This is a genomic window from Clostridioides sp. ZZV14-6009 (assembly GCF_020658095.1).
Lineage (GTDB): Bacteria > Bacillota > Clostridia > Peptostreptococcales > Peptostreptococcaceae > Clostridioides.
Map to the genome: position 1 here is coordinate 1 of NZ_JAGWDG010000018.1, position 57,671 is coordinate 57,671.

Consider the following 57,671-nt stretch of genomic DNA (forward strand, 5'->3'; position numbering starts at 1 on the left):
TGATTGATAAAATTAAACTTTGCGTCATTACAGATATAATACCTGACATAAATAAAACACTCCTTTGAAAATATTTTAAAATAAATTTTTTAATTTAATTTTGGATATAAAAAAGCCACACAGTATATATAACTGTATGACAAAAACACGAATAAGCCACACAGTATAATCCATGTGGCTCTATATATGATGATAAAATAAAAACTTTAACAACAATCACTATAGCCAACATAGATACAATCCTTAAAAATGGTAATCCTAAGGGGTCTGTATCTATGTTATGACAATTTGTCTTAACTTAGCTACAAACCCTAACTAAATTGGCTACTAAAAAATCGTACTTGTTTGTTTAATAAAGTCTTCATATTTATCTCTCCTTTTAATTTAATAATTTTGAAAATTTTGTTTTTATATTTTGTATAGTAATTAGTTTAATACAGTAAAAAATAAAAGTCAATAATAAATTTTGAAAAATTATTAAATTGTCAGAAAATTGAGTTCGAATAAAAAAAGTTTTATGTATAGGATTGGGGAGTTTTCTTAAATTTTAATTTATAAATAAAAATTAAAAATCATTTGGATTTTAGAAACAAATTGAGCCAAAAGATAAACTTTTTAGAGAATTAATGAAAATAGGTTTTGAAGTAATATAATGACCAAAATTATATGATATAATAAATTAAATGATTATTTTAATTCAGAATTTTTATTATTTTTTAAATTATTTTTAGAAATCTTGTTTTTGATGGTTTTATTTAAGTTGTTTACGAGATTAAAAAGACTTCAGTAGATATTTATATGTGTTTATTTAAATATTTTAGGAAGTCTTTAATTTTATAGGAGTGATGATATGTGTTGATAGGTACAGCTAATTTGAGTAGAAGTGTTGATAATGCATGCGTAGAAGAATTGGGAATTCCAATGATTGTATTGATGGAAAATGCAGTAATATCTGCAATGAGAAACATGGATATAGATATATATAATGATTATACAATTGTATGTGGTGTTGGAAATAATGGTGGAGATGGCCTTGGAATAGCAAGACATTTAAAGCTAAAAGGGAAAAATGTGAATGTCTTTTTAATTGGTAATATCAAGAAAATAAGTGAATGTTCTAAAATCAATTATAATATACTTTTAAATATGGGGATTAATATTATAAATATTGATAAAAATGATTTAAGTGAGGAATATAATGACTATATAAATAAAAATAAAGTGGATGAAATTATTAAAACAGAAAAACAGAGTATAATTAAAAATAAAAATTTAACAATATTTAAAGAAGCAGTATCTAAAAGTGATGTCGTAATAGATGCAATATTTGGAACAGGACTAAAGAGAGAAATCACTGGTATTTTTAAAAAAGTAATTGATATAGTAAATGATAACAGCAAAAATACATATTCTATAGATATACCATCTGGTATAGATAGCGACAAAGGTAGTATACTTGGAATTTGTATCAAAGCAAATAAAACAATTAGTTTTGAATTTTATAAAAGAGGGTTTTTAAATTATGATGTAAGCTCACTTATTGGAGATGTAATTGTAGAAAAAATAGGTGTTCCAGATTTCATTACAAGAAAATACCATAATGATGAATTCATAACTGATGAGAGTTTTGTAAAAAATAATATTAGAAGAAGAGATAAACATGGATTTAAAAGTGATTTTGGAAAAGTATCTATAGTTGCAGGTTCAAAAGGATTTTATGGGGCTAGTTTCATAGCAACTGAATCTGCTGTTAAAAGTGGAAGTGGTCTTGTAACTTTGATTAGTAGTAAAGATGTGCAAGAAAAAGTATCTATTAGACTCACTGAAGCAATGACTGTAAATTTTGAAGAAGAGAGAGTTGATATACTATTGAGTTCTAGCAATGCAATTGGTTTTGGTCCAGGAATGGGAGATAATCACAAAACTTTTGAGAGATTACTTAGAGTAGTTGAAAACTCTAGTTGTCCAATAATATTGGATGCAGATGGATTAAATGTTATGAAGGATAGATGCTATAAGTTTTTAGAGTGGAGAAATAAGTTTGTAATTACTCCACATCTGGGAGAAATGGCCAGGTTGACAGGTGACTCAATTGGGTATATAAGAGAACATAGAGTAGATGTGGCAAAAGAATTTGCTCAAAAATATAATGTAGTTGTCCTTTTAAAAGGTTATCAAACTATCATAACAGATGGTAAAGAAACATATATAAATCCTACAGGAAATAGTTGTATGGCAACTGGTGGAATGGGAGACTGTTTACTTGGTATGATTACTTCTTTTATAGGTCAAGGTATGGATATACTTGAAGCTACAGTGAGTGGAGCATATGTACATGGTTATATAGGAGATAAGTTAGGAAAAAGTATGTATACAGTAAATGCAACAGATTTAATAAGTAACATTTCGTTAACAATGAACAAGTTTTTGATTATTTAATGACTAATATTTGATACTACTTTGTAACAACTTTAACAAAGTATGCTGATATAATACTATTAAATTAATCTCAAATTGACTTATTTTATTGGTTTTTGGTTTATTGTTTAAATTCATATTCAAATATATTGTGTAAAGAATATGATTTATATAGGGTTTTATAATTCATATGAAAAGAGGGTAGATAGTATGAAGTTGATATGGTTGATAGTAGCAATCTTATTTGGAATAGCAGAAATGTTGACTCCAAGCTTAACACTAATATGGTTTAGTGTAGGAGCAGTAATACTTATATTTTTAAGTACTTTTATAAAGAGTATATTTTTACAAGTTTTAATATTTGCTGTAATTTCTATAGCTATGTTAGTTGTAGCTACTAAGAAAATTGTAAAAAAAGATAAAACTTATAAATCTAATACCAATTTACAAGCAATGATATCTAAAAAAGGTGTTGTTACAGAGGAAATTTCTCCAAATCAAACTGGTTTAGTTGTAGTTGAACATGAAACATGGACTGCTATTTCTATAGATGATGAAAAGATTGATAAAGGTTCTACAGTAGAAGTATTAAAAATAGAAGGGGTAAAACTAGTTGTTAAAAAAGTGAATTCTGCAACTAGTGTGACGAATCAATAAAATAAAGGAGGATATATTTATGGGTATGAAAGTTGTTTTAAGTATTGTATTAATAATAGTAGTCGTAGCAATAAGTTTAACCTGTATAAGAGTAATAAAACAATCTAAAGTAGGTATAATAATGCGACTTGGTAAGTTTCAAAAAGTGGCTGAAACAGGAGTACATTTCTTGATACCATTTTTAGATAAAATGGCATATGTGATTGACTTGAGAGAAATCGTAATAGATTTCCCACCTCAGCCAGTTATAACTAAAGACAATGTAACTATGCAGATTGATACAGTTGTATATTATAAAGTTACAGACCCAGTTAGATATGTGTTTGAAATAGCAAATCCAATAGCTGCTATTGAAAATCTAACAGCTACAACTTTAAGAAATATAATTGGTGAACTTGATTTAGACGAAACACTAACATCAAGAGATATAATAAATGTAAAAATGAGAACAATCCTTGATGAAGCAACAGATAAATGGGGAATAAAAGTAAATAGAGTAGAGTTAAAGAACATAATGCCTCCTCATGATATCCAAGTTGCGATGGAAAAGCAGATGAGAGCGGAAAGAGAAAGAAGAGAAGCAATACTTCAAGCAGAAGGTAATAAGTCAGCTGCTATATTACAAGCAGAAGGAGAAAAACAATCTGCTATATTAACAGCAGAAGCAAGAAAAGAAGCTATGGTACGTGTAGCAGAAGGAGAAAAAGAATCTGCTATATTAGTAGCAGAAGGTGAAGCTGAGGCTATAAGACAAACAGCTATTGCTAAAGCACAAGGTGAAGCTGAAATGATTAAAAGAACTCAAATGGCCACTGCAGAAGGTTTGAAGTTAGTATTTTCAGCGATGAAAGAGTCTGACATTGATAATAATATCCTAGCATTAAAATCTATGGAAGCACTTGAAAAAATGGCTGAAGGTAAGTCAACAAAATTGGTTTTACCTTCAGAAGCAGTTAATTTCCTAGGAACATTCAAAGGGATAAAAGAAGTCATGAGTGATGATAAGAATGATATATTAGATGTAAAAGATGCATTTAGTGGAAATGATTCATTAAAAAAATAAAAGAGTTTTTTTATCGTAGGAAGGAAATGGAAATTAAATGTCGAATTAATTAAATATAGTATGCACATTGAAAAGAAGAAGACTTATAGTTTTTTAAGTCTTCTTCTTTGTTTTTATTTATAAAACGGGATTTTAAAAATAAATTAACAGAATTTTTATACAATTTGCCCTTTACTAATGTAAAAAGTGTTATATAATATTAAATAAAACATGTAGGAAAAGAAAGTAATTTTAATTTGAATATTTATATTGATAACATATATAGTTATAAAAATATCAAACGTAATGAATATATCTAACAATAAAACTAAAATTCATTAATTGAATCATAAATAAGGAAATGATAAGAAAAATAAAATTAGCTAGTAATTGTTTACAGATTTTTAGATAATCATGTCATATTATGTTCTATTATTATCAAATCAAAAAATCATAAAAATTTAAGTATGTTTGTATGATATGAATTGATTTATAAAAAATATTTTTTATATCTATAAAATAAATGTTTATATTATTTTCTAATTAGGAATTGAATATTATAAGTACTATAGCACTGATGGAAAATAATGTATACTTCAATAAAACAATTATGGGGTATATATTATAGAAATTGTATAGTTTATATTATTTTACTCTTATTACATTAGCGTTTGGGCAAAATTTATACACAACATTTATTGACTAAAAGTTTATAAAGGTAAAAATGCAATTATAAATATTAATTACTAGATGAGGGGAGTGTCATTAAATGAAAAAAGAGATGTTAGCTATGATTTTGGCAGGGGGGCAAGGTTCAAGACTTGGAGTTTTTACAAAGAGGATTGCAAAACCAGCCGTATCATTTGGAGGAAAGTACAGAATTATTGACTTTGTTTTAAGCAATTGTTCAAATTCTGGTATAGATACTGTAGGTGTTTTAACTCAATATAGACCATTGATATTAAATTCTCATATAGGCATGGGAAGTCATTGGGATTTAGACAGAATAAATGGTGGAGTATATGTATTACAACCATTTATGAATGAAAAAGAGGGAAATTGGTATAATGGTACAGCACATGCTATATACCAGAATATGGACTTTGTAGATACCTATAATCCAGAATATGTATTAATATTATCTGGTGACCATATATATAAGATGGACTATAGTAAAATGTTAAAATTTCATAAAGAAAAAGGTTCTAAAGCTACGATTGCAGTAATTGAAGTACCTTGGGATGAAGCTTCTAGATTTGGCATAATGAATACAAATGAAGATTCAAGTATCTATGAATTTGAAGAAAAGCCAGGCGAACCTAAAAGTAATTTGGCATCTATGGGAGTATACATATTTGATTGGAAAATGTTGAGAAGTTATTTTAAAGAAGCAGAAAAAAATCCAGATATAAATTATGATGATTTTGGAAAGAATTTAATACCTAAAATGTTAGAGGATAATGTTGGAATGTATGCATATCCATTTAAGGGGTATTGGAGAGATGTAGGAACTATACAAAGTTTATGGGATGCAAATATGGATATAATTAAATCTCCAGAAACACTGGATTTATCAGACTCTAAGTGGAAGATATATACAAATACAATGGCAATGCCTCCTCAATATATAGGCAAAAGTGCAAATGTTCATAGATCAATGATAGCTGATGGTTGTAGAATTTTAGGAGAAGTAGGAAACTCTGTATTATCACATGGAGTTGTTGTTGGAAAAGGAAGCAAAGTAATTGATTCAGTAATCATGCCAAATGTTGTAATAGGAGAAAATGTAACTATAGAAAAAGCTATGATAGGCGAATGTGCAACTATAAATGATAATGTTCAGATAAAAAATGTAAATAATGAGATAAATGTAGTTTCTGAATATGAAAATATAGAGCCTAGATGCGTATTAATAGAAGGAGGTCTTTAAGATGAGAAATGAATGTTTAGGTATAATAAATTTAAACAAAAAAGGAGACCCTGCAATAAATAAACTTAATTATGGAAGACCGATAGCTTCTACACCAATAGCTGGAAGATATAGAATAATAGACTTCGCTCTATCTAATATGATAAATTCAGGAATTACAAAAGTTGGAATATTTGCAAAAGAAAAATACAGATCATTGACAGACCATATAGGTAGCGGGAAAGATTGGGATTTAAGTAGAAAAAAGGGTGGTTTATCAATTTTTAGCCCAGAAAATACTAAGTATAGAAATACTTACTCACATAGAAAAGGAGATATATACACAATACTGGCTAATCTTGATTATATAGAGAAAAGTGAAGAAGAATATATTTTAATAGCTCCAAGTTATATGTTATGCAATTTAGATTATTCTCAGGCTTTGGAATACCATAAAAAATCTCATAATGATATAACTATGATATATAAAAATGTAAACAATGCAAATAAAGATTTTGAAGGTAATCTAACTTTAAACTTAGATAGTAATAACAGAGTAATAAATGTCGGAAATAATTTAGGAAAATTCCCTAGAGCAAATATATGTATGGAAATATATATTATGAAGCGTGAAGATTTTGTAGAATGTATATATAATATTGTAAATAAAGGAAACTATTGTTATCTAGAAGAATTTATTGTTGAAGAAGCAGAAAATATGAAAATAGGAGCTTATGAGTATACAGGATATTTGAAATGTGTAAATTCTGTTGAATCATATTTTCAAATGAGTAAAGATTTATTAGAAATAGAAGTGGCTGATGAATTATTGTATTCTGAAAGAAAAATATTTACTAAAGAAAAGAATGAGTCACCTACAATTTACACAGATAGTGCAAAGGTAGAAAATAGTTTTATAGCATCAGGTTGCTTAATAGAAGGTACTGTAAAAGATAGTATTATATTTAGAAAAGTTAATGTTGAAAAAGGAACAGTTATAGAAAACTCAATAGTAATGCAAAATTGTGTAATAAAGTCAAATGCAAAACTATATAATGCAATACTAGATAAAAATACAAGTGTATCAAAAGGAAAAGAGTTAAAAGGAGATGAAAAATATCCTATTGTAGTAGAAAAAAATACGAATATATAAAAATATTTTTTAGAAGGGGGAATAGCTAGTGAAAGTTTTTTATGTAACAGCAGAGTGTTGGCCCTTTGCTAAAACTGGAGGATTAGGAGATGTATCTTATGCATTGCCTAAAGAATTAAAAAAAGAAGGTGTAGATGTAAGGGTAATAATGCCTAAATATTCAACTATACCAAGTTATTTAAAAGATCAATTAAAAGAAATAGCTGTTTTTAGTGTACGTGTTGGATGGAGAAATCAATATTGTGGTCTTTTAGAAATGGAGCTAGATGGTGTTAAATTTTATTTTATAGACAATGAATTTTATTTTAGAAGAGAAGACGAGAGAAAGAGTATTTATGGATATGGAGATGATGCAGAAAGATATACATTCTTTACAGATGCTGTCTTAGAAGCTATAAGTAGAATTGACTTTTATCCAGATGTAATACATATAAATGATTGGCACACAGGAATGTTACCATTAATTTTAAAAGAGAGATATGCAACCCTTGAGGGGTATAAAAATATAAAAACTATGTATACTATACATAATCTACAATATCAAGGTGTATTTGATAAGTATGTCTTAGATGATATATTAGATTTACCTGAAAAATATTTTGATAATGGAGATATAGAGTATTATGGTTCAATAAATTTTATGAAAGCTGGAATAAACTTTGCAGATAAAGTTATAACTGTTAGTCCTACTTATGCAAATGAGATACAAACATCTTTTTATGGAGAACAATTAGATGGTTTGCTTAGAAAGGAATCAGGAAAATTAAAAGGTATATTAAATGGTATAGATTATGACTTGAATAATCCTGAGAAAGATAAGGATATATTTGTTAATTACGATGTAAATTCTATTGAGAAAAAATTGGAAAATAAATTGAGATTACAAGATATATTAGGATTAAAAAAAGATTCTTCTATTCCATTAATAGGAATAGTTTCAAGACTAGTTTCTCAAAAAGGATTTGATTTAATAGCCTATATGATGCCGGAGCTTATGAGGGAAGATTTACAAATTGTCATTTTAGGAACTGGGGAACATCAATATCAATCAATGTTTAATTATTACGATTCTAATTTTTCAGGTAAAGTATCAGCTAGAATCACATTTAATGCATCGTTGGCTCAACAAATCTATGCTGCAAGTGATATATTCTTGATGCCATCACTATTTGAACCTTGTGGTATAGGTCAAATGCTAGCTATGAGATATGGTTCTTTGCCAGTAGTTAGAGAAACTGGAGGACTTAAAGATACTGTAATACCTTATAATCAATTTACTGGAGAAGGGAATGGATTTAGTTTTAAAAATTACAATGCTCATGAGATGTTTTTCTGTTTGAAAAATGCAATTAAGGTTTTTAGAGATAAAGAAAAATGGATGAAACTAGTTGAAAATGCAATGAATACCGATAATAGTTGGAAAAAATCAGCTAAGGAGTATATAGAAACATATAGAGACATATGTGATTAAAGGAGTGGTTTTTTTGGTAACAATAAGCAAAAAGAAATTCAAGCAAAAATTTGAAGTGAAAATGTATAGCTTATATGCACAGTCTATCAAGGAAGCTACTGATGAACAATTGTTAAATGTACTATGTAGTCTACTGAAAGATGAAATAGCAAAAAAATGGGTTGCTACGAAGTTAGATAAGAAAAAAGAAGTTTATTATTTTAGTCTAGAGTTTTTAATAGGAAGACAATTAAAATCTAATTTATTAAATTTAAATATTGAAGAAGAAGTTAGAGAAGGATTACTAGAATTAGGAATTAACTTAGATGATTTAATCAAAGCTGAGGTAGACCCAGCCATAGGGAATGGTGGTCTTGGAAGATTAGCAGCATGTTTTTTAGATTCTATGGCATCTTTGAATATAAGTGGTCAAGGATATGGAATTAGATATAAATACGGTTTGTTTGAACAAAAATTTGTAAATGGTTATCAGGTCGAAGTACCTGATAACTGGCTTACAGAAGGACGTTATGCATGGGAAACTGTAAGACCAAATGAAGCAACAATGGTGAAGTTTGGTGGAGAAGTAGAGTTGATTAAGGAAGGAATTCATTTAAAAGTAGTCCATAAAAACTATCTTCCTGTAATGGCAATGCCTTATGATATACCAATAATTGGATACCAAAATCAATGTATCAATACTTTAAGATTATTTAAAAGTGAGATACCAAAAAGAGACTTTGGAGAACTTACCTCAAATGCTCTAAATTATTCAGGAAGTTATGAAGAAGCTTTAAAACACAAGTATTATACTGAAGAAATTTCACAAGTGTTGTATCCTGATGATTCAAATTATGCAGGAAAATTATTGAGACTTAAGCAAGAGTATTTCTTTGTAAGTGCAGGTGTACAAGATATCATAAGGAAGTGTAAAAAGAATAAGCTAAATATCAGGAATTTATTTGATAAGGTGGCAATTCATATAAATGATACACATCCTACCTTATGTATACCAGAACTTATGAGAATTCTACTTGATGAAGAGGGATTATCTTGGGATGAAGCATGGCAGATAACTAAAAAAACAGTATCTTATACTAATCATACTATAATGTCAGAAGCAATGGAAAAGTGGCCTGTAAGCATGATAAAAGAGCTATTACCAAGAATTTATATGATAATAGAAGAAATAAATAGAAGATATGTAGAAGAGTTAAATAATAAAGGATATGACCAAGATAAAATAAGAAGAATGAGTATAATAGATTGGGACAACATAAATATGGCAAATTTATGTATTGTAACAAGTCACAGTGTAAATGGAGTTGCTAAGCTTCATACTCAAATTCTTGAAACAGAAGTTTTAAAAGATTTTTATCAAGACGAACCAAATAAATTTAACAATAAAACTAATGGAATTGCACATAGACGATGGCTTATAAGTTCAAATCCTCAACTTAGCAATTTAATAACAGATTTAATTGGTGACTCATGGAAAACAGATACTTTACAGCTAAAGAATATTGAAAAATTTAAAAATGATTATTCTGTTTTAAAAAGACTTGATGATATAAAATACAATAATAAAGTAAATTTAGCAAATTTTATAAATGATAAATACGATTTAAATATCGACCCTAATTCTATATTTGATGTTCAGGTTAAGAGGTTGCATGCTTACAAAAGGCAACTATTGAATATTTTTAATGTACTCCATATGTATCATGAATTACTTGACAATCCTAATTTAAATATTGACCCAAGAACTTTTATATTTGGGGCAAAAGCCGCACCAGGATATTATTTAGCCAAGTGTATAATTAAATTTATAAATTCAGTTGCAAGTACTATAAATAATGATGTTAGAGTAAAGGACAAGTTAAAAGTAGTATTTATAGAGAATTATGGTGTATCATTAGCAGAGATAATAATACCAGCAGCAAATGTGAGTGAACAAATTTCAACGACAACAAAAGAAGCATCAGGAACAAGTAATATGAAATTTATGATGAATGGTGCTATAACTTTAGCCACATTAGATGGTGCAAATGTAGAAATATGTGAACAAGTAGGAAAAGAAAATATGTTTTTATTTGGACTTAGTGCAGAGCAAGTACTGAATTATAATAAGTTTGGTGGATATTCTTCACTTGATTTGTATCATTCTAACATGAATATAAAAAGGGTAGTAGATGATTTAATAAATGGATTTATTCCTAACCTAGGTGAAGAAGGTAGAAGTATTTATAATTCACTTACCACTTATAATGATGAGTACTTTGTATTGAGGGATTTTGAAAATTATGGTCAAGCTCAGGCAAATATAAACAAACTATATCGTGATAAAGAAAAATGGAATACAATGTCTTTGGTTAATATAGCTAATTCAGGATTTTTTTCTTCTGATAGAACAATTTCTGAATATGCAAAAGACATTTGGTTTAAAAGGGTGTGATTATAAATGCAAAACATAATAGAATATAATTCTTGGGATAAAAATTTTAAGGCTCCGTTTGGAGCTTTAAAATTTAATGAAGAATTGATAATTAAAGTTAAAGTAAATGAAGGATATAATGTTGAGTCTATTTCCCTAGAAATAAACAAAGAAGATGAAACAAAGACAATAATTTTAAATGAAGAATTAAACAATAATACACTTGGAAAGTATTTTTATTGTAAGGTTGAAAAATTTGATATAACAGGTGTTTATTTCTATTATTTTAAAGTAATTGTTGAAATAGATGGTGAGAAAAAGACTGTATTCTATGGAAAGAATAGAGAAAATGGATACGCTTGTGAATATAATTATAATGATATCAATAAATATCAAATTACTGTTTATAAAGACTTTAAAGTGCCAACCTGGTATAAAGAAGGAGTACTTTATCATATATTTGTAGATAGATTTAACAATGGAAATCGTAATGGGAAGGTTGATAATCCTAAAAAAAACAGCTTTATATATGGTAACTGGGAAGATATACCTATGTACATAAAGGACAGTAGAGGGGATATTATAAGGTGGGATTTTCATGGTGGAAATTTAAGAGGAATAATTAATAAACTTGGGTATCTAAAAAAATTAGGAGTGAGTATATTATATCTAAGTCCTATATTTGAAGCCTCTAGTAATCATAAGTATGATACAGGAAATTATAAAAATATTGACCCTATGTTTGGAGATGAAGATACATTTAAAGAATTAATTGATAAAGCAAAAGAAAAAGATATATCAATAGTACTTGATGGTGTTTTTAGTCATACTGGAGCTGATAGTAAGTATTTTAATATGTATGGAAATTATGATAGTTTAGGTGCATATCAATCAGAAGAATCACCATATTATTCATGGTATATGTTTGAAGAATTTCCTCATAAATATAAAAGTTGGTGGGATATAAAGACCTTGCCAAATACAAATGAATTAGAAAAAAGCTATATGGATTATATAATATATGACAAGGATAGTGTCGTAAACAAATGGATGAATATGGGGATTAAAGGGTGGCGATTGGATGTTGCAGATGAACTTCCAACTGAGTTTATAAGAGAGCTGAAAAAGGAATTAAAAGAAGCTGATAATGACTCGATACTTATAGGGGAAGTATGGGAAGACGCCTCAAATAAGATTAGTTATGGTCAAAGAAGAAGCTATTTATTAGGGGAAGAATTAGATTCTGTTATGGGGTATCCATTTAGAAATAATATGTTTTCTTTTTTAAAAGGAGAAATTAATTCATATGAACTTAGCAATAGATATATACAAATTAAAGAAAATTATCCAAAAGAATCATTTAAGTCTAATTTAAATTTAATTGGAACACATGATGTTACAAGAGCTAAAACTGAATTAAATAATGATATAGATTTGATGAAACTTGCTGTAGCTACGCAAATGACATTTGAAGGAGTACCATATATATACTATGGAGATGAGGCAGGTCTTTGCGGAGATGTAGACCCAGACAATAGAAGAACATATCCATGGAAAAATGAAGATGAAGATATGTTAAATTTTTATAAAAATATTATAAAAATCAGAAATAAAAATAAAATTTTAAGTTCAGGAGAAACAGAATTTATATATACTAGAAATGATAATGTGTTTGCATTTATAAGATTTAATGAAGATAATGATAGGATACTAATTTTAATAAACAGAAGTAACAATCCTGAAAATATGTCATTAAATATAGAGGGTAGCTTTATAGAGGAAATACCTATAAAGTATAATTCTAAAAATGTAAATAAAAATATACCGATAGAAAATAACGAATTAAAAATCCATATGGATTCTAAATCATTTATTATTTTTAGTGTATTTTAAGTACAATAATTTAAATTAAAAGTAAAAATGTAGCAAAAGTTTTGATTTATCAAAGGTTTTGCTACATTTTTGTTTTAATTTATCATAAAAATTTTAGTATTTCAAAATATTACAAAGAAGTGTAAAAAATATAGAAGTTATGATATTATATAGATAAGTAAGATAAAACAAAACCTCTCTACTGAAGTTGTAGGGAGATTTAACTTTTATAATCTTAATATGGAGGAGTGTCTTATGAAAGTAGATCCACTTACAACTCAAGTCTATGACTATATATCAAAAAAAATCCAAAATGGAGAGTATGAAGCTAATCAGAGAATTACTGAATCTGAAATTTGCAACTCTATTGGAGTTAGTAGAACACCAGCAAGGGAAGCACTAACGAGGTTGGCAGGTGAAAATTTACTAGAAAAGATACCTAATAAAGGATTTGTGGTAAAAGAGTTTCAGGAAAAGGAAAAACTAGACACATATTCTGTAATTGGTGTGTTAGATGCGTTAGCAGGTTCTTCATCTTTAGAAAATTTAACTGAATCAGATTTAATAAAAATGGACGAGCTAACAGAAATGATGGCTATCTCTATAAAGTATAAAAATTACAATAACTACTTAAAACTAAGCAATGAATTTCACGATATATACATAGCAAAATCAGATAATCAAGTATTAATAAATATGTTGAATTCTCTTAGATATAATTTTATGTCAAAGTCATATACTAGCGACAATGAAGAAGAATTGTATAAAATGTTAACTTACAGCAATAATCAACATATTGAGGCAGTGAAGTTTATGAGAGCGAAAGATTCAGAAAATGTTGAAGCAATTTTAAGAAAACATTGGAAAACGATACCTATAGCAGAGATGGAATAAGAGAAGCTTTTAAAAGCTTCTCTTATTTTTTATATAATTCTATCATTATTTTATTATTTCTAATCTATAAATATCAATATAAAATTAATTAAAAATACAACTAATTTTATATTGATATTTATAGATTAATGTAGTACCATTTTAATGCAAAATATAAAGGAGGGGATAATATAAAAACATATTTTTCGATAGGAGAAGTATCTAGACTTTTTGATTTGTCAATAAAAACTCTAAGATACTACGATAAAGTAGGGATATTAAAACCAGCATATGTAAACCAAGAAAATAAATATAGGTATTATTCAAGAGAGCAGTTTATGAGTATAGATGTAATTAAGTACTGTAAGATTATGGGTATGGCTCTTGAAGATATAAAAAAATTAATTGATTCAGATAGCTCAATTGAGTCTATGATGAATACAATTGATAGACAAAATAAAATGATAGAAAGTAAAATAAAAGAACTATCAGATGTGAAAAATTATCTAAATGATATAGAATTTAAAGTAAATGAATTGTTAAAATATGATTTAAATAATGTATTTATAAAATACAATAAAGAAAGAAAAGTAAATGTCTATAAATGTAATTCAAAGGATGAAGTTGAACTTGAGATGTATCTGAGACATATTATTTTACACATTCAAGATAAGTATAATGATGTATATCCTATAATTTCAGGTAGTATTTCATATGAGAAAGTAATTAAAGAAGGTAAAGCACTATTATATGATTATATAGTAGATTTTACAGAAAGAGAAGAATATGAAAATCAGCACATTTTACCAGCAGGTGAATATTTAACAATTATATATGATGATAATTGGAATAATGCCTATGATTATTATAAAAAAATAATCGATTATGCAAATGATAATAATATAGAACTTGTTGGAAACTTTAATGAAATATGGATGCTTTCTAGAGTGGATTCAGACACAAAAGAAAAGACATTGGTTCAATTAGAAATAAGAAAAAAATAGTATACAAAAAAACTTGACTCTACCCTCAGAGGATAGATTAGTATTTTATATAGTGAAATAATATTTATTATAATAATCTATGGGAGGGAGATTTTTAATGTCAAAAAAATTTTTAGAGTATGCTATACCATCAGCTCTTGCTATGTTTGTATCATCCTTTAATACAATATTAGATGGAATATTTTTGGGAAAAGGACTAGGCGATTCAGCACTTACAGCTGTTAGTATAGTGATGCCTCTTGTAATGGTATTTTTAGGATTATCCAGTTTAATGGCAGTTGGAGGAGGAGCACTAGTTTCGAAAAAATTTGGTTCTAGAGATGATGAAAGGGCTGTAAATATATTTAGGCAAGTAATAAAAGTTTTAATAATAGGTAGTTTATCTCTTACAATAATTTGTATACTTTTTTCAGAGCATATAGTTAGAATTATGGGAGCAACAGAAAGTTTAGTCGGATTATCTTCTGAATACTTAACATTTTATGCTGCTTTCTGTTTTCCAAATTTGCTAGGTCTTGTTTTTTGTAGTTTTTTAAGAAATGATGGAAGACCAAAACTTGCCATGATAGCTACTGTGTCAGGAACAATATTTCATATAACTTTAAATTATATATTTATATTTAAGCTTGGATTTGGTGTAAAAAGTGCAGCAATTGCAAGTGGCTTAGGTCAACTATCTACACTTATAATAATGTTACCTCATTTTATGTTTAAAAAAGGTAAGTTATCCTTTGGGCCAGCAAAGATAGAAAAGGATGTTTTAAAAGAATTATTTAATATAGGATTTCCTTCATTTTTTGCAGAGAGTGCTTTTTCAATAATTATACTTGCACATAATATAGTTTTGACAAGAGTTGTTGGAGATGTAGGTCTTTCTGCTTATGCTGTAGTAAACTATGTAACTACTAATATTTATAATCTCTTAATGGGGATAACTTTAGGTGTTCAACCACTTATAAGTTATAATTTTGGCTCTAAAGAAATTAAAAAAATGTTAGGCTATTATAATATGGCAACAAAAATGAGTTTTTGTGTATCTATAATATTCACAGTAATATGTTTTTTATTTGGAAAAGAAATTGTAAAAATATTTACGAGTGATAAAGAAATTATTTTAATGGCTTATGTTGCACTTAACATGGCTAATTTAGCCTATCTTATGATTGGAAAAAATTTAACAACTATGATGTATTATCAAGCGATAGAAATGCCAGTACATTCTAATATTATAGGAGTTTTACGTTCAATCTTACTATTGCCGATTATACTATTTGTTTTTTCTAAGTTATTTGGAATAAATGGAATATGGGTAAGTATGGCTGTTTCAGAACTCTTGACAGTTCTAATTATGAGTAAAGTAGTAAATGTAAAGGAATGTACAAAAAATGCTATAAGTTTATAATGTTATGATACCATAAATTATTTATATAGAGTAGTGAATTTATTCACTACTCTATTTTTGTTTGTACAAATAGAATTTATTCTATAGTACTAGATTAAATTTTAATAATTTTTATAAAAAATTTAAATGTGTAAATATGAAAATTATTTAGTTACACTAAACTATAGATTTTAATATATAAAATAAAAATAGTATGAAAGTTTAGTAATAGAATACATACAAATTAAAAATATTAAACTTAAAGCGTTAGTAAAACTTGAAAAAAATAAAAATATGAAATTGACTAAAAGTGATAAAGTTTACAAATACTAATTTATAAAAAAATTAATATAAACAATAAAAAATATGAAAGTTTATAAATATTGATAATACTAAGGTATAGGTTTTTGGTGTGGAATAAAAAAATACTTGTAAAAAGACTTGTTTGTTAATATAATAAATATCATGAGTTTAATAAAAGTAAAAATAAAAAATAGAAATAATAAATAAAAACAATAAAAATATTAAAATAGAGAGGAGATGAATTTAAAGTCATGGACAGTGAATTCGCAAATGCAGTTGAATTGAGCTATGAATGTGCTCCCTTATTGGAATCATTAAAAGAATATTCAAAAAGAGATATAGCTTGTTTTGATGTACCTGGACATGTGAAAAATAGAGGTGTAGATATATTAAATAAATATCTAGGTGAAAATCTCATGAAAATGGATATAAACTCATCACCCACTATGGATAATGTATCTAATCCAACTGGAGTCATAAAAAATGCACAAGATTTATTAGCGCAGGCATATATGGCTGATGAAGCATTCTTTATAACTAATGGTACTACACAAGCAATACATGCAATGATTCTAAGTGTAATAAATCCAGGAGAAAAAGTATTGCTCCCAAGAAATATTCATAAGTCAGTAATAAATGCTTTAATACTTTGTGGAGGAATACCAATATTTATACAACCAGAATTTGATGAGCAACTAGGTATAAGTTTAAATATTACTATTGAGAAAGTTAAAGAGGAAATAGAAAAAAGTTGCGATATAAAAGCTTTATTTTTACTTAATCCAACTTATTATGGTGCTTGTGCAGACCTTGAGAACATCATAGAATTATGCCATAAAAATAATCTTTTAGTGTTAGTAGATGAAGCTCATGGTGCTCATTTTCCATTTCATTTAGATTTACCTCCTTCTGCAATAAGTTTAGGAGCAGATATGGTGGCTGTAAGTATACATAAAACTGGAGGAGCATTGACACAATCTTCAGCACTTTTATTGAATAGAGAAAATGTAAGAGTTGAAAAAGTACTTCAGTCAATCAATATGTTACAGTCTACATCTGCATCTTATTTGCTTATGGCAAGTATAGATGGAGCGAGAGTTAACCTAGTTGAAAATGGAGAAGAACAATTATCAAAAGCATTAAATTTATCGAGATACGCAAAAGCTAGATTAAATAAAATAGATGGAATAGATGTTTTGTCTACCGAAATATTAAAAAGAAAAGGTGTTAAATTTATAGATGAAACTAAATTATGTATAAATATAAAAGGGTTAAATTTAACTGGCTTTGAAGTGTATGATTTGTTGTATAAAAAGTTTTCAATTCAAGTAGAACTAGGAGATTTGTACAATATCTTAGCACTTGTGTCTATTGGAACTAATAAATCAGATATTGATAGATTGGTTAAGGCTCTTTCTATAATTGAAAAAACTTATAGAAAAGAAGCCAAGTTAAATGAGTTTAATATGATTCAAATAAATCCAACTATTGAGCTTAATCCTCGAGAAGCTTTTTATGCATCTAAAGAAAGTGTAGAAATCAAGTCATGTATAGGTAGAATTTGTGGAGAATCAATAATGGCATACCCACCAGGTATACCAATTGTTACTCCAGGAGAGTTAATAACAAAAGAAATTATGGAGTACCTTGTTTTTTTAAAAGAGAGTAATGCGTATTTGACTGATATGCAAGATAAAAACTTAGATACAATACTCGTTATAAAATAAATTGTGTTATTGGATAAATAGAATAGTATATATAAATATGTAAAAGGAGTTGAGATTGAAATGAAATTTGAAACACTAGGAAGACATATACTAGTAGAATACTATAACTGTGATGAGAGCATACTTAAAGACCCACATCTTATAGAAAATTTTATGAATGATTCAGCATTAAATGCAAAGGCTACAATTGTTGATTCTGTATTTCACCATTTTAATCCTTGGGGGGTTTCGGGTGCTGTCATAATTGCTGAATCTCATTTGACAATACATACTTGGCCTGAATATGGTTATGCAGCGGCGGATTTTTTTACTTGTGGTGATATAGACCCATGGAAAAGTTTCGAATTATTGGAACAACTTCTAAAATCAGAAAGAAGTGAGTCCACAGAAATTCCAAGAGGATTGACAACAAAAATAAAAAAATATTCAAAGAAAGATTTAGGTAAAATCACTCATAAACCTGAAGCAGTATAAACATAAAATAGATAAATGAAAGTGAGGATTATTATATGGAACTTTGGTATACAGAGGAATGGACAGAAAATGTAAGGTTTTCTATAAAAGTAGATAGACATTTATTTGAAGGGAAGTCTGAGTTTCAAAGAATAGATGTGTTTGATAGTGAGGAGTTTGGAAAGTTTCTGACAATAGATGGTTTAATGATGGTGACATATAAAGATGAGTTTATATATCATGACATGATAACTCATGTTCCTATGGCTACAAATTTAAATATCAAAAAAGTCTTAGTTATAGGTGGTGGAGATGGTGGTACAGTAAGAGAGTTAAGTCGTTATCCTAAAATAGAAAAAATTGATATGGTTGAAATAGATAAAATGGTTGTGGATGTGTCTAAAGAGTATATAGATATATGTTCATGTAAATTAGACGATAAAAGAGTAAATTTATATTTTGAAGATGGAGTTAAGTTTGTTAAAGAGGCTTATGACAAATCTTATGACTTAATAATAGTAGATTCAACTGACCCAATAGGACCAGGAGAAGGACTTTTTTCAAATGATTTTTATAGAGATTGTTATAGAATACTAACTGATGATGGAATTTTAGTAAATCAAAGTGAAAGTCCTTATTTTGAGTTTAATGCTAAAGAAATGAAAAGAGCCAACGATAAGTTAAAAGGTATATTTCCAATATCTAAAGTTTATCAAGCACATATACCAACATATCCATCTGGACACTGGCTATTTGGTTTTGCTTCAAAAAAACTAGACCCAATAAAAAATCAAGATAGAGATGGTTGGGAAAAATTAAATTTAAAAACGAAGTATTATAATAGTGATATCCATTTAGGTTCATTTATGCTACCTCAATATGTAAAGGAGATGTTAAATGAAGAGTAATTTCTATCATATAAATACATTTATGGGTATGGATAAAAGTTATGAAGAATCAAATTTGATAGTGTTTGGAGTAGGGTTTGATGGAACTACTTCAAATAGACCTGGAGCTAGATTTGCAAGTAGCTCGATGAGAAAAGAATTTTATGGTCTTGAGACATATAGTCCTTTTTTAGACTTGGATTTAGAAGATTATAATATATGTGATTATGGAGATTTGGAAATTAGTGTTGGAGATACAGAACAAGTTTTGAAAGAAATATATGATGAAACTGCTAGTATAGTTGAAGATTTAAAGGTTCCATTTATGATTGGTGGAGAACATCTAGTTACTTTACCAGCTTTTAAAGCAGTCTATGAGAAGTATAATGATGTGTATGTAATTCATTTTGATGCACACACAGATTTAAGAGAAGAATATAATAATAATAAAAATTCTCATGCAACAGTAATTAAAAGAGTATGGGATATTGTTGGAGATGATAAAATATTTCAATTTGGAATAAGGTCTGGAACAAGAGAAGAATTTAAATTTGCAATAGAACAAAAACATACTTATATGGAAGTTGGTGGAATAAATACATTTGAAAAGATAATTAATAAATTGAATGGGAAAAATGTTTATTTAACTGTAGATTTAGATGTGTTGGATGCATCTGTATTTCCAGGAACAGGTACACCAGAACCTGGTGGTATAAATTATAGAGAATTTCAAGATATTTTTAAGATTATAAAAAAATCTAATATAAATATAGTTGGTTGTGATATTGTAGAGCTAAGCCCTGATTATGATACGACAGGAGTATCAACAGTTATAGCATGTAAAGTATTGAGAGAATTGTGCTTAATAATATCAAGTAAATTTAGGTAGTGTAGTCTATATGAATAATATACTATAATAGAAAGAAGTTACTTTAAATAAGTTGTTTTAAGTTTAGCACTTTTTTAAGGTAACTTATTTATTTTTTTTAGACAACAAAAAAGAGCCTTATGTAGCTCCTTTTCTAAAATATATATATTTAAATTAAATAATTATATTCTATTTACGTTTTCAGCTTGAGGTCCTCTATTACCTTGAGTTATATCAAAGCTAACCTTTTCGCCTTCTTCTAAAGTTTTGTATCCATCAGTTTGTATAGCTGAGAAATGTACGAAAACATCGTCTTCTCCTTCTACTGATATGAATCCAAATCCTTTTTCACTATTAAACCATTTTACTATTCCGTTTTTCATTATAAAAAAACCTCCGCTTTATTAAAAAATACAAACTAAATAAATTAAGTCTGTTCTATTAATATAGCATAAATTTTAAAAAAAAGCAATTAAAATTTTAAAAAAAGTTAATCAATTTTAGAATTTAAAAAATTTTGCTAAAAAATATATTAACAATGAAAGAAAATAAAATAGAAATCTGATGAGGTTTAGCAAATTTAATATCAAAAAATGTAATATATAAATTGAAAAATAAAGAGTAAAATATAAAAAAATAATAAAAAATATTATAAAATAGACTGAAAATAAAATTTAAAAATAGTGAAATTTCAGAAATATCACTATTATTATATAATAAAACAAAAAAACAGTATATAAATTCGATAAAATAAAAATTAAATATATAATGTTTTACATATATATTAATAAAAGGAAATATTATGCTATAATAGTACCGTATAAAATTATTTACGGGGGTGGTATTAACATGTTTCAATTTGAAACACAAATACACAAATTAAGACATGATGTTTTAACTGCAATAGCTAGGCTTGGAAAAGAAGATAACCTTACAAGAGAAGCAATGGATAATATTCAATATGAAATAATAAAAGGCGAGAAACCTACATACAGATGTTGTGTTTATAAAGAAAGAGCTATAATATCTGAAAGAGTAAATGTAAGTATGGGACTATTGCCAGGTCAAGATAAAATAGATTTAGATACAATGGATGTAGGAGAAGATGAACAAATAATATATATTTTAGAAGCAGCATGTGATAGTTGCCCAATAAACGAATTTACAGTAACTGATATATGTAGAGGTTGTTTAGCACATAGATGTAAAGAAGCTTGTAAATTTGGTGCTATTACACATGTTGGGGGAATGGCTTATATAAATCATGAATTATGTAAGGCTTGTGGAATGTGTAAAAAAGCTTGCCAATATGATGCCATCTCAGAGGTTGTAAGACCATGTAAGAGCGTATGCCCAACTAATGCTTTAGGGTTTGATAGAGAAAATATGAAAGCTATGATACATGAAGATAAATGTTTAAACTGTGGTGCGTGTATGTCAGCATGCCCATTTGGAGCGATATCTGATAAGAGTTTGATAGCTCCAGTAGCTAGAAAATTAGTACAAAAAGAAAAAATGTACGCAGTAGTAGCTCCAGCTATAACAGGTCAAGTTGAAGCAAATGTTACATATGGTCAAATAAAAAATGCTATAAAATCATTAGGTTTTGTCGATGTACTAGAGGCTGCTTGTGGAGCAGATGCAGTTACAGTTCATGAAAGTTTAGAGTTTGCTGAAAGAATGGAAGAAGGAGACTCTTTTATGACAAACTCTTGTTGTCCAGGATTTGTTGGTTACATAGAAAAGACATTCCCAGACCTTGTAGGAAAAATATCTTCTACTGTATCTCCTATGATAGCTAGTGGAAGATTTATAAAAAATTATGAACCTGATGCAAAAGTAGTATTTATAGGTCCTTGTACAGCTAAAAAGAATGAAGCGGCTAAAAAGGAATTAAAAGGAGCTGTTGATTATGTACTAACTTTTGAAGAAATAATGGCACTATTTGAAGCATTTGATATAGACTTAGCTAAGTGTTCAAATGAAGATATAGATGATGCATCAATATTTGGAAGAGGCTTTGGTGCTGCTGGTGGACTTACAAAAGCTATAGAAAATTATCTTGCTGAAAAAGGTATTGGAGTTAATTTCGAACCTGTAAAAATTTCTGGTTCAAGAGAGATTAAGAAGACAATGACTATGGCTAATTTAGGAAAATTAGAAGGAAACTTTATAGAAGGTATGATGTGCGAAGGTGGATGTATAAATGGTTCTGGTAAGTTCTTATCAGGTGCAAAGGTTAAAACCACTTTTGATAGAAAAAATTCTCAATCAACTAAGAAAAGTATTTTAGCAAATACAAAAATAAAAGATTTTAGTGATATAAATCTAGAAAAATAGATTTATAGATAATCATAAAAAATATAGATGAAGAATAGAGTTGTTCTAAGTTGTAATTTAACATTAGGATAACTCTATTTTTATTTAGACTTATATTAATATATTTAAGTACTTAAAATAAAAATTAGATATATAATATTTTGTATATAACTTAACAAAGACCATGCCTATGTTATAATAATTTATGGAAATAAATAAAAAATACAATATACATAAGAGTATAAATATAGGTTAAATAGGTGGTTTATAGGGAGGAGTACTTATGTTTGAGTTTGAAACACAGCTAAAAAGATTGAAACATGAGATTTTAACAGTTGTAGCAAAACTATCAATTGAGGAAAATTTAACAAAAGAGAACATAGAAAAAATTCCATATGAAATAATTAAAGGAGAGAAAGCAAGATATAGATGCTGCGTTTATAAAGAGAGAGAGGTAGTTCTTGAACGAGCACAACTTGCACTGAGTTTGACACCAAATACTAAATATGAAAATATAAATCCAGATTCAGTAAATTTAGGCTCCAATGAGCAAATTATGTATATAGTGGAAGCTGCATGTGATAGATGTCCAATAAATGAATTTACAGTAACAGAACTTTGTAGAGGGTGTTTGGCACATAGATGTAAAGAAGCTTGTAAGTTTGGAGCAATTTCTTATATAAATGGAAGAGCTTATATAAACCATGATTTATGCAAAGCTTGTGGAATGTGTAAAAGTTCATGTCAATATGATGCTATCTCAGAGGTTATAAGACCATGTAAAAGTGTATGCCCAACTGGTGCGTTAGATTTTAATAGAGATACTATGAAAGCTATGATACATGAAGATAATTGTATAAATTGTGGCGCATGCATGTCAGCTTGTCCATTTGGAGCAATATCTGACAAGAGTTTGATAGTACCAGTTGCAAAAAAACTTGCAAGAAAAGAAAATATGTATGCGATAGTAGCTCCAGCAATAACAGGTCAAATTGATAGTAACATTACATATGGACAATTAAAAAATGCTGTAAAATCACTAGGATTTATAGATATGATAGAAGCTTCTTGTGGAGCAGATGCAGTTACAGTTCGTGAAAGTAATGAATTCATTGAAAGAATAAAATCTGGAGATAAGTATATGACAAATTCATGCTGTCCTGGGTTCTTTAAATATATAGAGAAAATGTTCCCAGATGAAGTTGATAAAATATCTTCTACAGTATCACCTATGGTAGCCACAGGAAGATTAGTAAAAAAATTTGATTCTGATGCTAAGGTAGTATTTATAGGTCCATGTACTGCAAAAAAGAGTGAGGCAACTGAGGAATGTTTAAAAGATGCAGTGGATTATGTACTAACTTTTGAAGAACTAATGGCATTATTTGAAGCTTTTAATGTAGATTTGTCAAAATGCTCAAATGATGATATAAATGATGGTTCAATTTTTGGAAGGGGATTTGGAGCGTCTGGTGGGCTCACAAAATCAATACAGAATTATATTGCTGAAAAAGGTATCAGTTTTGATTTTGAGCCTATAAAAGTTTCTGGACCAAGACAAATTAAGAAAACAATGACAATGGCTAAATTAGGTAGATTAGAAGGTAATTTTATAGAAGGAATGATGTGCGAAGAAGGCTGTATTAATGGAGCTGGTAAATTCTTATCAGGTGTAAAAGCTAAAAATACTTTTGATAGAAAAAATGGACAATCAACTAAGAAGAGTGTTTTATCTAATGATAAAATAAAAGAGTTTGAAGATTTAAATTTAGAAAGATAGTATTAATTGATATTTTAAAAAATACTTAGTTACAATTATAAAACTAAACTATTTGTTATATTTAATGCCACAAATATGCCTAGAATTTGCCCTTTTTCTAGGTGTATTTTATTATGTCAGCATTGCTATACTATAAATATGTAATAAATAAAATTTATAGGAGCTTTTGGATGAAGAAAATAATATTAAAAGATATCATGTTTTTAATTACAACAGTATCTTTGATTGCAGTGCTATTGATTGTAGTAAATGTAACTGCTAATGGTAAGACAGAATCAACAAGTAAATCTTATTTAGATAGTGAGAAAAATAGTATGAGTCAAAATAATATTCAAAATGATATAGAAAATACTGCATTTAAAACTACTATACTAAATACTGGAAAGTCAGATTGCATATTAATTGAGATAGGCAAGAAAGCTATAATGATTGATACAGGAGAAGATAAAGATGGTGAACAAATAGTTAATAATTTAAAAGAAAAAGGTATAAATACGCTTGATTATCTAATTTTAACTCATTTAGATAAAGACCACATAGGTGGAGTTGATAGTGTGTTGTCCAGTGTTAAAGTGAATAATTTAATACAAGCAAATTATAAAAAAGATAGTAAACAATATGATGAATATATTAACTCGCTTAAAAAAACTGGTATAGAGCCTACAGTATTGAAAGAAAAAATGAATATTGTAATCAATAAAGCAAAAATAAGCATACAGCCAGCTTTAAAAAGTAATTATGAGAGTTCAAACGATTACTCGATAATCACTAGTATAAATTATGGAACACATAACTTTTTGTTTGCAGGAGATGCAGAAGAAGAACGTTTAGCTGAATTTATAAGTAAAAATACTTTAAAATACGATTTTGTGAAAATTCCTCATCATGGAAGGTATGATAAATTAAGTGAAGCATTTTTTAAATCTATTTCACCAAAATATGCTGCTATTACTTGCTCACAGAAAAAAGAACCTGATGAAGAAGTATTAGAAATATTAAAAAAATTAGATATAAAAACTTTTCTTACTTCTAATGGAGACATAGTTATAGATAGTGACGGAAATAAGTTAAGTGTAAGTCAATAGTGTTTTCTGAAAAATTGTATAAAAAAATTTAAAAAAATCATTAGCAAATATGAGACCTTAAACATAGTATATTTTAGGAGCTGAAACTCCACATACAAAATAACTAGGAGGTAACATATTATGTTGGATAGATTTTTTGGTGAAGGCGGATTTGGCGGATGTGCTTGGTGGATAATAATATTATTTTTCTTATTCTTAGCATTCCAAGACTGTTGGGCTGAAATGGACTTATGTGCATGGATACCTTTCTTAATATTATTATTAATACTTTGCGAATGTGGTGACGTTTTTGATGGAGGATGTGGATGCTAAAAAAATCAATTTAAATGATTTAAAGAAGCTTATGGTGGGTATAAACAAAATACCAAACCAATCACAATCTAGTGTTTGAAGGTAGTCGGATATCCCCCGCTACCTTCTTTTTTTATTATTCAAAAATTATTTATTCATTATTTTATTTACATACAATAATTTTCTCTAGAAAGTTTGGTATAATTAAAAAGAAAATAAATTTTATTTATAGGAGATGTAAATATGGCTATAGTGGATAAGATTTTCAATGAGATAAAACTTATGGTTGCAAGATTCTTATTGGGGAAAAAATACAGTGAATATGAAGAAAAAGATTTAGTATATAATACTGAAGAAGAAGTTATATTAATAACTTTAAAAAGATTAGTTTTCCAGGGAAATGTGAATGAAGCAGAAGAAATTTTATTTGATAAAGCTAAAACTGTAAATAGTGAAAATATGCAGTATATAGCAATAGAATTTTATACTATGCTTATGGAAAAAACTGATGAAGAATTAGAGTCTATGAATTTTTCTAAACAAGAAGTTTATCAAGGTATAGAAGATATTAGGAAGGTTTTAAATTTAGAATAAAGTATGTATAAAAATATTAAAATAAATTAACATTAAGATGAGAATATTATATTTAAATATATAAAATATAATATTCTTATTTTATTAATAATATAAGTATATCTTATTTACCATAAAACTATCTTGAAAAAAATTAATCTTAAATGTATAATATTACTTTGAGTGAAAAAGTATTAACATTTTTTTATAAGATGTTTTACTAAAAAAATATATATAAACATACTGTTATCAAAAAGAAATTTAATTTAGTGAGGTGTTAAGATGAAAATAGGATTTGACCACAAAAAATATTTAGAAGAGCAGTCTAAATATATCTTAGAGAGAGTAAATAATTTTGACAAGCTTTATTTGGAGTTTGGAGGAAAATTAATGGGAGACCTTCATGCAAAAAGAGTACTTCCAGGTTTTGATGAAAATGCAAAGATAAAAGTATTACAACATATGAAAGAAAAAGTTGAAGTTGTAATTTGCGTGTATGCAGGAGATATAGAAAGAAATAAAATAAGAGGTGACTTTGGTATCACTTATGATATGGAAGTTTTAAGATTAATAGATGATTTAAGAGGTTATGAACTAGATGTAAATAGTGTAGTAATCACTAGATTTGAGGGACAACCTGCAACGACTGTATTTATAAATAAGTTAGAGCGTAGAGGAATCAAAGTTTATAAACATTATCCAACAAAGGGATATCCTTCAGATGTTGAAACTATAGTTAGTGATGAAGGATATGGAGCAAATGATTATATAGAAACTACAAAGCCAATTGTAGTAGTAACAGCACCAGGACCTAATAGTGGAAAACTTGGTACTTGCTTAAGTCAGTTATACCATGAAAATAAAAGAGGAAATGTAGTTGGATATTCTAAATTTGAAACATTCCCAGTTTGGAATATACCTGTGAAACATCCTTTAAATATAGCTTATGAGGCAGCTACAGTAGATTTAAAAGACGTAAATATGATAGATTCATTCCATCTTGAAACTTATGGTGAAATGTCAGTAAACTATAATAGAGATTTAGAGTTATTCCCAGTGCTTAAAAAAATAATAGAAAAAATAACTGGAAAAGAATCAATTTTCCAATCTCCAACTGACATGGGTGTTAATAGAGTTGGTTTTGGAATAATAGATGATGAAGTAATAAGAAAAGCTTCTATAGAAGAAATTATAAGAAGATACTTTAAAACTGCCTGTGAGTATAAAAAGGGACAAGTTGATAAAGGTACTTATGATAGAATGAAAATGATTATGGAAGAACTTAACTTAAAGCCAGAAGATAGAAACGTTGTTTTACCTGCTAGAAATTACAGTAATAAGTTAAAAGAAAATGCTGATAAAAATGATACTTGTCCTGTAGTGTCACTAGAATTAGAAGATGGGACAATATTAACTGGTAAAGGTTCTGACTTAATGAATGGAACAGCAGCAGCAGTACTAAATGCAATTAAACATTTAGCCAATATATCTGATGATATGCATTTAATATCACCTGTAATATTAGAGCCTATTATAAATTTAAAAACAAAAACTTTAGCAAGTAGAAATGTTTCACTTAGCTGTCAAGAGGTTTTAACTGCTCTTAGTATTTGCGCTGTAACTAATCCAACTGCACAATTTGCTATGGAAAAGTTAGCTTTATTAAAAGGGTGTCAAGCTCATTCTACTACTATATTAAATAGAGATGATGAACAAACATTTAGAAAGCTTGGTATAGATGTAACTTGTGACCCAGAGTATCCTTCACAAAATCTTTACTATAGCTAAAAATATAATTATACAAAAAAATATGGGCTGTTTTAAAGTAATAGTTTGAGCAGTCCATTACAATTATAATAAAATCAGTAGACTGTCTTGTATAAGGCAGTCTTTTATTTTTAAAACATCCCATTTAAATTAATATATATACTGTTATCCATAAGGAATTTTAATTTAGTTCCTTGGAATACCTATTGTAAAGCTTTTACCTAGTTTTTGCAAGTGTTTTTTATGATTTTTTATAAATTATATTGAATTAGTTGATTATAAACTATTTTAGTAAGAGAAAATATTGATATATAAATAAAATAAATGAAAAAATAGCATAAAGAAACATAAGTTTGGTATAATTAAAACAGTGATGTAAATAAATTTAATCTATTTATACTTTAAAAGGTGATAATAATGGAGCTTCATAGAAAAATAATTCATATAGATATGGATGCTTTTTATGCGTCTATAGAACAAAGAGACAATAAAAAATTAAAAGGTAGACCTGTGGTTGTTGGTGGAAATCCACAAAGCAGAGGAGTAGTTGCAACGTGTTCTTACGAGGCTAGAAAATTTGGCATACATTCAGCTATGCCATCCGCTGTAGCTTATAATAGGTGCCCATATGCAGTTTTTGTAAGACCTAGATTTGAGGTCTATAAAAGTGTATCAAATCAAATAAGAAATATATTTTATAGATACACAGATTTAGTAGAGCCACTATCTTTAGATGAAGCATATTTAGATGTAACGAAAAATAAAAAGAATATTGATTCATCAATTGAAATAGCAAAGCAAATTAAAAGAGATATATTTAAGGAAGTTGGACTTACCTCTTCAGCAGGTATCTCATATAATAAATTTCTTGCTAAGATAGCATCAGATTTAAAAAAGCCTAATGGACTGACTGTAATAAATGAAGAAAATGTTCAGGATTTTTTAGATAAATTGCCTGTAAGTAAATTTTTTGGTGTTGGAAAAGTCACTTCAAATACTCTTAAAAATTTAGGTATAAAAACAGGATATGATTTAAGATGTTTAGATTTATTTGAACTTGAGAGTATATTTAAGAAGAGAGGATATGACTTATATAAATTTGCGAGGGGTATAGATGACAGACCAGTAGAGCCAAATAGAGTTAGAAAATCTGTTGGAGCAGAGACCACACTAAGTCATAACTTAGATATTGACGAAGAGGAAACACGTAATATCCTTGATGAACTTTGTGAGGAAGTATGCCATAGATTAAGAAACTCTGAGAAATTTGGAAAGACGTTGACATTAAAAATTAAGTATGAGGATTTTACACAGATAACTAGAAGTCTTAGTTTAGAACATTATATTGATGAATATAATGATATAAGAAGTGGTGTTGACAATTTATTGAGAAATGTTGAAATGAATGGAAAACAAATTAGACTATTAGGAGTCACAATATCAAACTTAAGTGATAAAAAAGAAACTTATAAAGACATTACTTTATTTGAGTATATGGATAGTATTCAACTATAACTATTTGTTTAAATGAATGAATTAACACTAGTTTTAATTATATATAATTAAGGCTAGTGTTGTATTATTTTATCGAGATTTTTTTATTATTTTTTATATTTTTTGATTTTGAATATTGTATACAAATGCTTGGTATTTACAGTAATGTTTACTAATATGTATTAACCCAAAAGTCGTACTTTGTTTACATAAAGGGGATATTGTGATATAATTATAAAAACAACTTATTGCGATGACAAAGGTTGCTTGTCGAAAGAGGGGATGATAAATTATGATAGAGATAAGAAACGTAACCAAGAAAATGGGAAATAATGTAGTATTAGATGATATTTCTCTAGCCGTTGAAACAGGCACATTGGTGGTTTTAATTGGCTCAAGTGGTTGTGGGAAAACTACTACTTTGAAGCTTATAAACAAATTAATAAAACCTACATCTGGTGAAATATATATTAATGGTAAACCAATTTCTCAAGAAAATGAAATAGAACTTAGAAGGAAAATAGGATATGTTATACAGAACACAGGTCTATTTCCTCATCTTACAATAAAAGAGAATATAGAGTTAATTCCACGTCTAAAAAAGGAAAAGTCAGTTGAAGAAATTGAGGCAAGAACTTTACAACTACTTGAAATGGTAGGTCTTGATAGTGATGATTTTCTAAATAAGTATCCTTCAGAGCTTAGTGGGGGTCAACAGCAAAGAATTGGTGTTGCAAGAGCCATTGCAACTGATGCTGAAATAATATTAATGGATGAGCCTTTTAGTGCTTTAGACCCAATAACAAGAACATCTTTACAAGAACAATTATTTTCTCTTCAAGATGAACTGAAAAAAACTATAATATTTGTAACTCATGATATGGATGAAGCTTTAAAGATAGCTGATAAGATTTGTATTATGAAAGATGGAAGAATAGCACAGTATGATACTCCAGAGAACATACTTAGAAATCCAGCAAATGATTTTGTAAAAGATTTTATTGGAGAAGATAGAGTTTGGGATAATCCAGAATATATAAAAGCAAAAGATATTATGATAAAAAATCCTATTGCTGTTAATTCAACAAGAACTGTAACTCAAGGTATAGAAATTATGAGAAGCAGTAAGGTTGATAGCTTACTAATCATAGATAGAGCTAGAACACTAAAAGGTATTGTTACTGTAAAAGATATGAAAGATATTCATGATAAATCGACATTGCTTAGTGATATTATGTCAAGAGAGCCTTTGCATGTAAATGAAGGTGATAATTTAGTGGAAATACTAAATATAATGAACTGTAATTCAGTTGGATATATTCCAGTTGTTTCAAGTGAAAATAAACTAGTAGGACTGATTACTAGAAGTAGTTTACTTTCTGTTTTAAGTGAGCAATTCCTAGAAATGGAGGTGAGTGTCCTTGGGTAATTTTTTCAATTTTATACTATTGCAAAAAGATAAGATTATAGAGCTTTTGATACAACATATGAGCTTAACTGTTACATCCATTTTGATAGCTATACTAGTGGGTGTCCCTCTAGGAATAATTATTTCAAGAATCTCATCTCTTAGAAAAATTGTGCTTGGATTTGTAAACTTAGTTCAAGCAGTTCCATCAATGGCACTTTTGGGTCTTCTTGTACCAGTACTTGGTATAGGAAGCAAACCAGCAATATTTATGGTAGTAGTATATTCATTATTACCAATTGTAAAGAACACATATATAGGTATAACAAGTATTGACCCAGTAGTATTAGAATCTGCTAAAGGTATTGGTCTTACAAGAAACCAAACTTTATTTAAAATACAGTTTCCTTTAGCTTTGCCTATAATAATGGGTGGGGTTAGAATATCTGCTGTTACAGCGGTTGGTCTTATGACTCTTGCAGCATTTATAGGTGCTGGTGGTCTGGGATATTTAGTATTTTCAGGTGTACAAACTGTAAATAACAATATGATTTTAGCAGGAGCAATTCCATCATGTATAATTGCATTATTAGTTGATTATTTATTTAGTAAGATTGAAGTTGCAGTTACTCCAAAAGGGTTAAATCCAAAGGTTCCAAAGAAAAATTATATAGGACTTAAAGTAGTGTCTGCTATAATAATTATTGCAATGTTATTTGTTACTTTTGGTTCAAGTTTTTCAAGCAAAAAAGAGACAATAACTATAGGCTCTAAAGATTATACAGAACAACTTATTCTTGGTAATGTTTATGCTGAATTGATAGAGAAAAATACAGACCTTAACGTTAAAAAGAATTTAAATCTAGGTGGTTCTTCTGTTGCATTTAATGCTATTAAGTCTGGTGAACTTGATATGTATGTAGATTATACAGGTACACTTTTAGTAAATGTAATGAAGCATGCACCAATTAAAGATGCTGATGAAGCATATAAAGTTGTTAAAGATACTATGGAAAAAGAGAATCAATTAACTTTACTTGACCCTATTGGATTTAACAATACTTATACATTGGCCATGATGCCTAAAACTGCAGAGAAGTATGGAATAAACACTATTTCTGATTTAACTAAATATAGTAGTGACTTTACTTTCTCACCAACTTTAGAGTTTGAAAATAGAGAAGATGGTTTTGTAGGTATTTCTAGAGATTATGGTCTAAAATTCAAAGATGTAAAAGCTATGAATGGAAGTTTAAGATATACAGCTTTAGACAATGATGAATCTCAGGTTGTAGATGCATTTTTAACTGATGGTCTTATTAAAAAGTTTAATCTTAAGATATTAGAAGATGACAAAAACTTCTTTGTTCCATATTATGCAGCTCCATTAGTGAGACAAGATACTCTAAAGAAATATCCTGAGTTAGAGAAAGTGATGAATATGCTTTCAGGAAAAATAGATGAAGAAACTATGAGAGAACTTAACTATCAAGTTGATGAGCTTGGAAAATCACCAGAAGAAGTTGCTCATTCATTCTTAGTTAAAGAAGGTTTAGTATAGAAAATTAATAGTTTATATTATGAACTTAAGTTATAGATAGTATTTTAAATACTATCTATAACTTATTTTTTTTGTATACAAAACCTATATTATAGTTTTTAATTCATAATTAATTTTTAAATTGAATGAACAAGTACAACCAACTTTGAATATAAATATAGTAAGTGTGCTTATATACAATTTGCTTATCTAGTCAATTGATATTGATACATAGTCTTTTTTCGATTAAGTCGAAGGGAGGAGGTATACAGTTATGGATAATTATAAAAAAGTGAAGCAAGTGTTATGGATAATTTTATTTGCCAATTTTGCTGTAGCATTATTAAAAATAATTATTGGTAATAAAATTAAAAGCTATAGTATGACAGCAGATGGGTTTCATTCTCTGTCAGATGGAGCATCTAATATAGTAGGATTAATAGGTATTTTTTTTGCATCTAAACCAAAAGATAAAGATCATCCTTATGGGCATAAAAAATTTGAAATTATAACCAGTTTATTTATTAGTGGTATGTTATTTGTTATAGCAGTTAAGATAATTCTTAGTTCTATATCAAGACTAGCAAACCCAGTTACACCTTCTATAACTATAGAAAGTTTAATCGCTTTAGTCATTACTCTTTTTATAAATATTTTTGTCTGTATATATGAATATAGAGTTGGAACTAAACTGAATAGTTATGTCTTGATTTCAGATTCATTGCATACAAGAAGTGATATATTTGTGTCTTTAGGAGTATTGGTTACTTTAGTTGGTGTTAAGTTAGGATTTCCAGTAATAATAGAATCTGTAGTTCCTATTATTATTTCTGGGTTTATAATTTATTCAGCTTATGGAATATTTAAACCATCTATTGGAATTTTAGTTGATAGAGTAGCTGTAGATGAAGAGTATGTAAGGGAAATTGTATTTGAATTTAATGAAGTGAGAGATGTGCATAATATTAGAAGTAGAGGTAGTAAGAGTGTTATTTATATTGATATGCATGTAATGGTAGACCCATTTATAAGTGTAGAGCAATCTCATGACTTAACGCATAAAATTGAGAAACAAATACAAGAAGAAATTAATGAAAATGCTCAAGTAATAGTGCATATTGAACCTTTTTATAGTTTTTAATTTGACTATGAAGACCTAAGTATAAAAATTTATAATTCATAAAAAAAATATTATACCATAAATATTTTCTGAAAATATTTATGGTATAATATTTTTTATAGAGAAATTAAGTCTTAATATACCTAAGGAGGAATTTATTATGAGATACGTTGAATATGGAAAGACTGGGAAAATGGTTTCAGTAGTTGGATATGGAGGATTAAGATTTGATTTAGAGAAAAGCGACCAAGAAAATGCTGACTTAATTAAATATGCATATGAAAAAGGCATTAATTATTTTGATACAGCACCAGGGTATTGTGATGATAGAAGCGAGGATATATTTGGACTAGCATTTAGACAAATGATAAAAGGTGGTAAAACAGATTTTTACGTATCTACAAAAGGGAAGCCAAAAGAATACGACACAGCAGAAAAAGCAATTGATGCTGTAAAAAAGTCAATAGAGCGATTGGGCGTATCTAAAATAAATTTCTATCATATATGGAATATTAGAAAAATGGAACATTATGAATTTGCAATGAGACCTGGAGGTCAGTATGAGGGTCTATTAAAATGTAAAGAAGAAGGATTGATAGACCACATAGTATTTTCATCTCATCAGCCAGGAGATGAAGTCATAAAAGTTCTTGATGAAAATAAGTTTGAAGGTGTTACTATGGGAATTAATATATTAAACTTTCCATATAGATTAAAGGGTGCTAAACATGCTGTTGAAAATGGATATGGTGTTGTCGCTATGAATCCATTAAGTGGTGGAACTATTCCAAAGTACAATGAAGAGCTTTCTTTTCTAGCAAGAGAAGGTGAAAGTACTGTAGAATCAGCTTTAAGATTTAACATAGGAATTCCACAAATAAATATATCGTTAATAGGAGTTAATAAAAAGCAGGATATAGATGATGCTTGTAAAATTGCAGATGAGAACAAAATATATTCAGATAAAGATATACATGATATTGAAACTAGATTAAGTAAAAACATGAATGAAATATGTACAGGTTGTGGATACTGTAAAGTATGTCCAAAAGATATAAACACTCCAGCATATATGCTTTTCTATAATGAAAAACAGATGTTTAAAAAGAGTGATGAAGAAATGATAAAATCGGTTTATGGGCTAGCACATTGGAATTATACAATGAATAGTAAAGCAAAAGCTAAAGAATGTATAGCTTGTGGAAAATGTGAAATTGAGTGTACTCAGCATTTGCCGATAATTGCTAGGTTAAAAGAAATTAAACAATGGGAAGAAAATGGAGTTAATAATGTTACAGTATAATCAATTTATAATGTACTTAAAATTTGTATAGTATTTAATAATAGCTTAATTTATAAGGGTGTGTCTCAAAATGAACTTTTTAGTTCATGAGGCACTCTTTTTTGTATGAAATCAAATATATTTTCAGCATTTCAACAATGAAAAAGAGGCTTATCTCTATTTTGATACAGCACCTTATATTATGCTTTGATTTATTGTAGTGAAATTTTATCTACACTAACTGACAGCATCTATTTTTATATTGAATCATTCCAATATTTTACATTGAAATCACTTGCAAACTCTAATTTTATAGGCTTCCAATATATATTACACAAATAATTTTTATTTAATTATAGCTTTTAATAAAGTAAATATTGTGGTTGTAAATAAGGAATTATTCAATTACAATAAAACAAGTAAGGATATTATAAAAATGATTATTATAATTAAAAGAATAAATTGTAGGTAGTAACAAATCCTATATAATGAATGGAGGGTGATATATATTGAAAAATAATATATTTAAATATAAAAATGAGATGTTTTTATTTATATTAGTCACAATAACTTATTTAATAATAACGATAGCATTCTTTTCTAAAACTACAATATTTTATGATTTGAACAACACTTATGATGTATTATTAGATACAGATACAGGTGTACTATTCAATTTAAATGTATTTGCTATAAATCAAGATAATAGCAAGCATGTATTATTTTCAGCTATTATATCAATTTTTGCATATCCAATATATTTACTATGTACCTCGATAGCAAATCCAGGGACAACCGATTTTAATAGTGCTTATGGATTTGGATTGATTTGTCTACAAATAATAACTAGTGCTACATCTATAACTTTAGTTTTTAATCATATTAAAAAAATAAAAATGCAGAGATTAACTTTAATTTTACTTACTATGATAATGATATTTTCTTTTCCACAACTATTTATGACCTTGAATGTAGAAAGATTTATATATAGTCAGTTTACATTAATATTTTTTATATTTATTGCAAATAAAATGAATGGAAAAAACTCTTATTTAGTAGAATTAGCAGCTATACCATTATTTGGAATAACTATTAGTAATATATATTTGTATTTGCTTAACATAATATTTGAATTTAAGTTGAAAATAGGTAAAATATTAAAGCATTTAATTACATTTATTTTAATGGCATATATTTGTGTAGTTTCAACAAAATCTTATGAAAGTTTTATGAATCTTGGAAATGTAATACAATATGATACAAAGTTTATAAGTGGAGAGCCTATTTTAGAAAAAGTTGCAATGATTATAGAAAGATTATTGTATTCAGTTTTTTATTTTCCTGGAGCGGAGATTAAAAAAGGACTATTTTTGCAAAATGGAGAAGTTGCAACAATACCAGTTATTCTTACTTTATTAGCATTTTGTTTTTGTGTTTTAGCAGTTATTGAGAACTCAGAAAAAAGAGTTCCTAAGTTGTGTATGGGAATAATTTTATTTAATTTAGTTTTACATGGTATAATAGGGTACAATCTAACTAATTCAAGTATAATGACTATAAATTTTAGTTTTGCAGTTATAGTTTTATTAGCTTACTTTACTAAAGCACTTAGAAAAAATGAAAAAAGCATGTACAATATATTTTTATCATTGTTGCTAGTCACTATAATAATTAGTAATATCAATGGATTTATAGAAATTTTAAATATTGGGATAAAATCATATCCTGTTTAAAAAATAATGTTGAAGGGTAGTAAGTTTATGAAACAGACAAATACAATAATTAATCTTCTTACTAAAATTTCAGATTATATAAGATTAATGAGAATAAAGCAGTATATAAAGAATTTATTTATATTTGCTTCTATAATATTTTCAAACAATATACTAAATATAAGTCTATTGTTAAATACATTTATAGCTTTTGTGTGTTTTTGTTTGATATCATCATCAGCATATGCATTAAATGATGCTATAGATATGGATAAAGATAAAAAACATCCTAAAAAACGTAATAGACCAGTAGCAAGTGGAAGAATAAGTAAAAGAAGTGCGAATATATTATTTGTTGTTTTAGCTCTAATTTCAATTTGCTTGTCAACGATTATTAATTTCAAACTGACTATAATTCTCATTTTATATTTGATAAATAATATATTATATTCTCTTAAGTTAAAGAATATAATTCTATTAGATGTGTTTTCTATATCTCTTGGTTTTATACTTAGAGTTTATGCAGGATGTGTAGCTATAGATGTTAGATTATCAAACTGGATAATATTATGTACATTTTTTTTATCTCTGTATTTAGCTCTTGGAAAACGTAAAAAAGAAATAATAATTTTAAAAGATGATGCAGTTGAGCATAGAAAAATACTAGAAGATTATGATATAGAAAATTTAAATCAAATGATGATAGTTATATTAAGTTCTACAATTGTATGTTATGCATTATATTCTACAAGTAATCCAGAAAAGCCAGATATGATATTTACAACAATATTTGTAGTTTATGGTGTACTTAGATATAATTATATAATTAATAAAACAAATGAAGGAAATCCTACTGACATTGTACTAAAAGATAATGCTTTAAAAATAAACGTAATTTTATGGGTAATTGCATGTTTAATAATATTAATTTTTTAGTGATAGGGTGGGGAAATACTTATGAAAAAAGGTGTATTATTGCTCGATATAGATTATACTGTTATAAATACTGATAGTATGGTAGACTTTTTTATTTATTCTTTAAAAAATAAAACACTTAAGACTATTATAAAATTGCCATACATAATTTTTACTCTAATCATGTATTTGGTTAAAATAGTCCCTTTGAAAAAAGCCAAAGAGGCAATCTTTTATCCAATAGTAGATTTTAGCGAAGATGAGTTAAAAGATTTTTTTGATAGTTGTATAATGAAAAAAATTAATGAGTCTATGAAAAAAGTAATATATAAAAACAAAGAAGAACATAATGTTGTAATTATGATAACTGCATCTCCATATGCATATATGAAGTACTTTAAGTACTATGATTTTGCAGATGAGGTTATAGGTACGGAACTATTTTGTGAAAATTCAAGATACAAAAACCAATTTATTGGCGAAAACTGCAAGGGAATTGAAAAAATACAGAGAATAAATGCTGTATTAGATAAACTTGGAATTGAGATTGATTATGAAAATTCATATGCATACTCAGACTCCAAAAGTGATTTACCTATGCTTTCCTTAGCTAAAAATGCATTTTTGGTTAACAAGAAAAATGGTGAGGTTATAGAACAAATAAATTCGTAGCTTTATATCACTTAGAATAGGAGGGGATAGTTTGGGATATTTGCACATATTAATTTTGTCTATGGTTCCTGTAACAGAATTAAGAGGAGCCATTCCTATAGGCATTGCAATGGGCTTAAATCCTATATGGGTTTATGTATTTAGTGTGATTGGTTCTACCTTGGTATCAATTCCCTTGATATTGACGTTTAGACACATCTTGCAGTTTTTGAGAGGGAAAAAGTTATTTAAGGGACTTGCTAACACAATTGATAAAAAAATAAATTCAAGAATGAAGAAATTAAAAAGCGTTTCAATAATAGGTATAATACTATTTGTAGGTATACCACTTCCAACAACAGGAACATGGACTGCATCTGCGATAGCCTCAATCCTAAAAATGAGAATAAAAGATGCTTTTATAGGGGTATTTTTGGGCAATTTATTGTCTGGAGTTATAGTATCAGCCCTTTCTCTACATATAATATAAAACTATCCAATAGTATATTTGGATAGTTTTTTTATGAAAGTATGTGAAAAATATTTTTTATTTAGGCAAAATATTTAAATTCATTTGGTATTAAAATATTTACTATGATAAAAGAAATATAGTATAGTATTATTTATGAGGAAATTAATTTAAACTTGTCTATCAATAAAATAAAGTTTTTATATAAAATGTATTTTTAATAGTAATAGATTTAAATATTAAATTATTAAGGAGGTTTTAAGATGGAAAATTCAAATACTGATTTAGGTCGTGAGAATGTGGGTAAATTGCTTTTTAAATTGGCTACACCAGCTATTATTGCACAAATTGTAAATGTTTTGTACAACATAGTAGATAGAATCTTTATTGGTAGAATGGAAAGTGGAGAAGTTGCTATGGCAGGTGTCGGAGTAGCATTTCCTATAATAATTATAATAACTTCATGTAGTTATTTAATTGGTATGGGGGGAGGTCCTCTAGCTGCTATAAAAATGGGCGAACAGGATAATGATGGAGCAGAGAAAATAATGAGTAATAGTTTTTCTGTGTTAGTTATTTTGGCGATACTTTTGACTATAGGCTTTCAGATTGGAAAAGAACCCTTACTTTGGCTATTTGGAGCAAGCGAATCTACAATTGGATACTCAATGGATTATTTGAATATTTATTTAATAGGTACAGTATTTGTTCAAATTTCATTAGGTATGAATACTTTTATAAATACTCAAGGATTTGCGACAACGGGTATGATTACGGTTGCTATAGGAGCTTTGATAAACATAATACTAGACCCAATTTTTATATTTGGATTTGGTATGGGAGTAAAAGGAGCTGCATTAGCCACTATAATTGCACAAGGAGTTTCTGCTATTTGGGTATTGGTATTTCTATTTGGAAAGAAAAGTATACTTAAGATAAAAAAGAAATACATGATGCCTAAAGCAAGTATTATTTTACCGGTATTGGGGCTAGGAATTTCTCCTTTTATAATGCAATCTACAGAGAGTTTAGTGCTTATAGCATTAAATAGCAAATTACAGATGTATGGAGGCGATTTAGCAGTAGGTTCAATGGCAATAATGAGTAGTATAATGCAAATTCTTATGCTTCCTAACATGGGATTTACACAAGGGGCACAGCCGATAATAAGTTACAATTATGGTTCAGGACAGATTGATAGAGTAAAAAAGACCTTTAAGTTATGTTTATTGTCATGTTTTACATATTCTGCAATTTTGTGGATTCTACTTATGATATTCCCTACGGTTTTTGTCAGTATATTTAACAAAAATCCACAATTACTTAGTATGACTAGTTGGAGTATAAAAATATATTTTGCTGGTTCTTTTATGTTTGGAATACAATTAGCTTGCCAGCAAACATTTTTAGCGCTTGGAAAAGCAAAAATATCTTTAATTTTAGCTCTTCTTAGAAAAGTTGTGCTTTTAATACCTTTAATATTTATACTTCCAATGTTTTTTGATGAAAAACTTTTTGCTGTACTTTTAGCAGAGCCAGTTGCCGATATAACAGCAGCTACTATTACAGCAATTTGTTTCTTTATATTTTATAAAGGTTCTCTATCAAAACCTAAAGCAATACAGGAGTAAAATCTAAATAGTATAAGGTTTTTAGGAGCATATCTTATTAGATAAAAATTAAAATTTGTATTTTAATTTAAGAAGATATTTTTTATAATTTACAAAGATATAAACTAGAATTAAAATTTAAAATTATAGTAAGAAAAATGTAAGTATTTGCAATATTAATGGTATAATATTTACAGATATGATAATCAATAAGAGGAAAGGATGTTTATATAATGGAAAATGATTTAACAATGCAAGAGCTACTTGAGCAACAAGAGCAAGTGTTCAGCAAAGTGAAAGTTGGGGAATTGATAACTGGAAAAATAACTGCAGTGAGAAATGACGAAGTACAACTAGAATTAGGTTATGGGTTTGATGGAATAATACCTATAAGTGAATTAAATATAGAAAAAAATCAACCTATAGAAGATTTGTATCATATAGATGATGAAATAACTGCTATAATAACAAAAGTATCTCAAAAAGATGGAACAATAACTTTATCTAAGTTACAGTTAGATAGAAAAAAAGATTTTGCTGATTTACACAAAGCTTATGATGAACATAGAATAATAACTGTAAATGTTGAAAAAAATATAGAAAAAGGTGTATTTGCTAATTACAATACATATACATTTTTTATACCAATTTCTCAGCTTGACACAAAATTTATTACAGATACGTCTAAATTTGTTGGTCTTAACTTAGAAGTATATATAAAAGAAATGGATGCTAGAAAAAATAGATTTGTAGCATCTCATAGAGATGTATTACAAGAACGTATAAATAAAGAGAGAGAAGAAAGAAGAGTTCAAATTAAGGCAGAAAAAGAAGCCGAAAGAGCTAGAATTAAACATGAAAGAGAAGAAGAAAAAGCTCGTATTAAATTAGCTAAAGAAGAATTATTTAATTCTCTTGAAGTTGGTCAAAAAAGAGATGGTAAAGTAACGAAGATAATGCCTTATGGTGCCTTTATAGATATTGGTGGAATTGAAGGATTAGCACATATAAATAACCTAGCTTGGGCAAGAGTTGAAAGTGTTGAAGATGTTGTCTCTGAAGGCCAAGAAGTGGAAGTTTATGTATTAGATGTAAATCAAGAAACTAAAAAAATTGCACTAGCATTAAAAGATATAAACAATGACCCATGGGATTTAATAGCAAAAGAATTACAAGTTGATGATGTTGTTAATGCTAAAGTTCTTAGAATTATAGAAAAGGGAGCCTTTGTTCAAATCAAAGAAGGTGTAGATGCTTATTTACCAATTTCTGAATTGAGTGATACTAGAGTAGCTAAAGTTACTAATGTTGTTAATATTGGAGACGAAATTAAAGTTAAAATTCTTGATTTTAAACCAAAAACTAAGAGAATGTTAGTTTCAATAAAAGAGGCAACTAGAGAACCAGAAGAAGATATAACAGAGTTTTTAGAAGTAGAAGAATCTCTAGGAAGTATTGGAGAATTATTTAAAGATAAATTTAAAGACTTAGAAATATAAAATAATCAAAAAGGGGGGCTGTTTTAAAACATTACTCTGTCTATTTTGACAGCTTTAGTTTTAAAATAGCCCTTTAACTATCTACAAAATTTATATAAGATATTAGGAGGAAATTTAATGAAAAAAGCTATTATAGATGTACATTGTCATACTTTAATAAGTGGACATGCACATAGTACTTTTAAAGAAAACGTTGAAGAAGCAATTCAAAAAAATATAAAATATTTAGGTATATCAGATCATGGTCCTAATATGCCAGGAGGACCACATCCATTTTACTTCTATAATTTACATCTACTTCCACGTCAAATACAAGATTTAAGGATTCTTAGAGGTATAGAAGGAAATATCATGGATTATGATGGAAACTTAGATGTTCCAGAAGATATGCTACAACATTTAGATTATATAATTGCAAGTTTGCATAGACCTTGTATAGCTTCAGGTACAAAAGGAGAAAATACAAATGCTATTTTAAAAGTGATGGATAAACCTAAAGTAAAGATAATTGGGCATCCAGATGATAGTAGATACCCTTTAGATTATGGGTCTATAGTAAAAAAAGCAAAGGATAAAAATATTCTTTTAGAAATAAACAACTCTTCATTAAGTTCGAATTCTCATAGAACTGGAACTTGGGAAAATGCAAGTGAAATGTTGCTGTTATGTAAACAATATGGTGTAAGAGTTATTCTTGGTACAGATTCTCATATATGTTATTCTATAGGTGAATTTGAAAGTGCAGAGAAAGTTTTAAAATCAGTAAATTTTCCAGAAGAACTAGTAATAAATTATCATGAAGATGAAATTGTAGAGTTTTTTAATATAAATTTTTAGAGTTTTAGGAGTGAGAAAATTTGAGTAAAAATAAGTTTATCTATATGAATTATTATGACAATGGTTATTTCAAAAAGGGAATGGTTATAAATATGGTTTTAGCCCTTATAATCTTGGCCACAATTTTTATATATTCAACAACATTTTTGTATCTTTTATGTATAATAACAGCAGTTTTTCTTTTTAAACAAGGTCGTGATTTTTCAAATAGATATAAGGGAAAAGTATATCTTACTCTTGATAATCATTCAATATCAATAAATAATCAATGTATCTTCAGTATAAAAGCTAGAAAAAATCAAAAATTTAATTATAAAGTAATAGAAAAAATAGAAGTGACAAAAAATATATTAAATGTATATGCTGATAATTTTAATTACAAAGTTAGATTAAATGCGTTGAGTTTGGAAGATGAAAAAAAATTATTGAGTATAATAGATGAAAAGATAAAAAAATTTAAGGAGTAATACCATACTATTTTTAATCGTTAGCATGATTTAGAAGATTGCTTGACAAAAATAAATAATAAAAAAATACAGATAATTATTTTTTTGTGTTGACAATACATTTTAATGTGTATATAATAACTATTAAATCAAAATATTTAGAAAATTTAAATGATTTAAAAAGCGATGAATAGAAGTAGTAAGAATCATGAAACTTCCAGAGAGCTAAAGTATGGTGTGATTTAGCAGTTGATAATTCTGAACTTGTCTAGGAGCTGTTTCCTAAGTTTTAAAATTTAGGTTAACCGTATTTCCACGTTACAGGAAAAATAGTTATTATAATAATTAGTAGTAACTATTACTAAGGGAGCTTTTTAAAAAGCTAAATAGAGTGGTACCGCGAGCAAAACCTCGTCTCTAGTTTTACTAGAGATGAGGTTATTTTTATTCTAATGATAAATTTAACATTTGTACTTATGAATTAAAAAGGGGAAGAATTGCGTCGATACAAGGTATACTGAATACAAAAAACAAAGAAGAGGGGGAATAACATGAAATATGGAAAGTATAAAAAATATAATAGAATGAAAATGACAAATCGTAAATGGCCAGATAATGAAATAACAAAAGCTCCAGTTTGGTGTAGTGTCGATTTAAGAGATGGAAATCAATCACTACCAACACCTATGAATGTAGAAGAAAAAGTCAGAATGTTCAAAATGATTTTGGATACAGGATTTAAAGAAATAGAAGTAGGTTTTCCATCAGCATCAAATACAGAGTATACATTTTTAAGAAAGTTAATAGATGAAAATATGATTCCAGATGATGTAACTATACAAGTACTTACACAATCCAGAGCTCATCTTATAGAAAAAACATTTGAATCAGTAAAAGGATGTAAGAAAGCAATAATACATTTATATAACTCTACATCTGTTCTTCAAAGAGAAGTGGTTTTTAATATGAGTAAACAAGAAATCATAGATATAGCAGTTGGGGGAGCAAAATTATTCAATGAAGAAGCAAAAAAATATCCTGAAACAGATTTTATTTTTGAATATTCACCTGAAAGTTTCACAGGTACAGAAATGGACTATGCACTTGAAATATGTGAGGCAGTTATAGATGTGTGGAAACCAACACCACAAAAGAAAGTTATAATAAATCTTCCATCAACAGTAGAAATGGCAACACCAAATGTATATGCAGACCAAATAGAATGGTTTTGTGAAAATATAAGCTGTAGAGATTCTATTATAATGAGCTTACACACTCACAATGATAGGGGGACTTGTACAGCGGCAAGTGAGCTTGGGTTATTAGCTGGAGCAGATAGACTTGAAGGTACATTATTTGGAAATGGTGAAAGAACTGGAAATATGGATATAGTAAATGTGGGTCTTAATCTTTATACACAGGGAATAAATCCAGAGTTAGACTTTAGTAATATCGATAAAATGATAGAAATATATGAAGATTGTACAAAACTTACAGTACATGACAGACATCCATATGCAGGAAATCTTGTACATTGTGCTTTTTCAGGTTCTCATCAAGATGCTATTAGAAAAGGTATGATAGCAATTAACACTAGAAATGATGGTTGTTGGGAAGTTCCATATCTACCAATAGACCCTCATGATATAGGTAGAGAATACAAAGAAATTATTAGAATAAACAGTCAATCAGGAAAAGGCGGAGCTGTTTATATAATGGAAACAGATTATGGTTTCATGATACCTAAAAATATGCATTCTCATTTTGGAAATGTAGTTAAAATGGAATCTGATAGAATAGGAGAGGAACTTAGTAGTGAATCAATATTTAACTTATTTAAGAAGGAATATATTGATGTTGAGAGTCCTTATAAAGTTAAGAAGTATAAGATAAAATCGATGGATGAAATAAATTATGAGAATGATGATTCTGATGATACTAATATGATTGAGATGACTGCAAGAGTAACCTATATGGGTAATGAACAAAGAATTGTTGGAATAGGAAATGGTCCTGTAGATTCATTTAACAACGCATTAAAACAATGTGGCATGAAAGATTATAAATTTAGATATTATTGGGAACATGCATTAGAGGAAGGTTCACATTCAAGAGGTGTAGCCTATGTTGGAATAGAACATAATGATAAAGTTTATTTTGGGGTAAGCATATCAGAAAATATAAACACAGCAGCTATTAATGCTCTTATGAATGCAATAAATAAAAGTTATATTGAGGAGGAAGCAGAAAATGGGGATGACTATGACGCAGAAAATCTTAGCGAAACATGCTAATTTAAATGAGGTTAAGAAAGGACAATTGATTGAAGCAAACCTAGATATAGTTTTAGGAAATGATATAACATCACCAGTAGCTATTAGAGAGTTTGAAAAGTTAGGAATTGAAGAGGTTTATGATAAGTCTAAAGTGGCAATAGTTTTGGACCATTTTACACCTAATAAAGATATAAAGAGTGCAGAGCAGTGTAAGTTTACAAGAAGTTTTGCAAAATCCAAAGGAGTGGTCAATTTCTTTGATGTAGGAGATATGGGAATAGAACATGTTCTTCTTCCTGAAAAAGGTATAGTAACAGCAGGAGATGTAATCATAGGTGCCGATTCTCATACTTGCACATATGGAGCATTAGGCGCTTTTTCCACTGGCGTAGGTTCAACTGACATGGGAGCTGGGATGGCTACAGGAAAATGTTGGTTTAAGGTACCTAGTGCAATAAAATTTGTCCTAAAGAATAAGCCAAATAAATGGATAACTGGAAAAGATGTGATACTTCATATAATAGGGAAGATAGGTGTTGATGGAGCACTTTACAAATCTATGGAATTTTGTGGAGATGGAGTAAGTAATCTATCTATGGATGATAGATTTACTATTTGTAATATGGCAATAGAAGCAGGAGCTAAAAATGGAATTTTTCCAGTAGATGATAAAACTATAGAATATATAAATTCACATAAGTGTACAACAACAGAAAAAGTTGTAAATGTATACGAAGCAGATGAAGATGCAATTTATGATGAAATATATGAAATTGACTTAGCTGAATTAAAAGAAACAGTAGCTTTTCCACATCTTCCTGAAAATACTAAAACAGTAGATGAGATTGAGAAAGATATAAAGATAGACCAAGTTGTAATAGGCTCTTGTACAAATGGAAGAATATCAGACCTTGAAATTGCAGCTGAAATCATGAAAGGTAAAAAAGTTGCAGATGGAGTTAGAGTAATGATATTTCCTGGAACTCAAAAGGTATATCTTGAAGCAATAGAAAAAGGCTATATTACTACCTTTATAGAAGCAGGAGCAGCTGTTTCTACACCAACATGTGGACCATGTCTTGGAGGTCATATGGGTATACTTGCAGCAGGAGAAAGGTCAGTTTCAACAACAAATAGGAACTTTGTAGGAAGAATGGGTCATGTTGATTCAGAAGTGTATCTTGCTAGTCCAGCTGTAGCAGCAGCATCAGCTATAACTGGAAAAATATCAAAACCATCAGAAATAATTTAAGGGAGGTAAAGTTTATGATTGCTAATGGAAGGGTTTTTAAATTTGGTGATAATATAGATACAGATGTAATAATACCAGCTAGATATTTAAATATAGCTGATTATAAGGAATTAGCAACGCACTGTATGGAGGATATTGATGATAAATTTGTATCTAAAGTAAAGGTTGGAGACATTATAGTTGCAACTAAAAATTTTGGGTGTGGTTCATCAAGAGAACATGCTCCAATCGTAATAAAAGAAAGTGGAGTATCATGTGTAATTGCATCAACTTTTGCTAGAATATTTTTTAGAAATTCTATAAATATAGGGCTTCCAATACTTGAATGTGAGGAAGCTGCTAATAGTATAGAAGAAGGCGATACTATAGAAGTGGATTTTTCAACAGGTGTAATAAAAAACATAACAAAAGGAGCAGAATATAAGGCAGAACCATTTCCTGAGTTTATGCAAAATATCATAACAAATGAAGGTCTAATTAACTCAATAAAGGTAAACAGGGGGTAATGGTGTATGAATTGTAAAATAGCAGTCATAAAAGGTGATGGTGTTGGGCCAGAAATTATAGAAGAAGGTATAAAGGTCTTAAATAAAATCTGTTATAAATTTAATCATAAATTTGATTGTGAATATGTATTGGCTGGAGGATGTGCAATTGATGAAACTGGAGAACCTCTACCTGATAAAACTGTTGAAATATGTCGAAAAAACGATGCGGTATTACTTGGAGCTGTTGGAGGTCCAAAGTGGGATAAATGTAAGGGAGATACAAGACCAGAAGCAGGTCTTTTAAAATTGAGAGAATCCTTAGGTTTATTTGCAAATTTGAGACCAGCAACTATATATGAAAGTATAAAGGAATCTTCACCACTTAGAGCAGATATAGTAGAAAAAGGCATTGATTTTGTTGTTGTGAGGGAGTTAACAGGGGGCATTTATTTTGGAAAACGTGGAAGAAAGATTATTGATGGTGTTGAAGAGGCTTATGATGTAGAGGTATACAATGAAAATGAAATAAGAAGAATTGGAAGAAGGGCTTTTGAAATCGCTAGAAATAGAAAGTATAAACTTGTCAGTATAGATAAAGCAAATGTGCTTGAAAGTTCAAGACTTTGGAGAGGTATTATGGAGAGCTTAGCTAAAGAATTTGATGATGTAGAGCTATCACATATGTATGTTGATAACGCTGCTATGCAAGTTGTAAGAGACCCTAGCCAATTTGATGTAATAGTGACTAATAACATATTTGGAGATATAATATCTGACGAAGCATCCATGGTTACAGGTTCTATAGGTATGTTACCATCTGCATCACTTCGAGAAGATAGCTTTGGAATGTATGAGCCAATACATGGGAGTGCTCCTGATATAGCTGGAAAAGATATTGTAAATCCAATTGCAACTATTTTATCTGTGGCAATGATGTTAAGACATAGCTTTAATCTAGAAGATGAAGCTAAATGCATTGAAGATGCAGTACAAAATGTACTTAGAAAAGGATACAGAACTAGTGATATATATAATAGTATAGGAACTGTTGTTGGGACAAAGAAAATGGGAGAATTAATAGTAAATGAAATTTAGAATTATAGTTTAATTTATATAATACAATTGGGTCATATAATTGGGGGAATTAGTAAAAAATTTATTGTGGCATAGTTTTATATTTAGGGTATAAGATATATTTTATTTTTAAAGCATGATGTGATTTTAGGTAATTTTAATTACATAAAATCATATTGTGCTTTTTTTAGAAAATAATACTTTGGATTAAGATTTTAATGCTGAAATAGCCTATTTTTGCTTATTAGAAATTTGCAGGGATTTAATTAATATTATATAATATATTTTAGTATTATGAATATTAAGTGGCTATCAATATTAGTTAGGAGATGGAGTTTTTGGGAAAGTATAAGGTTTTAAAAAAGCAAAATAGTAGTAAATCTTGTTTAGTTTGTGGAACACAAAATGAATTAGGATTAAAAGCAGATTTTTATGAACTTGAAAATGGAGAACTTGTATCAATTTGTAATACAAAAGATTGGCATCAGAGTTATCCAGGGAGAGTTCATGGAGGTATGTCTGCTGCAATATTAGATGAGACTATTGGAAGAGCTGTAAGTATAAATGATGACCAAATATGGGGTGTGACAGTATCTTTAGAATTGAAATATAAAAAACCAGTACCAACAGATGCTACTATAAGAGTAGTTGGAAGGATAACTAAAGAAAATAGAAAATTATTTGAAGGTACAGGGGAAATAATTTTGCCAAATGGAGAGATAGCAGTAACAGCAACTGGAAAATATATGAAGATGCCTATTGGTCAAATAGCAGAAGGTGATTTTTCTGATGAAGAATGGTTTTTTGCTGAATCAGAAGAAAAAGTTGAATATATTGAACTTTAAGTAATTACATATTTACTATGTCAAATGATATATCAAAAAATATAAAATTAAAAAATATAAGATAAAAATAACTTAGCTATACTTAAAAAAAATCTTATAATAGCGTTAAATTTATATGCTAAAAAAAATAATTTATATATTTAAAAAGTGTATTTTTTTTAGTACATAAATTCAGAAAATTCGAACTAATGATAAGGTGCAAAATGGATGGTTTCACAAAATATAGAAAATAAATTATATATAAAAAATAATTTTTATGTTGACATACTTAATTTAGCTTGATATTATAGATATTAAAAATAAGGACAGTAAACACACTATCCATATTACAAACTAAAAAAGGAGGGAATTATAATGAGTAAGAAATTATTTATTCCTGGTCCTATTGATGTTAGAGCAGAAGTCTTGGAAAAGATGGCTACACCAATGATAGGGCATAGAGGGAAAGATGCATCTATACTTCAAAAAAGTATAAGTGAAAAAATGCAAAAATTATTCTATACCAACAACACGATACTTTTATCCACGTCGTCCGGAACTGGTTTAATGGAAGGCTCCATTCGTTCCTGTACATCCAAAAAGGCAGCAGTATTTTCCTGTGGATCCTTTGGTGATAGATGGTACAAAATGGCAGTGGCTAATAATGTCCCAGCGGATATATTTAAAGTTGAATTAGGAGAGGCAACAACACCAGAAATGGTTGATAAGGTGCTTTCTACTGGAGAATATGATTTAATAACCGTAACTCACAATGAAACTTCAACTGGAATAAGAAATCCAATAGAAGAAATTGGAGAAGTTGTTAAAAAATATAAAGATGTGGTCTACTGTGTAGACACTGTAAGTTCAGCCGGTGGAATAAAAGTCGAGGTTGATAAGATTGGAATAGATATTTGTATAACATCATTACAAAAAGCACTGGGATTACCACCAGGAATGTCTATTTGCACATTTTCTCAAAAAGCAATCGATAGAGCTAAGCAAGTACCTTTTAGAGGAGTTTATTTTGATTTGTTAGAAATGTATGAATACTTAATCAAGAAAAACTACCAATACCCTTCAACACCATCTCTTTCTCACATGTTCGCTTTAGATTTCCAATTAGATAATATATTAGATGAAGGCCTAGATAACAGATTCAAACGACATGAAGACATGGCAAACTTAGTTAGAATCTGGGCTAAAAAACACTTCCAAATTTTTACCAATGAAAATCACTTATCCAATACACTTACTGTTATAGAAAATACTCAAGGTATTAGTGTATCAAATTTAAATTCAAAATTACAAGAACGAGGATTCCAAATAGCAAATGGTTATGGCAATTTAAAAGAAAAAACTTTTAGAATTTCACATATGGGTGACTATACTGTCGAAGATGTACAAGAATTATTAAATAATATTGATGATATATTAGGTTTTAATAAGTAATATTACAAAATTATGTGTATTTTAAGTTAAATTTAAAATATATAAAATAAAATGTGTTTTATGAAAATTACATATTAAATTTTTAACAAATATTAATAAAATTTGATATGACTTTAATAAAAAATATTTTGAAAATTATATAAATAGAAAGTGTAATTAAATAAAGTTTTTTAGTGATGAAAATACTTTAAAAAATAAAAATTGGAAAAATTAAGTGAATATAATTGGAGGCGTTTGTTATGTATAATATATTAATTACTGATGGAATAGAGAAAGATGCAGCGAGAAAATTGAGAGAGTTAGATTTTAATGTGATAGAGGAGTTTTATGAAAAGGATGTTTTAGGAGATAAACTTAAAGATGTTGATGTACTTGTAGTACGTTCAGCCACTAAGGTTACTAAGGATGTAATAGACAAAGCATTAGAAGGTAAAAAGTTAAAATTGATAGTAAGAGGTGGAGTAGGATTAGACAATATAGATGTTAAATATGCAGAAGCTAATGGCATAAAAGTTATGAATACTCCAAATGCAAGTAGTATATCTGTTGCAGAACTTACAATAGGTCAATTATTTGTACTTGCAAGATTCATAAATACTGCAAATGTAACTATGAGAGATGGAAAATGGGAGAAGAAAAAATACAAAGGTACAGAAATTAATGGAAAAACATTAGGACTTGTAGGTTTTGGAAGAATTGCAAAAGAAGTTGCAAAGAGGGCAGAACTATTAGGTATGAATGTTATATATACTGATATAATGGGTGAAGCGCAAGGCTTTAACAAATATAGATTCTGTGATATGGAAGAAGTTTTACAAAAAGCAGATTTCTTATCTTTACACATACCTTTTGATAAGAATAAGGGGGCAGTAATAACTGAAAAAGAAATAAATAAGATGAAAGATGGAGCTTATTTAATAAACTGTGCAAGAGGAGGTTTGGTTGACGAAAAAGATTTACTAAAAGCATTAGATGAGGGGAAATTATCAGCAGCAGCTATAGATGTTTATGAGCAAGAACCTACATTAAATCTAGATTTAGTAAATCACCCAAGAGTTTCTCCTACACCTCATATTGGTGCATCTACAGTAGAAGCTCAAGAAAGAATTGGAGAAGAAATTGTAAATGTGATTCAAGACTACTTTCTTGACTTCAACAATCTAATAGGGGTAGCATTATAAAATATTTTATACAATTAGGAGGAATTTAGTAATGGCAACGATTAAACCATTTAAGGCGATTAGACCAAATAAATATATAGTAGATAAAGTAGCAGCACTTCCTTATGATGTTATGAATAGTGAAGAAGCTAGAGAAATTGCAAAAGGGAATCCATATTCATTTTTGCATATAGATAAATCAGAAATTGATTTAGATGAAAATATAAATTTATATGATGAAAAAGTTTATTTAAAAGCACGAGAAAATTTGGATGAATTTCGAAAACAAGAAATTCTAGTAAAAGATGAAAAAGATTGTATATATATATACAAACAAGTTATGGATGGCAGAGCTCAAGTTGGTATAGTTGCATGTATATCAGTTGATGAAAGTTTAGATGGAACAATAAAAAAACATGAGTACACTAGACCAGAAAAGGAAGTTGATAGAACTAATCATATAAAATACTGTGATGCTAATACGGGAACTATACTTGTAACTTACAAACATCAAAGATTAATAGATGATATGATAAATGATTTTATGGATAATCATGAACCTTTATATGATTTTGTAACAGATGACAAGATAGAGCATACAGTGTGGAAGATTGATAGTGATGATATAATATGCAATTTAGTAAATGAATTTGGAAAATTAGATTATTTATATATTGCAGATGGTCATCATAGAACAGCTTCAGCAGAAAATGTAGCTAAAGAAATGAGAGCTAAAAATCCAAACTATACTGGAAGAGAAGAATTTAATTATTTTATAGCAATGATTGCACCAGATGAAAATCTAATGGTTTTAGATTATAATAGAGTTATTAAAGACTTAAATGGTTTAAATGAAGAAGAATTTATAAATAAAATAAAAGAAAATTTTGATATAGAACAAATGGAAGGTAAAGAAAAATATAAACCTGACAAAAAAGGAACTTTCGGGATGTATCTAGGTGATAAATGGTACAAAATGAAGGCAAATAAGAATTTGTTAGACATAGAAGACCCAGTTGACTCATTAGATATTTCTATACTACAAAATTATGTGATTGATGCTATTTTAGGAATTGAAAACCCTAGAGTAGATAAGAGAATCGATTTTATTGGTGGAATTAGAGGTATTGAGGAATTAGAAAGAAGAGTTAATGAAGATATGAAGGTAGCGTTTGCAATGTATCCTACTAGTATTGAGGATTTAATAAGCGTAGCAGATGCAGGCAAGATAATGCCAGCTAAGTCAACATGGTTTGAACCTAAGGTAAGATGTGGACTATTCTTACACGAAATAAATGAATAATTAATAAAGTTAAAGGCTAAAAAGTAAACTTTACTACTTTTTGGCCTTTAATTTTTTATTAAAAATAATAGTATATTAATTGTAAATTATAAGAGATAATTTTTCTAAAAAAGTTATCTTTTTTTTAGATTTCTATATGGAAAAAATTTACATTTGACAGGAATACAGCAATATTGTGTGTTATAATTTAGAATGGAAATTTGTATAGATAGTATTTATGACAAACCTTGAAAGCTATTTTTTATTATTATAGACTATATTGTTATATGAGCAAAAGTGGAAAAATAAAAGGATATTAAAGTGACAGGCTAGAATTATTATTCGGAAACTAAGTTTCAAGTATGAGTATGAAACTTATACTTAGTTAAATTGTTTGAGGTGTTTATAAGCATGAAAAGAATTATAAGGAATTTATTAATATAAGTATTATAAAAGAGAATAATTTTTATATATTAATTAATATATAATTATAAGGAATGTAAAATAAAAATTTTATAGATAAATTTAAATATATGTTGTTTGATTCTAATATAGGAAGAAATAAAATATGTATTAAAATAGGAAGAGATAATATAAATAAGTGCAAGGGTTTACAAAATAGCCTAACAATAATTTGATTTATGGTTGAGAGGTTTATTTTTTCTTTAAATCACTTCCTATTGAAGAATTAAATAATATAAACATATAATATATTATATATAATGAGGATGTGAGTATGGGTGAACAGACTAAAGCCAAAACTTTTAGGTATTAGTGTCTTGTTTATTATTATAATTATTTTAACCTGTGGGGCTATTTTTAAGTTTAAGTTTAAATTGGATAATACATTGAAAGAGACTACACATACATATTTGTCAGAATTTACAGAGCATAATATAATTAATCTTAAGACAAAACTTAGTGGTCAATTTGACATGCTTGAATCTATTGCTAGTTTTATGGGAAATTTAGATAATATAAATAATGAGATGATGATTAATTTAATGGAGTCTGGAGTAAAGCGAAGTTCTTTAATTAGAATGTCTATTTCTGCACTAGATGGAAAAAGTTATTCTAATGATGGAATCATTAGTAATGTAAAAGATAGAGATTATTTTAAAAAAGCTAAAAATGGTGAAAGAAATATATCAGAATCTTTAAAATCTATTATTGATAAAAAAGAAATAATAGTTTTAGCTACCCCTATTTATAAAGATGGAAAAGTAGCAGGTGTTTTAAGTGGAGCTTATGATTCAACAAAATTAAATGAATTGTTGGGGTTATATGCATTTGATAAAAAAGCACACGTTTATATTGCCAAAAAAAATGGAGATGTAATTGCTCAAAATTCAAATGAAAATAGTAAAATATTATCATGTATATTTAAACTTTTTAATAATGATAATTGTGATGAAGTAAATTGTTTAAAAGTTATAAAAGAAAATATGAAAAATAATAAATCTGGATATTCTAACTATAATTTAGATAATAAGAAATTTATGTTAAATTATCAACCACTTGGAATTAATGATTGGTATATTTTTTCTGTTGTACCAAATGAAGTAGTATCTATTCAGTCAGATAATATTTCATTTGATGTATATATATTTGCGCTAGAAATATTATTAGTTATATTAATTTTTGTGGTATATATAGCTTATATTATAAATAACAATACTAAGACTATTATAAATGAAAAAGAAAAATTCAAGGCACTTACTGATAATATATTAGGTGGTGTTAAAAACTGCTTGAAAGATAAATATATGACTATGACCTATGTAAGTCAGGGGTTTTTGGAACTTACAGGTTATTCTGAAGAGGATTTAGATATAGTTTTTAAAAATAAATTTAAAAATATGATTTATAAAGAAGATGTAGACAAGGTTAATAGTATTGTTTTGAATCAATTAAAAAGACAGGATAAAATTGAAGTTGAATATAGAATTGTAAAAAAAGATGGAAGTATAATTTGGGTTTTAGATAGAAGCAAATCTATAAAAGATAGTAAAGGGAATGAATATATACAGGGAGTTTTAACTGATATAACAGAACTCAAGAAAATACAAGAAGAATTAGACTCAAAAATGTTTGAAATAGAGACTATCAATGATAGCATTGTTGGTGGAATAGTGATAACTGAGATAAATGATGATTTTGATAGTATATATTTAAATGAAGGTTATTTAAATATGATTGGATACACACGTAAACAGTTAGAAGATGAACTAGATAATAAATTAATCAAGCTGATTTTCAAAGATGATAGAGCTGGAATGATTGATGATATAAATAAGCAACTTAAAGTAAATGATACATTTGCATGTGAACGAAGAGTTGAAAAACGAGATGGTAGCATTATATGGATTTTATTAAAAGGAAGAAAAATAGTTGATGAAAGTGGAAACTCAGTACTATGTAGTGTAATTGTCGATATTACTTCTGCTAAATTATTAGAACAAGAGCTTAAAAAGAGTGAAGAACGTCATGAGATTATTATAAAGCAGACACAAAATATTATAGTTGAATGGAATATAGAAAAAGACCAAATGAGTATTTCTCCTAATTGGTATAATAAATTTGGCTATGACCCTATAACTAAAAATGCAACTAAAAATATAATCAAATCAGTTGACATATATCCTGATGATATAGATAAGTTTATTTCATTAACCAAGCTTACTTCATCAGGCAGTGAATATGAGGAGTGTGAGATTAGACTTAGAGTTAGAGATACTACTTATGCATGGTTTAGTATAAAAGCAACGACACTGTTTGATGATAATGGAATACCTTATAAAGTTGTAGGTAGTTTAACTGATATTGATGAATCAAAGCGAGAAGCTGAAAAATTAAAAGAGAGAGCGGAAAAAGACCCACTAACAGGCTTATATAATAAAAAAGCATCACAAGCACTTATAGAAGAATATATAACATTGGATAAAAACAGACAAGGGACTTTAATGATTATTGATATTGATGACTTTAAAGGTATAAATGATAATTTAGGTCATTTATATGGTGATGCTGTATTAAGTGAAATTGCAAATGATTTAATAAATTTATTTAGAGCATCTGATATAGTAGGAAGAATTGGTGGAGATGAGTTCATTGTTTTTATGAAAGATATTTCTGAAACAGGAGACATTATGAACAAAGCAGAGGAATTGGTCAAAACGTTTGAGAGGTCTTTTGTAGGTAAAGGATATAATTATAAAATATCTTTGAGTGTAGGAATTGCTAGATTTCCAAAAGATGGCACAGAGTACATGCAGTTGTTTAGAAATGCAGACATAGCTCTTTATTCAGCTAAGGGTAAAGGAAAGAATCGTTATGCCTTGTATGATAAAAAAATTGATAAAGTACAATACATAGCAAATACAAGAAATACAGATGAAAATACCAATATAGAAAGGTCTTTTAAGGAGCATATTACAAATTATATATTTGATATACTGTATGAATCAAATAATATAGAAATGGCTGTAAATTTGATTCTTGATATTGTGGGTAAACATTTTAATGTGAGTCGTGTCTATATATTTGAAAACTCGGATGATAACCTCTACTGTAAAAATACATTTGAATGGTGTAATGAAGGAATAACAGCAGAAATTGAGAATCTTAAGAATATTTACTATGGTCATTTAGGTAATTATCTTTTAAATTTCAATGCAGATGGATTGTTTTATTGTAATGATGTTGATAATCTCAATAGCGATTTAAAAAATTTGCTTAAAGCACAAGGGATATGTTCAATATTACAATGTAAAATTTTAGAAGGTAATGAATTTAGAGGTTTTGTAGGATTTGATGAATGTTCCTATAATCGTATGTGGACTAGTGATGAAGTGGATACATTGACATTTATTTCTAAGATGCTCAGTATGTTTTTATTAAAAATGCGTATCCAAAGTAAACTAGAGGACTCTTTAGAAGTTCAAAAGTCTGTAATGGATAACATGGACATATGGGCTTATGTTGTTGACAGAAACACATATGAACTGTTATTTATCAATAAAAAGATGCTTGAGTCAGCCCCAGATACACATGTAGGTGATTTATGTTATAAAGCACTATGGAACAATCAGAATAAACAATGTAGGAAATGCCCTATGAGCTGTTTAAAAGATGGAACTGATACTTATAAATCATTTATGCGTAACAGAAAGTTTGGTGTAAATGTAAACATAACGACAACTGCTTTAAAATGGTTTGATGGTAAAGATGCATGCTTAATATTTGGTAGTGAAGTAAATAGTGTTGAGTTTGAAGCAAATATTTAAATGAGCTTCTTGTAAAGATTTCCTAACTAATTGAATAAAACGTTTAAATTACTGTATTATAGATTTACTTAAAATCACAATTTTGATTTATTGAACCTAAAACGTTCATATAAATTATTTAAGTTGTGGTTTTAAGTATTTTTTGTGTTATAATTAAGCGTTAAGAACAAAATTAAAAGATACTTTTAATTTTAAGAAAGTATTTGTTAAATATATATTGAGCAGGTGATGATATGGAAAATAGGTTTTTACCAATAAGTAAACAAGATATGATAGATAGAGGATGGGAAGAGCTAGACTTTGTGTTGGTTACAGGTGATGCATATGTAGACCATCATAGTTTTGGTA

45 protein-coding genes and 1 other annotated feature (1 of these 46 running past the window's edge) are annotated in these 57,671 nt (G+C 28.0%); of the genes, 44 read left to right on the plus strand and 1 reads right to left on the minus strand.

Going from position 1 to position 57,671, the window contains the following annotated elements; all coding sequences use genetic code 11:
- The first annotated feature begins 852 nt into the window (after positions 1-852).
- The 15 genes from KGF36_RS16960 to speB all read left to right on the plus strand — a co-directional run bounded on the left by KGF36_RS16960 (position 853) and on the right by speB (position 20,452).
- Positions 853-2,439: an NAD(P)H-hydrate dehydratase gene (locus tag KGF36_RS16960; RefSeq protein ID WP_227829866.1), complete on the plus strand. Its 1,587-nt coding sequence runs from the start codon at positions 853-855 to the stop codon at positions 2,437-2,439.
- A 189-nt stretch (positions 2,440-2,628) separates the two neighbouring features.
- A complete protein-coding gene (locus KGF36_RS16965; RefSeq protein ID WP_227829865.1) occupies positions 2,629-3,075 on the plus strand; it encodes an NfeD family protein in 447 nt (148 codons plus the stop codon).
- Positions 3,076-3,094: 19 nt separating this feature from the next.
- A complete protein-coding gene (locus tag KGF36_RS16970) occupies positions 3,095-4,138 on the plus strand; it encodes an SPFH domain-containing protein (protein WP_227436770.1) in 1,044 nt (347 codons plus the stop codon).
- 748 nt (positions 4,139-4,886) lie between these two features.
- On the plus strand, positions 4,887-6,047 hold the full coding sequence (locus tag KGF36_RS16975) for a glucose-1-phosphate adenylyltransferase (RefSeq protein WP_227829864.1): 1,161 nt from the start codon (positions 4,887-4,889) through the stop codon (positions 6,045-6,047).
- Position 6,048: 1 nt separating this feature from the next.
- Complete coding sequence (gene glgD / locus KGF36_RS16980) at positions 6,049-7,179, plus strand: glucose-1-phosphate adenylyltransferase subunit GlgD (protein WP_227829863.1); 1,131 nt, start codon at positions 6,049-6,051, stop codon at positions 7,177-7,179.
- Positions 7,180-7,207: 28 nt separating this feature from the next.
- The gene (gene glgA, locus KGF36_RS16985) at positions 7,208-8,650 is read left to right on the plus strand and encodes a glycogen synthase GlgA (RefSeq protein ID WP_227829862.1); all 1,443 of its coding nucleotides are present in this window, start codon (positions 7,208-7,210) and stop codon (positions 8,648-8,650) included.
- Positions 8,651-8,663: 13 nt separating this feature from the next.
- Positions 8,664-11,084, plus strand: coding sequence for a glycogen/starch/alpha-glucan phosphorylase (locus tag KGF36_RS16990; protein ID WP_227829861.1), 2,421 nt, complete (start codon positions 8,664-8,666; stop codon positions 11,082-11,084).
- Between the two features lie 6 nt (positions 11,085-11,090).
- Positions 11,091-12,956 carry a glycoside hydrolase family 13 protein gene (locus KGF36_RS16995; protein ID WP_227829860.1) on the plus strand — a complete coding sequence of 622 codons (1,866 nt, stop codon included), beginning with the start codon at positions 11,091-11,093 and terminating at the stop codon, positions 12,954-12,956.
- A gap of 234 nt (positions 12,957-13,190) precedes the next feature.
- Positions 13,191-13,829: a GntR family transcriptional regulator gene (locus tag KGF36_RS17000; RefSeq protein ID WP_227829859.1), complete on the plus strand. Its 639-nt coding sequence runs from the start codon at positions 13,191-13,193 to the stop codon at positions 13,827-13,829.
- Between the two features lie 188 nt (positions 13,830-14,017).
- Positions 14,018-14,812 carry a MerR family transcriptional regulator gene (locus KGF36_RS17005; protein WP_227854911.1) on the plus strand — a complete coding sequence of 265 codons (795 nt, stop codon included), beginning with the start codon at positions 14,018-14,020 and terminating at the stop codon, positions 14,810-14,812.
- Between the two features lie 97 nt (positions 14,813-14,909).
- Positions 14,910-16,214: an MATE family efflux transporter gene (locus KGF36_RS17010; protein ID WP_227829858.1), complete on the plus strand. Its 1,305-nt coding sequence runs from the start codon at positions 14,910-14,912 to the stop codon at positions 16,212-16,214.
- A gap of 533 nt (positions 16,215-16,747) precedes the next feature.
- Positions 16,748-18,223, plus strand: coding sequence for an aminotransferase class I/II-fold pyridoxal phosphate-dependent enzyme (locus KGF36_RS17015; RefSeq protein WP_227829857.1), 1,476 nt, complete (start codon positions 16,748-16,750; stop codon positions 18,221-18,223).
- 60 nt (positions 18,224-18,283) lie between these two features.
- Positions 18,284-18,697: an adenosylmethionine decarboxylase gene (gene speD / locus KGF36_RS17020; protein ID WP_227436754.1), complete on the plus strand. Its 414-nt coding sequence runs from the start codon at positions 18,284-18,286 to the stop codon at positions 18,695-18,697.
- Positions 18,698-18,732: 35 nt separating this feature from the next.
- Positions 18,733-19,584, plus strand: a complete 852-nt coding sequence (gene speE / locus KGF36_RS17025) for a polyamine aminopropyltransferase (RefSeq protein WP_227829856.1) — start codon at positions 18,733-18,735, stop codon at positions 19,582-19,584.
- Positions 19,574-20,452: an agmatinase gene (speB, locus tag KGF36_RS17030; RefSeq protein WP_227829855.1), complete on the plus strand. Its 879-nt coding sequence runs from the start codon at positions 19,574-19,576 to the stop codon at positions 20,450-20,452. Before speE ends, speB begins: the two co-directional genes overlap by 11 nt.
- A 161-nt stretch (positions 20,453-20,613) precedes the next feature.
- Here speB and KGF36_RS17035 read toward each other — a convergent pair whose 3' ends face one another.
- Complete coding sequence (locus tag KGF36_RS17035; protein ID WP_227436749.1) at positions 20,614-20,814, minus strand: cold-shock protein; 201 nt, start codon at positions 20,812-20,814, stop codon at positions 20,614-20,616.
- A 466-nt stretch (positions 20,815-21,280) separates the two neighbouring features.
- On the opposite strand from KGF36_RS17035, the gene KGF36_RS17040 reads away from it, so the two are divergent.
- The 29 genes from KGF36_RS17040 to KGF36_RS17180 all read left to right on the plus strand — a co-directional run.
- Complete coding sequence (locus tag KGF36_RS17040; RefSeq protein ID WP_227829854.1) at positions 21,281-22,771, plus strand: 4Fe-4S dicluster domain-containing protein; 1,491 nt, start codon at positions 21,281-21,283, stop codon at positions 22,769-22,771.
- A gap of 262 nt (positions 22,772-23,033) precedes the next feature.
- Positions 23,034-24,530 carry a 4Fe-4S dicluster domain-containing protein gene (locus KGF36_RS17045; RefSeq protein ID WP_227829853.1) on the plus strand — a complete coding sequence of 499 codons (1,497 nt, stop codon included), beginning with the start codon at positions 23,034-23,036 and terminating at the stop codon, positions 24,528-24,530.
- Between the two features lie 170 nt (positions 24,531-24,700).
- Positions 24,701-25,615 carry an MBL fold metallo-hydrolase gene (locus KGF36_RS17050; RefSeq protein WP_227829852.1) on the plus strand — a complete coding sequence of 305 codons (915 nt, stop codon included), beginning with the start codon at positions 24,701-24,703 and terminating at the stop codon, positions 25,613-25,615.
- 120 nt (positions 25,616-25,735) lie between these two features.
- Positions 25,736-25,927, plus strand: a complete 192-nt coding sequence (locus KGF36_RS17055) for a hypothetical protein (RefSeq protein ID WP_003418667.1) — start codon at positions 25,736-25,738, stop codon at positions 25,925-25,927.
- 222 nt (positions 25,928-26,149) lie between these two features.
- Positions 26,150-26,500, plus strand: coding sequence for a DUF6483 family protein (locus KGF36_RS17060; RefSeq protein ID WP_227842975.1), 351 nt, complete (start codon positions 26,150-26,152; stop codon positions 26,498-26,500).
- 261 nt (positions 26,501-26,761) lie between these two features.
- The gene (locus KGF36_RS17065) at positions 26,762-28,267 is read left to right on the plus strand and encodes a DUF1846 domain-containing protein (protein WP_227829850.1); all 1,506 of its coding nucleotides are present in this window, start codon (positions 26,762-26,764) and stop codon (positions 28,265-28,267) included.
- A gap of 396 nt (positions 28,268-28,663) precedes the next feature.
- Positions 28,664-29,761, plus strand: coding sequence for a DNA polymerase IV (dinB, locus tag KGF36_RS17070; protein ID WP_227829849.1), 1,098 nt, complete (start codon positions 28,664-28,666; stop codon positions 29,759-29,761).
- Positions 29,762-30,032: 271 nt separating this feature from the next.
- Positions 30,033-31,169 (plus strand): ABC transporter ATP-binding protein, encoded by a 1,137-nt coding sequence (locus tag KGF36_RS17075; protein WP_227829848.1) that lies wholly within the window; start codon positions 30,033-30,035, stop codon positions 31,167-31,169.
- Positions 31,162-32,709 carry a glycine betaine ABC transporter substrate-binding protein gene (locus tag KGF36_RS17080; RefSeq protein WP_227829847.1) on the plus strand — a complete coding sequence of 516 codons (1,548 nt, stop codon included), beginning with the start codon at positions 31,162-31,164 and terminating at the stop codon, positions 32,707-32,709. The genes KGF36_RS17075 and KGF36_RS17080 overlap by 8 nt, the downstream gene beginning before the upstream one ends.
- A gap of 253 nt (positions 32,710-32,962) precedes the next feature.
- A complete protein-coding gene (locus KGF36_RS17085) occupies positions 32,963-33,829 on the plus strand; it encodes a cation diffusion facilitator family transporter (protein ID WP_227829846.1) in 867 nt (288 codons plus the stop codon).
- A 139-nt stretch (positions 33,830-33,968) separates the two neighbouring features.
- Positions 33,969-35,111, plus strand: coding sequence for an aldo/keto reductase (locus tag KGF36_RS17090; protein ID WP_227829845.1), 1,143 nt, complete (start codon positions 33,969-33,971; stop codon positions 35,109-35,111).
- 488 nt (positions 35,112-35,599) lie between these two features.
- Complete coding sequence (locus tag KGF36_RS17095) at positions 35,600-36,823, plus strand: DUF6080 domain-containing protein (protein WP_227829844.1); 1,224 nt, start codon at positions 35,600-35,602, stop codon at positions 36,821-36,823.
- A 27-nt stretch (positions 36,824-36,850) separates the two neighbouring features.
- Entirely contained in the window at positions 36,851-37,738 is an 888-nt protein-coding gene (locus tag KGF36_RS17100) for a decaprenyl-phosphate phosphoribosyltransferase (RefSeq protein ID WP_227829843.1), read from the plus strand.
- Positions 37,739-37,759: 21 nt separating this feature from the next.
- Complete coding sequence (locus tag KGF36_RS17105) at positions 37,760-38,389, plus strand: HAD family hydrolase (RefSeq protein WP_227829842.1); 630 nt, start codon at positions 37,760-37,762, stop codon at positions 38,387-38,389.
- Between the two features lie 31 nt (positions 38,390-38,420).
- Positions 38,421-38,858 carry a COG2426 family protein gene (locus tag KGF36_RS17110; RefSeq protein WP_227829841.1) on the plus strand — a complete coding sequence of 146 codons (438 nt, stop codon included), beginning with the start codon at positions 38,421-38,423 and terminating at the stop codon, positions 38,856-38,858.
- Positions 38,859-39,100: 242 nt separating this feature from the next.
- On the plus strand, positions 39,101-40,468 hold the full coding sequence (locus tag KGF36_RS17115; RefSeq protein WP_227829840.1) for an MATE family efflux transporter: 1,368 nt from the start codon (positions 39,101-39,103) through the stop codon (positions 40,466-40,468).
- 212 nt (positions 40,469-40,680) lie between these two features.
- Positions 40,681-41,946: a 30S ribosomal protein S1 gene (locus KGF36_RS17120; protein ID WP_227829839.1), complete on the plus strand. Its 1,266-nt coding sequence runs from the start codon at positions 40,681-40,683 to the stop codon at positions 41,944-41,946.
- A gap of 117 nt (positions 41,947-42,063) precedes the next feature.
- Positions 42,064-42,783 (plus strand): phosphatase, encoded by a 720-nt coding sequence (locus tag KGF36_RS17125; protein WP_227829838.1) that lies wholly within the window; start codon positions 42,064-42,066, stop codon positions 42,781-42,783.
- A gap of 20 nt (positions 42,784-42,803) precedes the next feature.
- Positions 42,804-43,250: a hypothetical protein gene (locus tag KGF36_RS17130; RefSeq protein ID WP_227829837.1), complete on the plus strand. Its 447-nt coding sequence runs from the start codon at positions 42,804-42,806 to the stop codon at positions 43,248-43,250.
- Between the two features lie 156 nt (positions 43,251-43,406).
- Positions 43,407-43,651: a binding site (T-box leader), on the plus strand.
- Between the two features lie 129 nt (positions 43,652-43,780).
- Positions 43,781-45,523 (plus strand): 2-isopropylmalate synthase, encoded by a 1,743-nt coding sequence (leuA, locus tag KGF36_RS17135; protein WP_227829836.1) that lies wholly within the window; start codon positions 43,781-43,783, stop codon positions 45,521-45,523.
- Positions 45,480-46,757, plus strand: a complete 1,278-nt coding sequence (leuC, locus tag KGF36_RS17140) for a 3-isopropylmalate dehydratase large subunit (protein ID WP_227829835.1) — start codon at positions 45,480-45,482, stop codon at positions 46,755-46,757. Before leuA ends, leuC begins: the two co-directional genes overlap by 44 nt.
- 14 nt (positions 46,758-46,771) lie before the next feature.
- Complete coding sequence (gene leuD / locus KGF36_RS17145; protein WP_227829834.1) at positions 46,772-47,263, plus strand: 3-isopropylmalate dehydratase small subunit; 492 nt, start codon at positions 46,772-46,774, stop codon at positions 47,261-47,263.
- Positions 47,264-47,269: 6 nt separating this feature from the next.
- On the plus strand, positions 47,270-48,340 hold the full coding sequence (gene leuB, locus KGF36_RS17150; protein WP_227829833.1) for a 3-isopropylmalate dehydrogenase: 1,071 nt from the start codon (positions 47,270-47,272) through the stop codon (positions 48,338-48,340).
- Between the two features lie 308 nt (positions 48,341-48,648).
- Entirely contained in the window at positions 48,649-49,164 is a 516-nt protein-coding gene (locus KGF36_RS17155; protein ID WP_227829832.1) for a PaaI family thioesterase, read from the plus strand.
- Positions 49,165-49,518: 354 nt separating this feature from the next.
- A complete protein-coding gene (locus KGF36_RS17160) occupies positions 49,519-50,595 on the plus strand; it encodes a pyridoxal-phosphate-dependent aminotransferase family protein (protein ID WP_227829831.1) in 1,077 nt (358 codons plus the stop codon).
- 239 nt (positions 50,596-50,834) lie between these two features.
- Positions 50,835-51,776, plus strand: coding sequence for a D-2-hydroxyacid dehydrogenase (locus KGF36_RS17165; RefSeq protein WP_227829830.1), 942 nt, complete (start codon positions 50,835-50,837; stop codon positions 51,774-51,776).
- Positions 51,777-51,807: 31 nt separating this feature from the next.
- Complete coding sequence (locus KGF36_RS17170) at positions 51,808-53,058, plus strand: DUF1015 domain-containing protein (protein ID WP_227829829.1); 1,251 nt, start codon at positions 51,808-51,810, stop codon at positions 53,056-53,058.
- Positions 53,059-53,777: 719 nt separating this feature from the next.
- Positions 53,778-57,323, plus strand: coding sequence for a diguanylate cyclase domain-containing protein (locus tag KGF36_RS17175; protein WP_227829828.1), 3,546 nt, complete (start codon positions 53,778-53,780; stop codon positions 57,321-57,323).
- 233 nt (positions 57,324-57,556) lie between these two features.
- Positions 57,557-57,671, plus strand: partial view of a YgiQ family radical SAM protein gene (locus tag KGF36_RS17180; protein ID WP_227829827.1) — the 5' end (the start) only. 1,820 nt of this gene lie beyond the right edge of the window; 115 of the gene's 1,935 nt are visible here — the first part of the coding sequence; it begins with the start codon at positions 57,557-57,559; the stop codon falls past the right edge of the window.

Excerpts from the sequence above, each read along its gene's own strand:
- KGF36_RS17120 (WP_227829839.1), top strand. The coding sequence starts at position 40,681 with ATGGAAAATGATTTAACAATGCAAGAGCTACTTGAGCAACAAGAGCAA.
- KGF36_RS17160 (WP_227829831.1), top strand. The coding sequence starts at position 49,519 with ATGAGTAAGAAATTATTTATTCCTGGTCCTATTGATGTTAGAGCAGAA.
- KGF36_RS17015 (WP_227829857.1), top strand. The coding sequence starts at position 16,748 with ATGGACAGTGAATTCGCAAATGCAGTTGAATTGAGCTATGAATGTGCT.
- KGF36_RS17165 (WP_227829830.1), top strand. The coding sequence starts at position 50,835 with ATGTATAATATATTAATTACTGATGGAATAGAGAAAGATGCAGCGAGA.
- KGF36_RS17155 (WP_227829832.1), top strand. The coding sequence starts at position 48,649 with ATGGAGTTTTTGGGAAAGTATAAGGTTTTAAAAAAGCAAAATAGTAGT.
- glgD (WP_227829863.1), top strand. The coding sequence starts at position 6,049 with ATGAGAAATGAATGTTTAGGTATAATAAATTTAAACAAAAAAGGAGAC.
- dinB (WP_227829849.1), top strand. The coding sequence starts at position 28,664 with ATGGAGCTTCATAGAAAAATAATTCATATAGATATGGATGCTTTTTAT.
- speB (WP_227829855.1), top strand. The coding sequence starts at position 19,574 with ATGAAGAGTAATTTCTATCATATAAATACATTTATGGGTATGGATAAA.
- KGF36_RS16970 (WP_227436770.1), top strand. The coding sequence starts at position 3,095 with ATGGGTATGAAAGTTGTTTTAAGTATTGTATTAATAATAGTAGTCGTA.
- KGF36_RS17065 (WP_227829850.1), top strand. The coding sequence starts at position 26,762 with ATGAAAATAGGATTTGACCACAAAAAATATTTAGAAGAGCAGTCTAAA.
- KGF36_RS17045 (WP_227829853.1), top strand. The coding sequence starts at position 23,034 with ATGTTTGAGTTTGAAACACAGCTAAAAAGATTGAAACATGAGATTTTA.
- KGF36_RS17055 (WP_003418667.1), top strand. The coding sequence starts at position 25,736 with ATGTTGGATAGATTTTTTGGTGAAGGCGGATTTGGCGGATGTGCTTGG.
- KGF36_RS17115 (WP_227829840.1), top strand. The coding sequence starts at position 39,101 with ATGGAAAATTCAAATACTGATTTAGGTCGTGAGAATGTGGGTAAATTG.
- leuA (WP_227829836.1), top strand. The coding sequence starts at position 43,781 with ATGAAATATGGAAAGTATAAAAAATATAATAGAATGAAAATGACAAAT.
- KGF36_RS17075 (WP_227829848.1), top strand. The coding sequence starts at position 30,033 with ATGATAGAGATAAGAAACGTAACCAAGAAAATGGGAAATAATGTAGTA.
- leuD (WP_227829834.1), top strand. The coding sequence starts at position 46,772 with ATGATTGCTAATGGAAGGGTTTTTAAATTTGGTGATAATATAGATACA.
- KGF36_RS17040 (WP_227829854.1), top strand. The coding sequence starts at position 21,281 with ATGTTTCAATTTGAAACACAAATACACAAATTAAGACATGATGTTTTA.
- KGF36_RS17035 (WP_227436749.1), bottom strand. The coding sequence starts at position 20,814 with ATGAAAAACGGAATAGTAAAATGGTTTAATAGTGAAAAAGGATTTGGA.
- KGF36_RS16995 (WP_227829860.1), top strand. The coding sequence starts at position 11,091 with ATGCAAAACATAATAGAATATAATTCTTGGGATAAAAATTTTAAGGCT.
- KGF36_RS17170 (WP_227829829.1), top strand. The coding sequence starts at position 51,808 with ATGGCAACGATTAAACCATTTAAGGCGATTAGACCAAATAAATATATA.
- KGF36_RS17125 (WP_227829838.1), top strand. The coding sequence starts at position 42,064 with ATGAAAAAAGCTATTATAGATGTACATTGTCATACTTTAATAAGTGGA.
- KGF36_RS17050 (WP_227829852.1), top strand. The coding sequence starts at position 24,701 with ATGAAGAAAATAATATTAAAAGATATCATGTTTTTAATTACAACAGTA.
- KGF36_RS17085 (WP_227829846.1), top strand. The coding sequence starts at position 32,963 with ATGGATAATTATAAAAAAGTGAAGCAAGTGTTATGGATAATTTTATTT.
- speD (WP_227436754.1), top strand. The coding sequence starts at position 18,284 with ATGAAATTTGAAACACTAGGAAGACATATACTAGTAGAATACTATAAC.
- KGF36_RS17090 (WP_227829845.1), top strand. The coding sequence starts at position 33,969 with ATGAGATACGTTGAATATGGAAAGACTGGGAAAATGGTTTCAGTAGTT.
- KGF36_RS16975 (WP_227829864.1), top strand. The coding sequence starts at position 4,887 with ATGAAAAAAGAGATGTTAGCTATGATTTTGGCAGGGGGGCAAGGTTCA.
- KGF36_RS17105 (WP_227829842.1), top strand. The coding sequence starts at position 37,760 with ATGAAAAAAGGTGTATTATTGCTCGATATAGATTATACTGTTATAAAT.
- leuC (WP_227829835.1), top strand. The coding sequence starts at position 45,480 with ATGGGGATGACTATGACGCAGAAAATCTTAGCGAAACATGCTAATTTA.
- KGF36_RS17060 (WP_227842975.1), top strand. The coding sequence starts at position 26,150 with ATGGCTATAGTGGATAAGATTTTCAATGAGATAAAACTTATGGTTGCA.
- KGF36_RS17000 (WP_227829859.1), top strand. The coding sequence starts at position 13,191 with ATGAAAGTAGATCCACTTACAACTCAAGTCTATGACTATATATCAAAA.
- KGF36_RS17010 (WP_227829858.1), top strand. The coding sequence starts at position 14,910 with ATGTCAAAAAAATTTTTAGAGTATGCTATACCATCAGCTCTTGCTATG.
- KGF36_RS17100 (WP_227829843.1), top strand. The coding sequence starts at position 36,851 with ATGAAACAGACAAATACAATAATTAATCTTCTTACTAAAATTTCAGAT.
- speE (WP_227829856.1), top strand. The coding sequence starts at position 18,733 with ATGGAACTTTGGTATACAGAGGAATGGACAGAAAATGTAAGGTTTTCT.
- leuB (WP_227829833.1), top strand. The coding sequence starts at position 47,270 with ATGAATTGTAAAATAGCAGTCATAAAAGGTGATGGTGTTGGGCCAGAA.
- KGF36_RS16965 (WP_227829865.1), top strand. The coding sequence starts at position 2,629 with ATGAAGTTGATATGGTTGATAGTAGCAATCTTATTTGGAATAGCAGAA.